This is a genomic window from Mucilaginibacter panaciglaebae, assembly GCF_039539265.1.
Taxonomy (GTDB): Bacteria; Bacteroidota; Bacteroidia; order Sphingobacteriales; family Sphingobacteriaceae; genus Mucilaginibacter; species Mucilaginibacter panaciglaebae.
Window position 1 is genome coordinate 1 of sequence record NZ_BAABCV010000005.1, and the last position, 57,671, is coordinate 57,671.

A 57,671-nucleotide genomic window follows, 5' to 3' on the forward strand; every position below is an offset into this window, starting at 1 on the left:
TAGCATTGCGAACAGGCTTTCCAGAGCCTAATGACACGTCTTAATCTTTTCTCTTTACCTTTTTCTTCTGCAATAAAATTATTCTTATTTATCATTCAAACAACTCCTATGCAAACATAGGATGACAAAAGATTATTACACCACATGGCTCGTCCCTGAATAATACTTAAGGTTAATCAGATCATTCGGTATCGGCTTACTGTTCCACTGATGATGAATAGCAAGTGCAGTACCCATGGCCGTGGCCTGTGCCATGGATGCGGCGTATACTTCAATTTGAGGGAAGGCAGCCGCCAGCAAATGCATAAACACGGAGTTCTTGCTAAAGCCGCCATCTACAAAAATGCGTTTTACCGGGGTGTTTTTTAACACGTAGCCGGTGGCGATCTTTTGTTTCGAGATGATCTGGTGTATCAGCTCGTAATAAGCCGCAATGTCCTTGCCCGGCATATCTGGATCGTACGGAATATTGCGGTATTTGATCACATCTTCGCCAAACTTTTCGGCGATAGCTTTAATACCCTGATCATATTCATGCCCGCTGAACAGCCTCGATGCTTTGACCGGCTTGCCCTTGTATTGAATGTAGTTGAGGCAATCATTTTTCAATTCTTCTGCCGTTAAAGGCGCTTGATCAAAAGGGTTTAAACTGATAGACCAGGTACCTGTGGACAGCAGCACAAACGGCTCGCTGAAACTGGCCAGATAAGGGATCAAGGCTGCTGAGCTGTCATGCAGCCCTATACCGGCTTGATACCAGCGTCCGTTAAAGTAAGACGGAATTCTTTCGTCAGCCGGGGCAATTGGGGCAAGAATGTTATCAAGGCCTTCTTGCTTCACCCAGTTATGGTAGTCATTTTTCTCAAAATCCCACAGAGCGGTATGGCAGCCAATACTGGTAAGATCAGAAAAAGCCTTGCCGGTAATCAGGTAACTCAGATATTGCGGCAGATGCAAGGCGTACCTTATGCGCTCAAACAGTTCAGGTTTTTGATGTTTAATGCGATACAATTGCAAGCCCGAATTCAGACTTTCCAACGCTGGTGATGCTGTTTTAAAGGCTATTTCCGCTTCATCGCCATAGGCATCATAAAATTTCTTCCTGATGTCCTCCGGATAGGGCTTCAGGTAATTGTATAATGGGGCTATTGCGTTACCATCCTTGTCCAGATAAACAAAGCTGGCGCCATAAGCCGAAAAGTTAACCGCCTTTACGTCAAATTGCTCGAGGCGGCTAACTTCATTTAATGAGTCAAAAACAGCTTTTTTAAGCGCTTCGAGGTTTTCGCAGGCAAAGCCGTCCTCGTCCACAATTTCATTGAACCGTGCAGAGCGCTCAAACACAATGTTATAGCTTTCATCAAAAAGAAAAAGCTTTTTATTGGTTTTGCCAACGTCAAAAACTGCTATTACGGGCGTAACCTCCATTACAAACCTGTTGCCTGAGTTTTGTCGCCGCGATCTTTAATCAAGCCTTTACGTACTTCCAGCCCACGGTAAACCGCAATTGGGTTCAGCGCGCCACCTTCACGTAAACGGGCCTCCGCAATTAGCGGACGCACATCTGTGCGATATGCGGCCTGTAATATCTCTTGTGCTTTAGCTACATCGTTATTCAGCTGTGCGTCAACCAAAGCCCGAGTATCCACCAATAACGCCTGCGCGTACGCGATCTTGATAGCCTCCACCGATTGCAAGAGGTCTTCTATCGGGTCCTTGACATTGTGAGATGCGTCGATCATCCAGCCGATACCGTTGGCATGATTCAAGCCGGCGGCGTCCATGCCTTCAACCAGTTCGTTAAATATCAGGAACAATTGATAGGGGTTGATGCTTCCTACGGTGAGGTCGTCATCGCCATACTTGGAATCATTGAAATGGAAACCGGCCAACTTGCCTTCCATCAGCAGTAAAGAAACGATTTGCTCAATGTTGGTATTTGGCAGGTGATGACCCAGATCGACCAACGTCAAAGCCTTTTTACCCAATTTAGATGCCAACAAATGCGATTGCCCCCAGTCGCCGATAGTGGTCGAGTAAAAGTTAGGTTCGAAAGGTTTGTATTCTATCCAGACTTTCCAATCATCCGGCAGGGCATCATAAATATGTTGTAAGCTATCCAATGTATTTTGAAAAGCCTTGCGGAAGTTCAGCTGCCCGGGGAAATTTGATCCGTCTGACAACCAAACCGAAAGCGCATTTGAACCTAATTCAACACCATATTTAATCACCTCGATGTTATGCTGAACAGCTTGATCGCGCACTGCTTTGTCGGTATGATGCAGTGAGCCAAATTTATAGCTCAGCCTTTGATCTTTCTGATCCTGAAAGGTATTGGAGTTTACCGCATCAAAATGCAAACCATACTGCGCCGCATGGGCCTTGATCGCCGATGCATTTTCGGGAATATCCCAGGGGATATGCAGCGAGATTGAGTTGCTCGAGCGGTTCAAGGCGTGGATAGTACCTACGTCAGTGATCTTCTCTTCCAGCGTACGCGGCTCGCCGCCGCCAGAAAAGCGCCCGAAACGTGTACCGCCTGTACCCAAAGCCCAGCTTGGTATAGCAATATTGAACGCGCGTAGTTTTTGCAATACGCTATCCAGGTTAGCGACATCTTCGGCCACAAAATCAAACTTGCGTTTGTGGTCCTTCAAATGCTGCTGATTGTATTCGTCGATTTTAGGTTGTTCCATAACGTTGCAGGTTTATCTTACAAATGCAGCGGCTACACCGCCGTCAACATTTAACACGTTACCGGTCGATTTATTCAACAAACCGCCCGCAAAAGCGAAGCAGGCATTGGCGATATCTTCAGGTAAAATCATTTCATTTAATAAAGTACGTTTAGCGTAGTAAGCAGGTAATTCCTCTACCGTTATGCCATAGGCTTTCGCGCGGCCTTCGGCCCAGCCGCCGGCCCAGATATTACTGTCGCTGATCACGGCATCAGGGTTAACTACATTAACACGGATCTTATCGCCGCCCAGTTCGGCTGCGTTTAATCTGCTTAGGTGCAGCTGTGCTGCTTTGGCGCTGCCATAACCGGCATTATTTGGACCGCTTACCAAGGCGTTTTTGCTGACGATATTAATAACATCGCCGCCTATATCCTGTTTCTTCATTACAGCAGTAGCGGCCTGTGTTACCATGAACTGGCCTTTCACCAATACATCATACAAAAGGTCCCAATCTTTTTCGGTATGTCCGGCGATGTCTTTAGAGATAGACAGGCCGGCATTGTTTACGATCAGATCCACACCTCCGAAGGCCAGGACAGCCTTGCCTATTGCATCAGCAATCTGCTCGCCTTTGGTCACGTCTAATATCGCAGTAGTATAAGCGTCTTTACCAAATAGTTTTTTAAACTCTTCGGCGGCGCCTTCCAGACGTTCGGCATTCATGTCGTTCAATACCACAACAGCACCTTCCTGCGCAAATTTTTTGGCAATAGCCTTGCCAATGCCCCCTGCGCTGCCGGTAATCAAAGCAATACGGCCCGACAAAGCTTTGGGCTTAGGCATGCGCTGCAGTTTGGCTTCTTCTAGCAGCCAGTATTCAATGTCAAATGCTTCCTGGCGAGGGAGCGAGGTGTACTCAGAGATCGCCTCGGCGCCTTTCATTACGTTAATGGCGTTGATGTAAAACTCGGCAGCTACGCGGGCGGTTTGTTTATCTTTGGCAAAGGTGAACATACCCACGCCCGGATATAAAATTACCACTGGGTTAGCATCACGCACAGCAGGGCTGTTAGCATGCTTGCATGTATTGTAATATTCGGTATACATGGCGCGGTAAGCCTCAAAAGCAGGTTTTAAACGGGTCTTCAATGCTTCGGCGTCGCCCAAATCTTCATCCTTACCCAAATCCAAAACCAGCGGGCTGATCTTGGTCCGCAAAAAGTGGTCAGGACAGCTTGTGCCCAGGGGCGCCAAACGGTACAGATCATTAGAGTTGGTAAACTCCAAAACACGGACATCATCGGTAAAATGACCGATCATGTTTTGTTTTGATGAGCAGAAACCGCGAAGTACAGGTGCTAACGCAATGGCTTGTTTTTTACGACCGGCCTCATCGAGGCTTTGAATTTTAGCCCCGCCAAATATTGGTCCTTTTTTGCCGTAGTTTTGCTCCAGGTATTCGGCGCATTGCTCAATAACTTCTAAAGTATTTACATAGCTTTCGTAAGCAGTGTCGCCCCAGGTAAACAAACCGTGCGAGCCGAGCATAATGCCCCGGATACCCGGATTGGCATCCAGGCAAGCTTTTAATTGCAGGCCCAGGTCGAAACCCGGTCGCTGCCACTCAACCCAGCCTATTTTGCCTTTAAATAAATCCTGAGTAATTTGTTTGCCATCTTTTGCTGCGGCGATAGCGATGGCTGCGTCAGGGTGCAGATGGTCTATGTGTTTGAAAGGTAAAAATCCGTGCAGCGGGGTATCTATAGAGGGGGCTTTGGATGCCAGGTCATAAATAGTATGGTTAAAAAGTTCAACCATTTCGTCCTCATATTCCAGGCCGCGGTAAACGTTTTTCAGGTTTCTCAGCCTGTCAACATAAAGTGCCGCCAGTCCGCTTTTGGTCAGCGTACCAATATCGCCACCAGATCCTTTGATCCACATTACTTCAACTTCCTCTCCGGTTAGCGGGTCTTTAGCTAAGGCCTTGCATGAGGTGTTGCCGCCACCGTAATTGGTCAGGCGCAGGTCGGCGCCCAGCAGGTTTGAGCGGTATATTAACAGCGCGACTTCATCACCGGCAAGCTTTGCAGCTGCCCCATCGTCCCATAAATAGCTGACGTGCTTAAAATTTGTTTCTTTGATAGACATTATTGTACTGTTTGTATATTGTTGGTTATTTTTTACCAGTGCTTAGAAGATTGGACGACAGCCACCGCCATGAAAAATATTTATCAAAAATCAATCTTCTAAACGCTTAAAGTTATTTTTTCAATTCTAATTGCTGTGTTTTAGCAGCAGTTGTTTCTTTATCCTTCAAATTGTTGCCGTATCCCACCAAAATAACTGAAAGAATGATGGTGAGAATCCCGGCTATCAAAACGCCTTTGGCTTTTCTGCTTACGCCTTTCCACTCTTTTAAAACCAATCCCCATGCGTTGGCAACGAGGATGATAAACGCCATGTGCAGGATCCATGAACTTGCGCCGTTGCCCAGCTTGCTTTCGCCCATGCCATAAAAAAAGAATTGCAGGAACCAGGTTGTTCCTGCTAGTGCCGAAAAGACATAGTTTTTTAACAGGGGAGTTTTTGGATTAACATAATCGCCGAATGTTTTGTTACGCGCATTCAGGATCATACACCAAATAAAATTAGTAGTTAAACCACCCCAAAGAATAACGATATAAGTAACGTTGTTTTTGTACAGGAAGTTTTGGGCCGGGTCGGTAATGTGATGGGCCAGGCGCCAGGCGTTATTGGCCGCATTGGCCATGTCGGCGCCGGCGTCAATACCAAAAGCAAAGCAGGCGCTTAATACCCCTGATACGATAGCTACCGCGATACCTAATCCAAAGCGATATTCTTTATTTTCGTTGGCAGCAGCGCCGTCTTTAGCCAGGTCGCGCTCTTTCAAAGTGCCTGCCCGGCCGCAGATAATGATACCGATCACGCAGATCAATATCCCCAGTAAAACTAACTGGCCCCATTGGTGCGAAGCCAAAATACCGATGCTGTCTTTCCCCTCTTTTGGCGCAAACTGATAATAAGCCGCAGGCACCAAGGCACCAAACACAGAGCATAAACCCAATATAATGGTACTACCCAAAGACACGCCGAGGTATCGCACACCCAAACCGTAAGTCAAACCGCCAATGCCCCAAAGCAGGCCGAATAAATAGGTCAAAGCCAGTATGCCGCCGTTGGTAGCTGCTATGATATCGCCAAAATGCGGAATGGTTAGCCAAGCCGCAATAGGTGGAACGATAAGCCAGGAAAACAGGCCCCCTACTATCCAGAAACTCTCCCAGGCCCAGCCCTTTACTTTTTTGTAAGGGATATAAAAGCTCCCCGACGCAAACCCGCCGATGAAGTGAAATATTACACCAAAAATTACTTCCATGTCTATAAGTTTAGTTGGTTGTGCTAAAATGATAAGTGCCCGAGCCTATATTAACTGCGGTAAAACCGTCAATTTGGTCAGCTGCTTTTGTAACGGGTTTGCCGCTCTCGGTAACTGCGCTGTCGCCTTTGGTTGGTACATAAACAGTGGCGGTAGTATTTGCCGGAATAACAACGTCCAGCACAAAGTTGCCGTTCTCAATCTTCCAGTGTGAGCTTGCTTTGCCGTAAGGCGTTTCGTAATTGGCAGCTACATCAGTTAGTTTACCGCCAACAGTTGGTTTTATAGTGATGCCTTTATAGCCCGGCTGTTCAATTTTGGTGTCGATGCCGGCGACGGTGCGATACATCCAGTCGCCAATTGCGCCGTAAGCATAGTGATTATAAGAGTTCATCGACGGAACTTCTAAGGTGCCATCGGGTTTAATACCATCCCATCTTTCCCAAATGGTGGTAGCACCCATTTTTATCGGGTATAACCATGATGGATAATTCTCCTGCAACAATAATCTGAAAGCGGCATCAGCATGGCCGTAACGGCTCAGTGCATCGCACAGATAAGGTGTGCCCAAAAAGCCGGTAGTCAGGTGGTTGCCGTAGCGGCGGATATTAGCCTCCAGACGGTCAGCCGCCTGTGCTCTTAAATTTTCAGGCAGCATATCAAACTCCAGCGCCTCGGCATAAGCGGTTTGGGTGTCTGATGATATCAGGCCATTTGGCGTTACATACTCACGCATATAGGCATCTTTTATATCGGCCAATAACTTGGTGTAGGTTTCAACATCTTCTGTTTTACCTAATACTTTGGCAGCGTTGATAAGCAGTTGCGTTGAGTGCGCATAAAAACACTGGGCTATCAGGTATTTGCTGGTGATAGCCGCTGTGCCGTCGTTATCATCATTGCGGGTGTAAAACAGCCAGTCGCCAAAGTGGCTGCCGGTGTTCCACAGGTTATTATGGCTGCGGCTTTTCATAAAACCAACCCAGGCTTTCATGCTGTTGTATTGGTTTTCCAGAATTTGTTTATCGCCATAAGCCAGGTACATATTCCAGGGGATGATGGTTGTTGCGTCGCTCCAGCCTGCGCTGCCGCCACCGCCGGTTGGTTTTCCGTTATCAAAAGCGTCCGGAATAACATGCGGCAGACTGCCATCGCTAAACTGATCAAGACTAACATCCTTTAACCATTTGGTGAAGAAATTATGCACGTTCATGTTGAAGGTGGCAGTGCGCGAGAATACCTGCGCATCGCCGGTCCAGCCCAGGCGCTCATCGCGCTGCGGGCAATCAGTAGGAATATCCAGGAAGTTGCCTTTTTGTCCCCACTGGATATTGTGTTGTAATTGATTGATCAATGGATTTGAGCAAGCGAAAGTTCCTGTCGGCGGCATGTCTGAATAAACAGCTGTTGCAGTAAAATCCTCGGGTTTGATGTCGCCCGGATAACCCTCGATACGGATATAACGGAAACCCTGCCACGTAAACTGCGGTTCACAGGTTTCCATGCCCTCTCCCTTTAAAATAAAAGTATTTTGACACTTGGCATCGCGCAGGTTATCGGTATAAAAATTACCTTCTTTATCCAGTACTTCAGCATGCGAGATCACAATCTTATCGCCGGCTTTACCGCGCACGTTAAATTTCACCCAGCCTACCAGGTTCTGTCCAAAATCAATAACCTTTTCGCCTTTTGGCGTGGTGAATAGTTTGATGGCTTTAAAGGTTTCGTGCTTTTTAACAGGCTCATTAACGGTAGCAATCAAAATATCCTTAGGATAATTACCAATAACGGCGTTTTTCCAATTGCTGTCGTTAAACCCGGCGGTGCTCCAGCCTTTTTGCTCCATACGGGCATCAATGGTCGAACCCATATAAATTTCGGCATAGCGCACTTCGCCTGTTGATGTTTTCCAGGTGTCGTCGGTAGCGATGGTTGCGGTGCTGCCGTCGGTATAAGTAATGTTGATCTGCATCAGCAGTGCTATATCTTTACCATAAATTTCGTGGCGGGTGCCGATACCATAAATGCCGCGGTACCAGCCGCTGCCCAAGCTTGCGCCTGCGGCATTAGCGCCGGGCTGCACCAGGTTAGTTACATCATAAGCCTGGTATTGGATGCGTTTATTGTAGCTGGTATAACCCGGTGTAAGATAAGCATCACCAACGCGTTTGCCGTTAATATGCGCCTCATATAAACTATGTGCAGTGATATAAGCTATAGCTGTTTTCACTTTCTTGTTTACGATAAATCCCTTTCTGAATAACGGGCTTGGTCTTGACGCTTCCTCCTGACCCGGACCGATCCATTGGGCCTTCCAGTCGTCTGCCTTTAACAAGCCCATGCGGAAAGTGGCAGTGCCCTGTGATGACTTGCCATGATTATCCCAAACCTTTACCTGCCAGGTATATTTCTCGCCCGACTTTAAAGGACTGCCCTGATAATAAATGTACATTGATTGATCGCTGTTTACTTTAGCTGGTGCCCAAACGGTGTGTTTGGCATCGTCAGTAACTTTGATCTGATAAGCGGTTTGCATGACGTTGCGTGCCTGGCCGCCATCTAACTGCCAGCTAAAGCGCGGCGCTACAGCATCAATGCTGATAGGATTTGGCAGGTTCTCGGTCATTAAATGCTGAACCTTTACTTGCGCTATGGTTACATGACTCGCAAGCAGGCCAATAAATAAAAAGAAGACTTTTCTCATTGTTTATTAAAAAAGGATGTATAATTGGTATGGGCAAGTTAACAAAATTCATTTTGGTTAACTGTCCCCTACTGTCCTAAACAATTATAGTGTGCTTGACAGAAATTAAGCAGAGTGACAGTGGTTTTATTTTAAATGACATCCTGACCGAAGGAGACCTATACGCAGACCATAATGCGAGTGTACAGATCTCTCGTTATCGCCCGGGATGGCAGCTTTTTGTCTGGCAGCAGCATGAAAAATTATTTGAAAATTATCCAGATCGACGAGCACTCCATCACGCCAAAATACCTGCAGATATGTAACTCTATTTTGCGTGGTATTGAGGGGGGTATGGTAGAGAAGGATGACATCCTGCCGTCTATCAATGATCTGAGTATCGCTTTAGAAGTAGCCCGAAATACCATCGAGCGGGCGTATAAGGAATTAAAGAAGTACAGCGTTATTAACTCGGTAGCAGGTAAGGGATATTTTATTAGCAATGTGACGTTTGATCAGCCAATAAAAGTGTTGCTGCTGTTTAATAAGCTGAGCAGTCACAAAAAGATCATTTACGATGCCTTTGCCGAAGTGTTAGGCAGCAACGCAGCTATTGACTTTTATATTTACAATAACAACTTTAACTTCTTTAAGAAACTGCTTACCGGCGATATCGATCATTACTCTAAACTCATTATCATTCCACATTTTATCGAGAATTCAAGCAGCGCAAAAGCTATCATAGATCAACTTCCAAAAGACAAATTAATATTGATGGATAAGTTGCTGGAAAACATCAGCGGCGAGTTTGGTGCGGTGTACGAAAATTTTGAGCGGGATATTTACGACGCACTGTCTCAACTGTTGGATAAGCTGAGCAAGTACCATACACTGAAAATCATCTTTCCGGAAAACAGCTATTACTCAAAAGAAATATTGACCGGCTTTATCAATTTTTGCCGCCAGTATGCTTTTGAGTATGAAACTATCCACAAGCTTAGAGATGAAACCCTGCAGCCAGGTACCGTTTATATTAATTTAATGGAAGATGATCTGGTGGAGTTGGTAGAAAAGATTGTAAGCGATAAACTCAAGATAGGCCAGGACATCGGTGTGATATCCTACAACGAAACGCCGCTGAAAAAAATCATCCTGAACGGTATCACCACTATATCAACAGATTTTAAAATGATGGGTGCCAAAGCCGCGGAGATGGCACTGAATAATACCAAGGAGCATATTGCTATACCGTTTAAGGTGAGGTTGAGAGATAGTCTGTAAAACCAAAAGACTCCTTTCGGGTACAATCAGATACCTATGAAACAAATTGTACCGGCTTATAGTTTGTTTGCTTGTCACACTGCATGCAATAAGCCAATTGGGTATTTATCTGGCATGGGCGGCCAGAGGTCTGCAAATGACTGTCAATCCTGTACGCATCTAAAACCTAAATGCTCCATACCACTATCCTCTGTACTCTTCATGCGGCGGGCAACACGATAACCGGAGCAATAGCTGTCATTACACAAAAAAGATCCGCCGCGGATGACGCGTTTTTTGGCATAGGGTTCATCTGGGTCATAACTATCTGCCGGGCCCTGGGGTTCGGTTACGCCTTGCGGCTTATTGATAGTTTGGTAATAGTCGTTTTTATAATAATCAGAGCACCATTCCCACACGTTACCGGCCATATCATACAAGCCATAACCGTTAGGTTTAAATGAACCTACCGGAGCAGCAAAGAAGAATTTATCCTTTAGTGTGTTTTTATTGGGGAAATCGCCTTGCCAGGTATTGGCTTTGGGTTGCCCGGCATCCACAGGCTCATTGCCCCAGGGATAAATGTCGTTGTTAAGCCCTCCACGTGCTGCCCATTCCCATTCAGCTTCTGTTGGCAAGCGCTTACCTGCCCATTTACAATAGGCAACGGCATCATACCATGATATGTGAACAACAGGGTAGCTGTCTTTCCCCTTGATGTTGGAGTTTGGCCCGTGTGGATGTTTCCAATCGGCACCTTTTTCCCAACTCCACCACTGGCTGTAATCATTCAGATTAACCGGATGCGACGGCTGATTAAAGATCAGGGACGCGGGTACGAGCAAGCTTTCGTCGGGTTTCGGTGTTCCCGGGGGCACTTGTTTTTTTAGCTCTTCCCAATCTGGTTTGCGCTCGGCGGTAGTTATATAACCCGTGGCTTTTACAAACTTAGCAAACTCTGCATTGGTTACCTCGGTTGCATCCATCCAAAAGCCTTTAACGGTTACCTTATGTTTAGGATATTCGTCCGGGCCGGCTTGCTTATTGTCGCCGCCCATGCCGAAGGTTCCGGCTTTGATCCACACCATGCCTTTATGCGAATGGTCGCCAATGCTTTTAGTATTCACAGTCGAACCTGACAACCCGGGAAAGCGCGCCGGTATATTGGATTCGCAGCAAACAGCCGACTTGGCTTGTGCAACCGGCTTTTTTACTTCGGCTGTTGCATTAGTTTTTTGTTTACACGAGGTGATTACAGCCGAAAGAGCTATCCCCCCCCAAAATAATATGGAACTTCCTCTCAACATCTTCTTTTATTTATTCTTTCTCTGACCGGGCTTAGGCAATACCATGTGTGTATGTGCCCAGTTTTGCCACAGGCTATCCATTTGTTTGACTTTATCAGGATATTGTGCTTTCAAATCGTTGGTTTCACTGCGGTCTTCGGCCAGATTAAATAAGTGCCAGTTATGATCGCTGGTTGATACCAGTTTCCAGTCGCCCACGCGGGCATAACGTGCCTGAAAATGCTCATTAAATATTTCTTCATGACCGGCAACGGCCTTACCCTTAAATGCCGGCACCAGGCTTATGCCGGGTGTAGGCGGAATGTCGTGGCCTTTGTAGGTTTTAGGATAAGCAGCACCGGCCAATTCAGTAAAGGTGGTCATAAAGTCCATCACGTGGCCAACCTGTTTATTGTAGCTGCCTTTGGGTGCCGTAATCCCTTTAGGCCAAAATGCTATCATCGGTGTATGTAAACCTCCTTCGTACGACTCAGCTTTCCATAAACGGTAAGGGGTGTTGGCTACATTGGCCCAACGTTGACCAATAGAAGAATAAACCACCTCCGATCCCGGAATATTATCTTTCTTGGTCGAGTAATCAATTTTGCGACCGTCGCGGGTTTCGCTTGGGCGGTCAAAACCTGGCCCGTAGCCTGGAGCGCTCTCGGCGCTGGCGCCATTGTCTGACAAGAAAACAATGAGTGTATTATCCAGCTGCCCGGTTTGTTTAAGCGCGGAAATGATACGGCCAATGCCCTGATCCATACAGTCAACCATAGCGGCGTGTACGGCCATGGCTTGTGCGTCCCAATCTTTGTCAGGGTTGTTCTCCCATTTCAGGTCGTCATGCCAACGAGGTGAAAGTTTAGTGGTTTTTGGGTCGATCAATCCCAATTTGATCATTTTTTGATAGCGTGCTTCGCGGATAGCGTCCCAGCCTGCTTTGTAAGTGTCTTTATATTTGGCGATATCCTGTGGTTTAGCCATCAGTGGCCAGTGCGGTGCGTTTTCGGCTACGTACAAAAAGAATGGCTGTTTTTGCCTGGCATAACCTTTAATATAAGCCACCGCAGTATCATTAATAGCATCAGTGTGGTAGTAATTTTTAGGTACCGATTTTATAGGTTGGGTGCCGCTTACCAGGCTGAACGGATCAAAATAATCAACCACCCCCCAAATGGTACCAAAATATTTTTCAAAACCACGACTGGTTGGATATTGCTCTATCGGCGAAAACTCAGGGTATTCTTTATGATGATCCAACCAGGCCAATTGCTCTTTAGGGTCCGGCTGCCCGTTAGTATTCGAGACATGCCATTTGCCCGACATAGCGGTATGATAACCTGCTGTTTTCAATACCTCGGCTAAAGTAACTGCATTTTGGGTAATATGGCCCAGATAGCCGGGTTCATCTTCGGCGTCGGTCATTTTACCTATACCGGCCTGGTGGTTATACAGACCGGTAAGTAAAGACGCCCTGGTGGGGCAGCAGCGCGAGGTATTGTAAAAATTAGTAAAACGGATACCATTTTGCGCCAGGTAGTTGATATTGGGCGTTTTGATTTCGCCGCCATAACAGCCAACATCGCTAAAGCCCATATCATCTGCCAATATAACAATGATGTTTGGTCGCGGCGGTGCAGCTTTGGTTGGTTTGGGTTTAATTTTCCAGGCCAGCAATGCCGCCGTTACACCTGCTAAGGGTAACATTACATACAGCTTGTTATATTTCATGGTGATTGTTCTTGTCGGTCTAAATTATTATTTATTTACGAATTACTCAGCTTAATCGTTCTCGCCGCCGTTTTTTGGTTGGCGGCTGAATGCCTGCATCTCGGTTTCTATACCCTTGTCATTTTGCTGTTTCATGAAAGCTTCGAGCTTGCTTTTCAGGTTGATTTTAATGGATGCATACTTTGGATCTGCCGCCAGATTGATAAGATCATAAGGATCATTCACCACATCATATAACTCCTCTTCGGGCCGCGTTTGGTAAAATGCAGAACGCGCCGGATTGATTTCATGCCATTCTTTAAAAAAAGGCATACGGACAACTGTATTTTTAAACGTCCCGGTATAGTTCAGGTTATGAATGTACAAGTACTTATTATCGCGGGCTGACCGTATAGCATAAGCATCACTACCCTGAATAATGCCGCGGGTAGTTTCCTGGGCAAATACATAATCGCGCATGTGGTTCTCCTGTCCCAGCAACACTTTCTTAAAGCTTATGCCATCAAAGCCCATCTTACCGTTGCCATCTTTTGAGCCAGTATTTATTTTGGTGGGATCGCCGCCGGCAACGTCGATCAATGTTGGGGTGATATCTATATATTCCAGCATAGCCGGATTGCGCGTACCCGGTTTGATCTTACCGGGCCATTTAGCAATAAAGCCCGAATGCAGGCCCTGGTCATACAAAGTCCATTTAGAAAAAGGGAACGAGTTACCTTGCTCAGTAGCAAACATAATAATGGTATTATCTTTTTGTCCGGTACGATCAATAATATTGAGGCACACGCCAATCAAACTATCCAGGTAGGTTATTTCGGCAAAGTATTTGGCCATGCGCCTGCGGGTTAGCTTGGTATCCACCATATTAGGCCCCAACTTTACTTTGGCGGGATCGTAAGCTGATTGATCGCCCCGGGTATATGGTTCGTGCGGTTGGTTACTGGTGAACATCAAAAAGAAAGGCTTGCCTGTCGATTGCTTTGCCTTAAGATAATCTTCGGCTTTGCTTAAGTCGACATCGATGCCTCTTCCATCGTCATGGTCTCGACCACCCAGAAAATCAAACGGATAAGATTCGTCAGGGGCATAATGCCTTTTGCCGATAATGGCCGCGTTATAGCCCAATTGTTTCATATAAAATGGCAGGGTTTTGATCCCTTTATAAATCATAGTGTGATTAGGGTAAGCCCCGCTGCGCACTGGCCCAAGACCAGTTAATAACGACTGCCGTGTAGGAGAACACACCGGCACCATATTGAACATATTATCCAGGCAAACACCTTCGCGGGCCAATTTATCCATATTGGGCGTACGCACTTGCTGACTGCCATAAGGCCCGATGTCGGTCATGGTCAGGTCGTCAGCCATGATGAATACGATATTGGGTTTGCGCGGTTCTGCCCTTGGAGCTTGGCGTGTCCAGCTTGCTAAAACAACTGTTGCTGCGCCGGTAGCAAGTATAGTAGTATATATCTTGAATTTGTTCATGACGTAAGATTGCGCTGTTTAAATAGAAGCGAAGCTAAGTTTTACAAATAATGTTACTTTAAATGGGGGATGGTTTTCCACCAGGCCATCAGCTTGGCTTTCAACTCGTCTACTTTTTTAGGCTCTTGTGCAGCGACATTGTTTGATTCTTTTTTATCTTTCAAGATGTCATATAACTGTATATCGCTACCATCGCTGTTCATCAATAACTTCCACTCGCCCGAGCGCACGGCCAGGTTGGGGCTTTTATCAATAGGCCGCGGATAACTAAAAGCGATGTTATTACGGCCATATTCCCAAAACAGGTCTTTCCCCCTTAAAGAGGGCTTCCCCAGTAGCACACTACCGCGGTCTATGCCATCGCCTTTATAATCAACCGGTAATTTGATGCCGGCAAATTGGGTTAGTGTAGGCACCAAATCAATCGAGCACAGTTCTGAACTTTCATCAATAGTACCGGCCGGCACATGGCCCGGCCAGCTAATGATAAAAGGCATGCGCGTCCCCCCTTCATACAATGACAATTTTGAACCCCGCAGCCCCATCGCCCGGCTACCCCTGAAACTTGGTAGCGGGCCATTGTCGCTGGTAAATATCACTATGGTATTTTTATCCAGTCCCATCGCCTTCAAGCCGTCCAACAGGCGGCCTATCTGTACATCGTATTCTTTCAATACCAGTTTAAAAGCGGCTTCTTCTTCAGGGTTCATCGGATACTGGCCTGTGTATTCATGTTCTACACGCGGCACCCATGGTGTATGTACATCGTCGGGCCAAAGGTTTACAAAGCAAGGTTGCCCCTTGTGTCGCTTCATAAAATCCAGGGTTTTATCGACAAAATATTTCGTACGGTCCCATCTTTTGATACTGTCTTTTTTAGACCAGATCCAATTGGTGGCCGTTAGCAGCGGATCGGGGTCTGGGCTTTCGTAGGTACTGTTATGTTCGTCAAATCCATAGTTTTCAAAGCCGGGGGCATTTTTTACATCACGGCCGCCGCCCATGTGCCATTTGCCGAAATGCCCGGTGGCGTAACCTGCGTTTTTAAATATACGGGCTATGGATGGCGCTTTCGGATCGAGCCAGTCGGCCTGCTCGGCGTTCTTGTTATGTTTACGGTTGTCTAAATAAGTAGAAAAATTCCACCGGGCAGGGTTCATCCCGGTAAGCATCCCCACCCGCGATGGCGAGCAGATAGGTGCAGCGCTATAGTATTGTGTAAACTTTCGTCCGCTTGTGGCTATGCGGTCAATGTTAGGTGTGGGCACAAAGTTGCCGCCAAAGCAGCCGACGTCGCTAAAGCCCATATCGTCTGTTAAAATGATAATAACATTTGGGCGTTGAGCCACCGCATGCGGTTTAGGCTTAAATCCTACAGATATAACCGAAACAATACAGGCCAGCATGAGCCCGGCATACAGACTTAGTTTTTTCATACATTAAATAAATTTATTGGTTAAGCCCCAGGCCTTTAGCTAAGTTAGCTATTGTTCTTCAAAAGTTGCAGTAATTTAACCGCTTGTATCGCAGCTGTTACATCGTGCACCCTTAAAATACCGGCACCTTTAATTAAGGCAATAGTATTTAGCACGGTGGTGCCGTTTAGGGCATCTTCGGCTGTGGTGTTTAGTTGCGCGTAGATCATCCGCTTACGGGATACACCAACCAATAACGGCAATTGTAGCACCCGAAACTCTTCTAACCTATTTAATAACGCATAGCCATGTTCGGGTTTTTTGGCAAACCCAAAGCCGGGATCCAGGATCACATCGGTGACGCCAAGCGCTTTTAGCTGCCGATACTTTTCGGTAAAATAATCGAACACCTCGGTAAAAACGTCATCATAAACAGCTAGTTGATTCATGGTTTTAGGGTTGCCCTTCATGTGCATCAAAATGTAGGGCGCTTTTAGTCGTGCCACGGTGGCAAACATATTTTTGTCCAAATCGCCGCCAGAAATGTCATTGATGATATGAGCGCCTGCTTGAATTGCAGCCTCGGCAACCTGGCTTCTAAAAGTGTCTATCGATAAAATTGCGTCAGGGAATTTACTTACCAAAGCTTCGACAACAGGCAACAAACGATCAGTTTCTTGCTGCAACGAAATGTCGTCAGCATTAGGACGCGATGAGTAAGCCCCCAGATCAAGAAAAGTGGCCCCCTCGCTCAGCATTTTTTCGGCTTGTTGCAGGGCAGCGGCTACGGTGGGCTGCCGGCTGCCTGCATAGAATGAATCGGGTGTAAGGTTAATTATACCCATCACTTTAGGTATACTCAAATCAATGAGTCTACCCCTTGCATTTAGCGTTGCCTTTTTATGAAAAAATGTATCTTTAGCCATTATTATGATTGCGAAGTTATAGCTACTTAAATTAAAATCATAATAAACAAATAATTCCAATGTGTGCCACCTTTTTAAGGAGCAAGAAAGGGAATAGATGGCCCTGCTACCACACATATTAACATAATACCATCTTCGCTAATTAACACGTTGAACAACACAGCATCCGAATACGCCGCAGTAATTAATGTTTGCAAAGACCTTTTCATGAAAAAAACCCATGATTATGGTACCGCCTGGCGCATATTGCGCCTGGCATCCATCACCGACCAAATCTTTATTAAAGCGCAACGCATCCGCACACTTGAAGAAAAAAAGGTGTCAAAAGTTGGCGAGGACATTACCGGCGAGTATATAGGCATTGTTAACTATTGCGTTATTGCCATGATGCAGCTGGAGTGCGATGTCAATTCACCTGTCGAGCTGGCCCCGGCTCATGTTGATGAACTATTTGATGAAAAGGTAAATGAGACCAAAGACCTGATGTTTGCCAAAAATCACGACTATGGCGAGGCCTGGCGCGATATGCGTATCAGCTCATTAACCGATTTGATTTTAATGAAGCTGCTGAGGGTAAAACAAATTGAGGATAACGAGGGCGTTACCCTGGCATCAGAGGGCATAAAAGCTAATTATCAGGATATTTTAAATTACTCGGTATTTGCGTTGATTAAACTGGGCGTAAAATGAAAAATGGAGCTTTATGGTTTTGCCGCATTGCTGTAGGCATACTGTTTATCTTTTCGGGTCTTATTAAAGCCAATGACCCGTTAGGGTTTTCGTATAAGCTCGAAGAATATTTCGAGGTCTTCCATATTATGTTTCTGAGTAACCTGGCCTTGCTTTTTGCCATATTACTTTGCGCAATGGAAATGGTATTGGGGTTTGCTTTACTCATAGGGGTACGCTCAAAAAAAGTGGCCTTGGGTCTGTTGCTTCTTATTATCTTCTTTGCTTTTCTAACCTTTTACTCGGCGGCTTTTAAAGTGGTGCAGACCTGCGGCTGTTTTGGCGATGCTATTCCGCTTACTCCCTGGCAATCTTTTAGTAAAGATCTTGTGCTGCTGTTGCTCATCATCGTTATCTTTAAAAATAAAGAACATATCAAGCCAATTTTTGCACCTAAAACCGGCGAGCGCTTACTCTTGTTGTCAGTAGTTTTATCCGTAGGTTTTGGCTTTTTTACTTATAGTTTTCTGCCGGTAATTGACTTTTTGCCTTATAAAGTGGGTGCAAACATACCTGACGAAATGAAAACGCCGCCAGGTGCCATGCCCGACCAATTTGAACTGACTTACTATCTGAAAAATAAAAAGACAGGCGAAACTAAAAGCATGACTGACAAAGAGTACCTACAGACCGGTATATGGAAAGATAATAACTGGGAAATAGTTGGCGACCCCAAAAGTAAACTGATTAAAAAAGGCTTTACACCAAAGATTATAGACCTGGCTATTAATGATGCGCAACGTAATGACTATACCAAAGAGTTGCTGAATAACCCGTTTTACAGCCTTTGGATAGTGGCGTATGATTTGAAAAAAACCGACGGAGCGGCCATCAACCGCTTAAATGCATTAGCGGCAAATCTGACAGCCAATTTTAACATGCGCACCATTTTGCTCACGTCGGCCTCGCCGGCCGAAGCAGCTGCTTTTGCAGCCAAATATCATTTGATCAGCGAAATATTTTATGCTGACGGCGTTCCGCTGAAAGAGATGATCCGATCAAATCCCGGTATAATGCTGATCAAAAACGGCACTATTGTCAACAAATGGCACTACCACACCGTACCCGACTATGACCATTTGGTGAAAGAATATCTGCAGAAACAATGATCCGCTACTTAATTCGCAAGTTCTTCTATGGCTCGGCAGTAATGCTGGGCATTGTGGTAGTTGTGTTTTTTCTGTTCAATATCTTACCGGTGGACCCCGCCCGTATGACCCAGGGCCAACGTGCTGATGTTCAATCCTTACAAACTATACGAAAGGAATTTGGATTGGACAAACCGGTGCCGGTTCAATTTCTGTATTACATTAATGACCTGTCGGTCATAGGCATTCACTTAAATACCATTGCCGAGCGGACGCGCTATCATTACGTCGCCTTATTTGCTATATCACAGCAAAAGGTGGTCGCTTTAAAATGGCCTTACCTGCGCCGCTCCTACCAGACCAGTAAAGACGTTGCGTCGCTGCTTATAGAAGTAGTGCCTAACACACTGATATTAGCCACCACCGCTATGTTGTTTGCCATTGTAATCGGCGTTTTCCTGGGGATTATAAGCGCCGTTAATAAAGACACGTGGATTGACCGTACTGCTTTAGCCTTTTCGACTTTAGGGATATCGGCCCCTTCATTTTTCGCGGGGATCATCATTGCCTGGGTATTTGGTTTTGTGCTAAGTAGATATACCGGTTTAAATATGTCGGGGAGTTTGTATAGCTATGATCCGTTTAAGGGCCAGGTAGTCATTTGGAAGAATTTATTGTTACCGATGATCACGTTAGGATTTCGCCCACTGGCTATTATTGTACAACTAACCCGTAACGCCATGCTGGATGTGTTGGGCCAGGATTATATCCGTACGGCAAAGGCGAAAGGACTAAGTGAACATACTATTATTTATCGCCATGCTTTAAAAAACGCGCTTAACCCGGTTATTACTGCTGTTGCTACCTGGTTTGCCTCACTGCTGGCGGGTTCTTTTTTTGTGGAGTATGTATTTGGTTATAACGGATTGGGTAAGACGACGGTTAATGCACTGGAGATGTCCGATTTTCCGGTGGTGATGGGGGCCATATTGTTTATTGCGTTTATTTTTGTGGTGATCAATATTTTGGTTGACATTATTTATGTTTGGATTGACCCGAGAGTAAAATTACAATGAGAGTTTTCTTTATAGGATTTATGGGCTGCGGCAAAACTACATGGAGCCGCAAATTGGCTAATCATCTAGGCTATGCGTTTATGGATCTAGACCATATCCTCGAAGCCAAAGTGGGAATGACCATAGCCGAATATTTTGAGCAATATGGGCAGGACGCCTTCAGACAATTGGAGTCGCAAGTATTGAAGGAGACTGAATACCCTGAAAATGTAATCGTTTCGACCGGCGGAGGGCTACCCTGCTTTTTTGACAATCTGGAATGGATGAACGCCAACGGCCAAACACTATATATCAAACTAACCCCGCAAACCTTAGCCGAAAGGTTGGATAAAGGCAAAACAACCCGGCCTCTTATAGCGGGTAAACATGGAGAAGAATTGGTAACTTTTATCGCCGGGAAACTGGCAGAGCGTGAAGGTTTTTATAATCAGGCAACGCATATCGTAAATGGCATTGACATGTCAGTTGAAACGCTGGCCGACACTATATCGGCCAGAGCATTTCAATAAATATATAGAGGCTAATTAGGCGGCTGTTAAGCTTAATAAAGCATTTGTCAATTGCACCCGGTCCACGGGTTTAACCAGGTAAGCAAGTGGTTGGGTCGACATCGCTTGATTCATCAGCGAGGAATCAGTAATTGAGGACTGATAGATTACAGGAATATTCAAATTTTGTTTAATATAAACGCCCAGATCAATACCATTCTTTTCACCACTTAACATAATATCTGTAATTACTATATCAACGCACATCTGCATGAGTTCTGACACTGCCCCCTCATAGGAAGATGAGATCCCGGCCACCGAATGCCCCATTCGCGTAACTAGCTGTTTAAGCGAAGCTGCGATGATAGGTGAATCTTCAACGATGTAAATTTTTAATTTCATAATAAAGCCGGTTGGTTTACCACGCCATGGCCTGTCGCTGTTACGACAAGCGTCACCGAGGTTAACTATTAGTAAAATTAAGCGATTTATACATTACCCGGTTTTGGTTAAGGTGGACAAATAATGGACAAATAGTTAGGACAATTTTTTTCTGCCGGATGAGCGTCTTTCCATCTTAGGGATAATATATCTCATTAATATTTAACACAGCAATTCGCCGCAACTGGATAAATCCGTATAAAATGACTATAATTGAAGTTGCAAATTATAAGGTATTATAAACAGGATCCCCGTATGATAAAGCATGTGTTACTGAGGTTAAAAGGATCGTTAGAGATCTGGTTTAACTTTCATATGTTGAAGAAAAGAAAGCTGGCTATCGGCTCCTCCAAGGTGAAGTTAGGTGAGGGGTGGATATTGTCTGAATATGATGCGCTGGACGCCAGTAAGGCATCCGACTGGCAGCGCCTTTTCGGCGACGGCCGTTTAACCAACATCCTGGCAGAACACGTTTGGGAACATATACCCGATGAGGAAACCCGTTTGTCAAACCAAAACTGCTACGATTGGCTGGCTAAAGGCGGCCGGATACGCATAGCCGTGCCCGATGGCAATAACCCCGATAAAGAATATATTGAATGGGTGCGTGTAGGTGGCAGTGGTATCGGCGCCGATGATCATAAGATATTATATACCTATGATGTGATGAAAAGCCGCCTGGAAAAGGCCGGATTCAGAGTTGAACTACTTGAATACTGGGATGAAAACGGCAAATTCCACTATACTGACTGGGCGCTCGACGGCGGTAAGATTAACCGATCGCGTAGGTACGACCCTCGCAATCAGGCTGATAAGTTGGGTTATACTTCTTTAATTGTCGAAGGCATCAAAGACTAATTACTGCTGCCTCCGTATATTTTTTCTTTCAACAGGGCTATATCCTGGGCCATTTGCTTGTTTTGTTTGTGCAGTTTTGAGGCTACTACACTCAGGTGGAGCAAGTATACCAAAATGGCAAAAATACAAGCCGTAAAAACCAGGTTGGGCGCTTCATAGACCCCGAAAAGCCGCGACATTACCTCTAAACCTCCGCGCCAGAACGAGAAAACTACCAGGATCAGTGTGCAAACGCACCACACTATACTGTACTCTTCGCGAAGTTTGCCTTTAACGATAAGCCGGGCTATATAAAGCACGAACAATAAACTGATGATGATGGTAATGATCTGTATGCGGGCCATAATTACTGGATTTTGCGTATCGCCGAAAAAAACATGGCAATGGTAACTTTTATACAATAATACAAAGAAGTAAAGTTCCGGATAGAGGATTTTCCGCCTGCACGCACTGTCATTACTACCGGCGTTTCGTGAACGCCTAAACCTGCTTTAGCGAAATATACCAGCGACTCGGGCTCAGGATAATCATCCGGATAGTAGGTGGCAGCTAATGCAATGGCCTTTCGGTCAAACAAACGGTAGCCCGAGGTGCTATCAAAAATTCGCTTGCCGGTAAAAAATTGGTTAAGCCGGTAAAAATAACCTATACCCAGCCTCCGCGTAAAAGACGATTGGAAACCTTGCCGCTCAATAAACCTTGAACCTATTACCAAATTAGCCTGAGTAACTTCGCGGCAGCTTAACAGTTTGGCCAATTCTGCTGGCGGATGCTGGCCATCGCCGTCCATTTGTACAGCTAAATCAAAATTGTTGGCAAAGGCATACAGTAAACCGCTTTGTACCGCACCGCCAATGCCCAGGTTTACGGGCAAGTCGAGCAATTTGACGTTGTATTTATGGGCTATGCTAACCGTATTATCCGTCGAGCAATCATTTACCACCAGTTGCGTAATATCATATCCCGGCAGGTCCAGCTCATTTAACGCCGCCAGTACATTTGGCAATGATGCCTGTTCATTATAGCACGGTATGATGATCAGAAGTTTTAGAGGCATAGCAGCTGTCGGTTAGTAAAAATAGCAATTATGGTTCAATCCCAATGCAGGTAAAAATAAATGCCTCATAAGGTATTAACCAGATGAGGCATTTATTTAAACAATTTGGTTTTACTTCCGCTTTCCGTTCATTTCAATTTCTCTATCCATTTCAAGGATATCTACCGGCTGCGAGTAATCGCCTAGTAAGTGCTGAACAAAATAGTCAGCTTTGCGCCAGAAGAAGTATTCGGTCATGTCGCCATAGGCGTGGCGTTGACCCGGTAGCAGCACATAGTCAAAACGCTTGTTTGCCTTAATCAAAGCATTAATCACACGGATGCTGTTTGCCGGATTCACGTTATTGTCAATATCGCCGGTTGACAGCATCAGGTTGCCTTTCAGGTTTTTGGCGATATCCGGGTTTTTGTCGATGGTATATTGGAAAGTCGTATCGCCTTTTGCAGTTACTACCTCTTTAACACCATTATGCTTTTCACTCCACCAGCGGTTATAGACGCTGTTGTCATGGTTGCCCGATTCAGACACCGCCACCTTAAAGAAATCCGGATAAACAAACATAGCAGCGCAGCTCATAAAACCACCACCTGAGTGGCCGGTAATACCTACTTTATTAATGTCGATGAACGGATAACGGTTTGCCAGTTGCTCAACGGCGGCTTTTTTGTCGGCCAGGCCGTAGTCGCGCAGGTTGCCATAACCGTAGTTATGATACCATTTAGAACGCTCGGGGCTACCGCCGCGGTTACCAACGCTTACCACAATAAAACCAAGCTGAGCCAAACGGTCGACATAGTTCATGCTTGAGGTAAATGATGCATTCACCGCCTCGGTCTGCGGGCCGGGATAGACATACTCTATGATCGGGTATTTTTTATTCGGATCAAAATCATAAGGCTTATACATTACGCCGTACAAGTCGGTCCTGCCATCATCGGCTTTTACTTTAAACGGTTCGGGAAACTTGTAGCCGGCAGCCATTAAATTCGACAAATCGGCGCTCTCCAGGTCCATGATCTTGCGGCCGGAATTGTCATACAAAACAGATTTAGGCGCTGTGTTTACTCTTGAAAAGTTGTCTACAAAATAGTTAGGCGCATCGTTCATGCTGCTGCCATGGTTAAAGTTTCCGGGGTCTAACAACTTTAATCCACTGCCATCAAAGTTGATGCGATACAAATGTACATAGTACGGGTTCTCGCCCGGTTCACGGCCCGAGGCGGTAAAATAAAGCACGCGACTTTTCTCATCGATCCTGACAATATCGTCGCAGTGGAAAGGCCCCGAAGTAATCTGATTTTTCATATTGCCGGCATCATCATATAAGTAAAAATGCGCCCAGCCATCGCGCTCACTCCATTCAATCAGTTCTTTGCCACCATTAACTATACCGGGCGTGGCAATCTCCACATAGGTATTCAAACGTTCCTGGGCCTGTATATTTACTTTATCGGTGTTAATATCTACGCTGCAAACATCAATGCGCTTCAAATCGCGCGAGGTACGGTAAAAATAGAATTTGGTATTGGTACCCAACCATACCGTCGGATTAAACTCATCATCGCGGTTTTTGGCTAGCTGCGGTGCACGCCAAATACCCAGATCTTCATCTTTAAACAAGGCGGTGTTTAATTTCTTATGAGTTTTGGCGCCAAAGTCAAATAACAACATCTCATTCAGCGGCGCTTCTTTTTCGCCCGGCAAATGATATTTATAGGTTTCTAAAGTAGGGCGGGGGTCGGCAACGCTATTGATCACCCACAAATCTTTTACCTTACGCTCGTCTACGCGTTCCATGGCAAAATATTTTGAGTCGGGCGACCAAACTATGCCCGCCGGCCTTCTCTTTTTCATGGATTTTGCCTTGTCCATAGTATTTTCATCATCACCACGGCCACTGCCATAAGCATAAAACTCGACACCGTCTTTGGTTAATTGATGATCGACAACAGTGCTGTCATTTTCGTCCTTTACGGCTTTTTTATAATTCTCTTTATCCATCCAATACAGGTTAAAGTTTTTAGAGAATATAACAGCCGAGCTATCGGGCGCTATGGATGCCCAGACTGGTTTTGGTTTAACCTTGTTAAAGTCTTTCAATTCGGCCAGATTGCCGGTTTGCAGGTTATAAGTGAAGTAAAATGTCTTTTTCTCTAATGAGTCGGCAGCTTTCTTATCCTTGCGGTCTTTCTTTACCTGGTCGATAGTGCTTTTCAGGTCAAATTGGATAGATTTTTCGTCTTTAGTAAATTTAAGGTTCTCAATAGGCAGGTGTTGCGCATCAAAAGGATCTTTAACGATGACAGTAATGGCAGCAGCCAGCTTATCGTTATCAAACATTTTTTTCTTTAAATGGAGGGCCGGATCGACGATGTACCAGTTTTTGATCTCACTGGTTTCATAAACGTACCAGAAACGGTTTGAAAGTTTTAGCCAATGCGGATCGACCGATTGTGAGAAAACCATTTTCTTGATCTTATCGGCAGAAAATTTAGAGGCCAATTGATAATTTCCTCTAACTGGTGCAGACGCAGCAGGAGCCTGCGACCTGGCCTGCATCCCTACAAATACAGACAGAACGAATACATAAAAAATCTTCATAAAATATTTAAGCAGTGTTGAGCGCAATAAAAAGATTTGCTGCCTAAATGTAGAAAAAAGATCAACCAAAAAAAGCGATGCTTTGTATGCTTATTGTTACAATTGGCTGAGCATGTGCCTGATATCAATCATGCCATATTTCCTGAACACCGTCGTCTTTACCCTGAATAGGATCGCTATCAGGAATAGGCACTCTTAAAAGATTGTGATCCACTTCCGGGCGTTCGTCGGGGTTACCATAGCGCATATCGTAAAGCTGATCGTACGGGTAAGCGCCTACGCAGCTGATGTCATTCTCTTTCCCCATATTTTTATGAGCAACACCCGCCGGGATGATCAGGACGTCGCCCTTTTCGAGTGTGAACTCAACGCCTCCGTCGCCTCCTAATAAAATAGTGGTCGACCCTGCATAAACACCCAATACTTCGTGTACCCTGCTATGGTAATGGTGATATTCAAAAATGCCTGCATCCCAGCTGTTGCCCCAGTTGTTTTTCTGGAAGAGGTTAGCCACATGCCTGGCCGGAAACAAAAGCGGAATGTCTAACACCTGCTTATAAAGCAGCGCCGGAAATTTACTGTTCGGAAATATTCCATTATCATGGGTTTGAATTTGTAATGGAGTTGGTACCATAGTTGGAGTTTAATTTTTAATTAATTTATTGTCTGTCGATTATAATTTTAACACAATCGACCTTGGTGAGTTTCACAAATTTTATAAAAAGAGCCTTCAGGAATAATTTATAAGTGATAATACTTGAGGGTGTTTACACCTATCTTTCAAAGGGGAGGGTATGCCATAAGTATCAATTTTATTAGTTTTGTACCCATTATGATGAGTGCGGCAACCCAATTTACTTTATTAAATCAAAATCTGCTGTTGTTGCCGCAAAAGGCTATTTTCTGGGAGGAGGAGAAGACGCTGATAGCTGCCGATGTACATTTAGGTAAAGTTGGGCATTTCCGCAAGGCTGGCATTGCTGTTCCGCGCGATTTGGAACAGAATGACCTGGCTGTACTGTCAGACCTGATCTATGAATATCATCCCGAAAAAATTATTTTTCTGGGCGATCTTTTTCATAGCGACATGAATGCTGATTGGGATTGGTTAAGGCTCTGGCGTCAGCAGTTTAAAAACCTGCGGATCATCCTGATCCGCGGCAACCATGATATTGTACATGACGAACATTATTTGCAACTAAACGTCGAGCTGCATGATGAGCTGGCCGTTGGCCCGTTCCTGATGCTGCACCACCCGCAGGCGGATGAGCAATTACAGCAATTAGAGAGTTATGTATTTTGCGGGCATATTCATCCGGGTGTTGCCTTGCACGGTAAGGGCCGTCAAAGTTTGACGCTGCCTTGCTTCGCTTTCGGCAAACAACAGGCTATATTGCCGTCGTTCGGCAGGTTTACGGGCCGTGTGGCTATCCGCAGTTTGAAGACCGACAGGATATTTGCCGTGCTTAAAGATAAAGTGCTGGCTATAACTTAGCGGTTCTCAAATATTTTAAGAATAATGGAATTTCGCTAAACTGCCAGTCGTTTTCAAGGATGCTTATTATCTCTAGAGCCCTACGGCATCTATTTTTAAAAGCAACACAAAGCTTAGTGTTTTTTCAGGTAGTCTTCAATTGCAGCATGCACGTCTGCAAACTCTGCTATACGCGCTACGATCTTTCCCTGGCCGTCGATCAGATAATATGCCGGGATGCTTTTGATACCCCAGATAGGTCCGTTAGGAGAGTCGTCTCCCTTAAGGTCTGATATTTGAGTCCAGTTCATTCTGTCAGCTTTAACAGCCGAAAGCCATTTGTCCCTATCGGTATCAAAAGAAATACTTACAATGCCTAATCCTTGGTTTTCCAACTGTAACAACTGCGAAATCATTTCCGCGTGATTATCCCGGCTTGAGCCATTACTTGAACGCCAAAAATCAAGCAGGATGATCTTTTTCTTCATGGCCTTGACGTTTAAGGGCTTGCCATCAGGGGTGTTGCCGGCAATATCCGGTGCCGGACTGCCGGGAGCCAATATGCTCAACTTACTTAACTTGCTTTCCAGTTCCTTGCCATCTTCGGTGTTTTTTGCAGCCGAACTAAACTCCTGGAAGATTTTGTAATAGGTTGCCGGATCATTTTGATAATTCAATGATTTCATGATATGCGCCGCAACGCCGTTATCAGGATATTTATCCATAAATATTTTGAACGCGGCAAAACCATCATTCTGGTTATATTTTAACTCTTCTCTTTGCAGTTGGCTCGATGCGCTCAACTGATCCATCGTTTTAATATCTGTATCATTAATCTCTTTGATCTGCTTGTTAAGGGCAAGCACCTTTTGGCGGGCCTGATGTCTCAGCGTGTCATTAATGGCATTGTATTCTGACAATTGCGTTTGCAATTGGGATGTTGAGGTTATGGTGGGATAGTCATTAATTTTTTGCGGATCGATATCGATTTTATAATCGCCTTGTTCAAGATACAACTCAACCTCGCGCATCGTGCCTTTAGTCTCCTTGAACGAATATTGCATTTTATAATATCCCGGCACCTGGATATAATCTTTGATACTGAACTTGCCGTTTGTAATATCTGCCGCTATCATGGTATTGCCGGCCAGATCTTTTATCAGCAGGTTACCATATAATACCCCTGGAGCTGTACCGGTTATACTGAGGTCGCCCTGATTGTTTTTGCATGACACAAAAAGCACAATAAATAAGATAAAGCTTAAGTATTTCATATTAAGGTTGGTGTTCAATAGAATGGTTCGGGTATATTGAGCGCTAAAATAGCACATTTACCAGCAGTAGCCAAAATAGCCGGGAATTTGACAGAAATAGGACATTGCTTTAGATTGTTTCTAAATAACCAATTGAACGTCATTTAGTGGAACGCATTTATATCTTTTGGCTTTTAATAGATACTTTTGCCTAAAATTTCATTTACTTTAAAATAATGAGCGAATTTAAACAAACCTTTAACTCATCGCTGGGCAAAAAGCTGATTATGGCTTTAACAGGCTTGTTTTTGTGTACTTTCATCATCGTACACGTGGCCGGCAACCTGTTTCTTTTTAAGGATGACCAGGGTTATGGTTTTAATGTGTATGCCAACTTTTTGACACACTTTCCGCCTATTGAAGTTGTAGCCTACCTGCTGTATTTTTCTATCCTTTTACATGCACTTTACGGTTTAATATTAACTGTTAACAACCGCAAGGCCAGACCGGTTAGATACGCCTCCGAGCCAAAATCGCCGGCCTCATGGTCGTCAAAAAACATGGGGCTGCTGGGTGCTATCCTGTTTTTCTTTATTGTAGTGCACATGGGCGATTTTTGGTATAAATACAAGTTTACTCATAGCGTAGGTTATAAAGAGTATCGTACAAATGTTTTGACTAACGAAATGCTTGTTACAGACTTTACGCCAGTTGACCCGACTTTTGAGCATTCGTCTACTACCGTGGACAATTGGGAAATTACCCGTGTAAAGGATCTGCACGCCGTTGTGTCTAACAGTTTTCATAATATCTGGTATGTAATACTTTATGTAATAGCGATGATTGCTTTATCGTACCACTTGTTGCATGGCTTTCAAAGCGCGTTTCAGACTTTAGGGTGGACGCACAGAAAATATAGCCCTATAGTTAAATTTATTGGTACCTGGTTCTTTGCCGTGATCATCCCGGTAGCGTTTGCTCTGATGCCGATAGTATATTATTTCTGTAAATAATTGAATATGATTTACGAATTACGATTTCAGATTTACGAGTTGCCGGTCAATTCAAAAGTCTTTAAATCGTAGCTCGAATTTCTAAAATCGTAAATAAGAATGAGTTTAGATGCTAAAATTCCGCAGGGCCCATTAGCCGAAAAATGGAGCAAGCATAAATTTAACTTAAAGCTGGTAAACCCGGCCAACAAGCGTAAATATGACATTATTGTGGTGGGTACCGGTTTAGCAGGTGCGTCGGCAGCTGCATCATTGGCCGAGCTGGGGTACAACGTAAAAGCATTTTGCTTTCAGGATAGTCCGCGCCGTGCACACTCTATTGCTGCGCAGGGAGGTATCAACGCTGCTAAAAATTACCAAAACGACGGCGATAGTGTTTACCGATTATTTTATGATACTATAAAGGGCGGCGACTACCGTTCCCGCGAAGCCAACGTTTACCGTTTGGCGGAAGTTTCGGTAAATATTATCGACCAGTGCGTAGCACAAGGGGTACCGTTTGCCCGCGAGTATGGCGGTTTATTAGATAACCGTTCATTTGGCGGGGCACAAGTGTCGCGTACTTTTTATGCCAGGGGACAAACCGGACAACAATTGTTATTGGGGGCTTACTCGGCCCTGAACCGTCAGATCCATAAAGGCAAGGTAAAAATGTATACCCGTACCGAAATGCTGGACGTGGTAATGATTGATGGCCATGCCAAAGGCATTGTTACACGTAATCTGGTTAACGGACAAATAGAAACCCATAGCGGCCACGCCGTATTGTTGTGTACCGGCGGTTATGGCAACGTTTTCTACCTGTCGACAAACGCTATCGGATCGAACGTTACAGCGGCGTGGCGCGCGCACAAACGCGGTGCATTTTTTGCCAACCCTTGCTATACACAAATTCACCCAACCTGTATTCCGGTAACCGGCGATCATCAGTCAAAACTGACATTGATGTCTGAGTCGTTACGCAACGATGGACGTGTTTGGGCTCCTAAAACCCACGAAATAGCCGAAAAGCTACGGACCAAACAACTTACTGCGGCACAGGTAGCTGAGCAGGATCGCGATTATTTTCTGGAACGTAAATATCCTGCATTCGGTAACCTGGTACCGCGCGATGTGGCCTCACGTAACGCTAAAGAGATGGTTGACGACGGCAGAGGGGTGGGCGGATCAGGCATTGCTGTATTCCTTGATTTTGCTGACGCGATTAAACGTTTGGGTAAAGAAACCGTATCCGCCAAGTATGGTAACTTGTTTGATATGTATTATCAGATCACTAATGAGGACCCATATACCCAGCCTATGCGTATTTACCCGGCGGTACACTATACCATGGGTGGCCTTTGGGTTGATTATAATTTAAGCACAAACGTACCGGGCTTATATGCTTTGGGCGAGTGTAATTTCTCTGACCATGGCGCTAACCGACTGGGTGCTTCTGCCCTGATGCAGGGTTTGGCCGATGGTTACTTTGTAATCCCTTACACTGTTGGCGATTACCTGGCCAGTATCGGCCCAAAACCGGTGGATACAAACCATCCGGCATTTGAACAAACCAAAAAAGAAGTTACCGACCGCATTGCAAAACTGTTAGCGCTTAAAGGCACTAAGACAGTTAATGAATATCACCGCGAGTTGGGACATATTATGTGGGAATACTGTGGTATGGCACGTACAGAGGAAGGCCTGACCAAAGCCAAAGGCCTGATTAGAGAATTACGTGAAGATTTTTGGAAAAACGCATTAGTAGTTGGACAAAACGAAGAAGTAAACAACTCGCTCGAAAGAGCCGGACGCGTGGCCGACTTTCTGGAACTGAGCGAACTAACGGTTGACGATGCGCTGATGCGTAAAGAATCATGCGGTGGTCATTTCCGTCTAGAGTCGCAGACCGAGGAAGGCGAGGCGCTGCGTAATGATGACGTATTTTCGTTTGTAGCAGCCTGGCAATATAAAGGCGATAATCAACCCGAAGAGTTACACAAAGAAGCGCTGAACTTCGAGTTTGTTCATCCTTCGCAGCGTAGTTATAAATAAGATTTAGACTCAAGATTAAATATATGAGCGACGGAAATATGAATCTAACACTTAAGGTGTGGAGACAAAAAGACGCTAACAGCGGCGGTAAAATGGTGACCTATAAGGCAGAGAATATCTCGCCGGATATGTCGTTCCTGGAAATGCTGGATGTGGTAAACGAAAGCTTAACCAAAAACGGCGAAGACCCGATTCATTTTGATCACGACTGCCGCGAAGGTATATGCGGTATGTGCTCATTGTATATTAATGGCCGCCCGCACGGGCCGAAACGCGCCATCACTACCTGCCAATTACACATGCGCAGCTTTAACGATGGCGAGACTATTACCATTGAGCCATGGCGCGCATCTGCGTTTCCGGTAATTAAGGATTTGGCGGTCGACCGTTCGGCTTTTGATCGTATACAACAGGCAGGGGGCTATGTATCGGTAAATACCGGCGGTGTGCCCGATGCTAATGTGATCCCGATACCTAAAGTAGTTGCCGACGAAGCTTTTAACTCGGCTACCTGTATTGGTTGCGGCGCCTGCGTTGCTGCCTGTAAGAATGCTTCGGCTATGCTGTTTGTGTCGGCCAAAGTATCACAGTTGGGTATGTTGCCTCAGGGTCAGCCTGAGCGATGGAGCCGCGTACAAGCGATGGTAGCTCAAATGGACGACGAAGGTTTTGGTAACTGTACCAATACCGGTGCCTGCGAGGCTGAATGCCCTAAAGAAATTACGCTGACCAACATCAGCCGCATGAATAATGACTTTTTAAGCGCCAAGCTGTTCCGCGAGCAAGCGATTGAGCATGACGGTGGTGCGTAAGAACATCTGCAGAGACGCGATGCATCGCGTCTTTGAATAATTTGCACGGTAGAAGCGCATAGCGTCTCTACGAACAAAGGCCCGTAAACCGGGCCTTTGTTTATCAGGCTGTTCCGGGTGTATCAAGATACCCCTGATATACTGAGCGGCTGTCAATCCTTTACCTGGCTGCGCTCACCTCGCTTGCCTTTGCCATATTCATAGCGCTTTCAGCCAGGCGGATAAACTCGGCACGGTAACCGTCATCATCCTTGCCTTTACTGTTTTTTGCTAACGCGATAACCTGCTCGTATTTCGCATTTTGTTTAAACTGCGAATCGCGCAGCAACATACCGAACTCGGCTACCGCGGCAGCAAATTTGAAATCGTCTGAAGTATGGCCGGTATTAATCGGTTTGTCATTTACTACAACAGATTCCACTTTACTTACATCGCCATCGGGCTCTTTGTATCTGAATTTTACGGTCATCAGCTCGGGCGATTTATTGGTGATCTTGTTCTCTGCCGGTTTCTGGTATTTAAGCGGATCGACGCTTCCCGCAAAATCATCTTTAACCCCGACAGGGATAATTTCATAAAGTGCCGTTACCGTGTGGCCTACGCCCATGTCGCCGCCTAATTTGTTGTCATTGTTAAAATCTTCTTTAGCCATCAGCCTGTCCTCATAACCCAATAAACGGTAAGCCTGCACCTTAGCGGGATTAAACTCAACTTGCAGCTTCACATCTTTGGCAACCGTAAATAAGGTGCCTCCAAACTCGTTAACCATTGACTTGGTTGCTTCAGTAATGTTATCGATATAAGCATAGTTGCCGTGGCCCTTATCAGCGAGCAGCTCCATTTTGCTGTCTTTAAAATTACCCATGCCAAAACCTAATATGGACAGGCTGACCTTGCTTTTGCTTTCGCCCTCAATGATCTGTTCCATATCCTTGTCACTAGACGGGCCGACGTTGAAATCACCATCTGTTGCTAACACAATACGATTATTGCCGCCTTTAATAAATTTGTCTTTCGCCATTTTATAGGCGGTCAATATACCGGCAGCCCCGGCTGTGCTGCCACCCGCACCCAAGCCGTCAATAGCGTCTTTGATCTTTTGTTTATCATCGGCTTTGGTTGATTCCAAGGCTACACTTACATATCCTGCATAAGTTATTATAGCTACATGGTCAATTGGTCTTAATTGGTCCGCCAGCATTTTAAATGAGGTTTTTACCAGCGGCAATTTGTTAGGCTCATTCATCGACCCTGAAACATCGATCAGAAACACCAGGTTTGAGGGCGGTAGTTTGCTTGTCTCCACCTCTTTGGCCTTTAGCCCAATGCGTACCAGATGGTGTTGTGGATTCCAGGGCGCGGCGGCCAACTCAGTTTGAATGGCCACCGGATCGCCATGACTGGGTTTAGGTAAGTTATATTTAAAATAATTGATCATCTCCTCAATACGCACCGCATCTTTAGGCGGCAGTTGTCCGCCATTAATAAACCGGCGCACATTAGTATACGACGCGGCATCAACATCAGTAGCGAAGGTGGAAAGTGGTGTTGTTTGCGGATTGAGGAATGGGTTTTCGTTAATGAGGTTATAAGATTCACTGCCAGGTGCAACAATTCGCGATGCCTGTTCGCCGTAGTCATCTATTATCTGCACTTTTTCCAGGATGCCTGCCGGCAGGTTTTTTTTGGCTTGCCGTACCGAACCTCCTGTAAAATCTTTATGGTTGACGCTATAATTTGATAATCCCCTCATATTAACCGAGCCCCGAACCCCGGGTGCCCCCACATTATTCTGAATATTTAAGTTACCAACCCTGCCTTGCAAAAGCTCTCTTACATTCCCTACCGGATTATCCTGCACTTCTTTACCAGTGATGATGTATGATGACCCTGTAGTTTGATCACGGTTACGTTTCACATAACCGCGGATAACAACTTCGTTTAAGGGGCGGATGTCAGTGTTCATTTTGACATTCAATACCGTTTGCCCTGGTTTTAGTTTTATGGTTTGGGTTACATAACCCACAGCTGTAAAATTAAGTGTTGAGCCAACCTTAACGGCAAGTGTATAATAGCCACTAAGGCCTGTCTGAACTGAAGTTTTGCCGCCTGCGCTAACGGTTGCGCCGGTTATGGGGTTGTTGTTAGCCGAATCGGTCACACTCCCTTTTATGGTTATATATTTAATTTGACGAACACTGATTACATTTGTTTTAATGGCTGATGATGCCATACCGGAAACACTCATCAGCGCTGCCAGCAAAATCAAATACCTTTTCATAATTTATTTTTTTTAAGATTTATGGATTTTACCGGTATGATGCATCTTTAAGTAGGACTCCATAAATGACTGAGAAATATATTTTTGCTAACGCTTCATGAACTTTCTAAAAAGCCAGGCCACCATAATTGATCTGACCGACGACCGGCTGTTGCAGGAGTATAAGCAAACGGGCAATTTAACTACACTGGCTAAGCTGTATGAGAAATACATGCACCTGGTTTATGGCGTTTGTCTGAAATATCTGCGCGACGAGGAGCAGAGCAAAGATGCCGTGATGCAATTATTTGAAGAGTTGATAGACAAAGCGCGCCGGCACGAGGTGAAGAATTTTAAAAGCTGGCTGCATGTAGTATGTCGTAACTTTTGCCTGATGAAATTACGGGCAGCTAAAAAATTACCGACAGAATCAATCCCCGACTTTATGGAATTTGCTGATGACGTGCATCATTATGAAGAACAAGAGGGAGATATGAAACAGTTGGAGCGCTGCAGAGAAAAACTACCCGCCGCTCAAAAAATAAGTATACAACTGTTTTACATTAACGAGAAATGCTATAAGGAGATAGTTGACGATACCGGATATACCCTGAATGAAGTGAAAAGTTATATCCAGAACGGTAAACGCAACTTAAAAATATGTTTGGAGAAGAACCGTGAGCGCTAAAAGAAACGACATATCGCAAATTACTAATTATCTAAAAGGTAAGCTTGATGCCCGTGCCATGCATGAGATTGAACGCGCCGCACAGGATGATCCATTCTTAATGGATGCGTTTGAAGGTTACGAAGCCGCCGGCAATGACATCCCGCGGGATATTGATGATCTAAAACAGCGTTTAGATAAACGCGTTACTCCCAGAAAACGTCGAAAACTTTTGTTGTGGCGCGTGATACCTATCGCGGCATCTTTATTATTGACTATTGGTGCAGGCTTGTGGGTTATTATTAGCAAACCTGAAAAGCCTCAATTGGCTCATGTAGCTTCAAATACTCCTCCACAAACGAACCGCCCGGTAGCTATTTTAAGGCACACGCCGGTTAGACTGTCAAAATCAGCCTCATTAAAAAAACAGAAATCACCAAAACCGCTTAGCCAGGCTGATAGTGCCCGCTATATGATCGACACTGTAGTAAACTACAATGCTACAGCTTTCAATGTCAAGAAAAACACCACAGTTACAGATATGCTAAAAAAGATGTCGACAATGACGATTGACAGCAACGGGCGCATCGCTAAAAATAACAACCAATTTTACGGAGCCAGGGTGAACGGCAAAGAATTTGGCGGAGGCTCTGTACAACAAGCCATCAAAAACTTGCCTGCAGATATCATAGGAAAAATACAAATAGTAGACGATTATAGCGACCAGGCACCTAAAAAGCCTCAAGACGTAAAGTTAAATCCGGGCATGCCAGCGTTTTCAGAAACGATGGCACGTGGCTACATCAAACAAAAGTCAGACCCAATTAAAACTACACCATTTAGAATTTATGGTGCAGAGGTCCGGGACAATCCGGTTGGCAACGTAGAGGAGCTTTTGCAAGGCAAAGTAGCTAACTTAAATATTCAAAATAATACAGGCGCGCCGGGGCTTCGTGGGTCAGTTAATATAAGGGGTTTATCACCGGCACCCGGTACCGATACTATACTAAAGCCTGTTCCGGATCGGGTGATTCGGGGCTATGTGTACAGAGATCGCAAAATAGCTAATGGGCAGTCTTACATCATCACTGGCAAAGAAGTACCGGATAACCCGGTAGGCAATGTGGACCAATTGCGTCAAGGCAAAGTGGCTAGATTAAACATTAAAAATAATGCCCAATCAGGTAATAATACTGTGATGATAACCGGTAAAATAACCGACACCAGCGGCACTCCGGTATCAGGTGTTTTTGTCGTAAACCAACATAAAATCGTGGCCCAATCAGATGCGAAAGGTGCATACCGGGCGGTGGTTAACGCTGATTCTGCACTACAAGTTGTTAGCCAGGGCTTTAATGCACAAAATTTGAGGGTTAAACCCGGGCAAACAACGCTTGACATTAGCCTAATCGATGCACCCAGACTATTGGCGGAGGTAAATATCCGTGGTTATGTTAAACGCACGCGCGACCAAACTACAGGGTCATCATACATCATAACAGGCAAAGCCGGGGTGTGTAAAGAAAATCTGAAGTTTAAAAACAAGTTTTTGGCTAAAATGGCTATTGTAGAGCGCTACACCTTTGAGCATGCAGGCGGCTATGTGCCAACCGTAAGAGACGGCCGATTTTTACGCGCATTAAAGTTTATAGCCAAACGGACAAAATCAACTATCAAGCCCGAGAAAGGTTTCGCAGACCTTAAACTCTTTGCTCAAAACAAAGCTAACTGGTTATACTGGTATAATGCCAACAAATGCAACAACCTAAAATAGCAGAAGAAAAAGCGCTAGGCTTTTTCTTCCCAAATTGCTGACAGGTGCAAAATAGTTTCCACTGCTTTTTGCATGTCTTGTACCGATACCCATTCCTGTTTGCTGTGGAAAGCGTGTTCGCCGGCGAAAATATTTGGACACGGCAATCCCATAAATGACAGACGCGAGCCGATTTATTGGTGATCTTGTTCTCTGCCGGTTTCTGGTATTTAAGTATCAGCAAGTCCCGGCGCATCGGCATTCATTTTAGTGTGATGTATCCATTGGGCGGTATTAGGCACATCATCGAGATCATTTATAAAGATCATTAAACATGGTCACGGCCAAGGCATCATTAGACCGCACCCGGCCTATTCACTATTCATTACAATATTTAATATGCCGTCTAATAAAGTTTGAGACTGCCCTGTTAAATTTTGTTAGAACGCCTTTACATATAACTCAATGGAACATTTATTGGATTGTAACTCATTATTTACTTGATATTTTTTTAAAAACTGTAGCACCAATAAAAATTATTGTAGCTTTACCCTAACCATTTTTAAAATTAAATATGAAAAAAATACTAGTACTAGGTTTAGTAGCAACCATTGCTGCATCATGTGGCGCCAAACATGCAGCTATGAAAACTGATGCCCCTGTTGCAGACAATACTTTATCCCCTAAAGAAGTAAAAGAAGGTTGGAAACTATTATTCGACGGCACTGATCTTAAAGGCTGGCACTCATTCAGAAAAGACTATGCAGCTGCTAACTGGACGGTAAAAGACGGCCAGATTCAATATGACCGTACACATGATCGTGATGGTGATGACCTGGTTACAGACGGCGAATACGAAAACTATGAACTACAACTACAATGGAGAATTACTCCTGGCGGTAACAGCGGTATTATTTTTGACGTTCAGGACAGAGCGCCATATGGAGCTACTTATGCAACCGGTGCCGAAATGCAGGTATTGGATAACGTAGGTGCTGAGGATAACAAAAAACAAAACCACTTGGCAGGTTGCTTGTACGATATGATGGGCGACGCCACTGTTTCTCATCCGGTTGAACCAGGTGGCTGGAACCAGGTGAGATTGATCCAAAACAAAGGTCACCTGCAATTCTATTTAAACGGTACCAAAACTGTTGACGTAGTAGTTGGCAGCCCAGAGTGGCAAAAAGCCTTTAACGAAAGTAAATTTAGCAAAGGCCGTGGCTTTGCTGATTTCATGAAGGTATTGAAAGGCCACATTGCTGTACAAAAGCACCCAGGTGCCAGCGGTTGGAAAAATATCAAGATCCGCGAGATCAAAGGCTAATTATAAATCAGCTTTAAATAAATATAAAAACCGCTAATGTTTGCATTAGCGGTTTTTTTGTTCCTTTTGATTGCTCATTATTTGAAATAATTAACAGCATAGCCAATTACCTCTTTGATATAAAACTCCCATTTAGCCAGAACATTCACGTCTGGAAAAAAGCTGCCTATTACCAGGTGGGTACTAAAAGTTAAAAAATGGCAAGGATACGGGTCCACTTGCAAACCGGCGTGCCTGAACAACATTAACGAGCGGCGCATGTGGAAGCCTGAAGTTACCAATAGGTAAGGTGGCGGCAAATGTGTTCTGTCTAGAATAGCTTTGGTAAATTTCGCATTTTCAACAGTGTTTTTTGAATTACTCTCAATTAATATCAAACTATCCGGAATATTAAACTTTTTAAGCTGCGTTTTAACATAGGCGGCTTCTCTGAAACTGCCCGGTGTGAGCATCCCGTTGCCGCCAGAAATTAATATATGCGACACTTGCCTGGTATCCATCAGTTTAACGCCCTGGATGAAGCGGTCGGATGCCTCGGTAAAATGCCCGCCATCCTCGCCACCGTCGCCTGAAAATCCGCCCAGGACAATGGCGCAGCTATATTTTTTATGGTTAACCTGTTGCCTGATATCCCATACATGTTGAAAGGCATTCATCAGGAAAGGTATCGAAAATAAATAAAAGACTACCGCCGCAGCAATAAAGCAGCGCTTTTTTGCGCGTTTATTTTTAACGAATATACCTATCAACACCAGTATAATTATCCAATACAAAGGCAATATCAAAAACAGCAATATTTTAGATAGTAAGAAATACATGCGCGCGTAATTAACAGCTAAGATATTAATTATGATCTGTTTCAAGACATGGCATTGGTCAAGTTGGGCTTTTGTTAACTATATTCGTAATAATATAAGCCACTTATGATAAAACACTACCTATTCGCCAGTATAGCTGCTGCATTTTTAAACGTACATAGTTTTGCTCAAGGCAATCAGAAAGAATTAGCTCAAAATATTTTAAACAACCCGGCTTTTGACACCGTTCAAACCAGGGCAATCAAACTACTCTCAGGCTTTTCGGCGGGCACCTCGTACAACGAAGTCTGGATACGCGACTTTAACACTTTTATAGACGGCTCGCTCAAAGCACATTCAAAAGAAGAGGTTAAGCAAATGCTGCTCATGTTTTTTAAGATACAGGGCGATGACGGCAATATTGTGGACGGCGTTGTAGAAACAAAAAAGGCAAATGTCGGCTATAACTACCGGCATTCTGACCTGTTGCCTGGCTGGGAAGCCCACAAAAATACAGTTGAAACCGACCAGGAATCCTCGCTGGTACAGGCGGTCAGGAAGTATATTGATGTTACAGGCGATGTTTCTATCCTCAATGAGCAAATTGGCGGCAAGCCGGTGATTAGCCGATTAGAAGCGGCCTTAAATTACATCATGAAAGACCGCTGGTCAGCCAAATACGGCCTGGTTACCGGCGCTACCACTATTGACTGGGGCGACGTGCAACCCGAGACGGGTTGGGGTGTAGCAATCAATCAAAAAACTAAATGGGCCATTGATATTTACGACAATGCCATGTTTGCCACAGCATTGCACGATTTTATGCATTTCAAGCCTAAAGGTTATAAAAGCAGTCGCGATTGGGCAACTGTTGCCACAAAGCTGAAAAGTAATGTGCGCAAATATTTGTGGGACGCGAAAGCGCAGAAGTATATCCCGCATTTGTATTTAAATGGTAGTCCGTTTAGTAAGGGTTTTAAGGAGAACGAGATTCTGTATACCGGCGGTTCGGTATGTGCAATATTGGCCGGGTTTAATACCATTGCAGAGATTTTAGAAATCAACCGGCAAATGCTGGCTGCAGCCGCTAAAGAGCCGCATGCTACTATCGGCATGACGGTATACCCGCCCTACCCCAAAGAGGAGTTTCCTAATATGGCGCCTTTTAACTATCAAAATGGCGGAGACTGGACCTGGTTTGGCGGCCGCATGACAGAGGCTTTATTAAAATACGGGCTGGCTCAACAGGCTTATGATGATTTGATACCAATGATTGACCGAACCCTTAAGAATAAAGGTTTCTTTGAATTTTATAATGTCAAAACCGGTGCGCCAAGCGGCTCGGGCAGTTTCAGGGGTGAGGCCGGAGTGTTGTATGATGCTGTTAACCAGCTGAAACAATGGGCGGCAAAGCATCAATAAGATCGCAAGTGTTTCACAAAAAAGTGAAACACTTTGAAACAGTTGAAACACTTTTTCGCGTTAACTCATTGATGATAAGCAATTTGTGAAAAACGAGTGAAACACTTTGAAACAGTACAGATACTTCAGGTAAACGTACTTAAGTTACTGAAAACGAATAGATTATGTCAATTTTTGACTTTTTGACCAAATGAAGTGAAACATCTAAAGTGAAACACCTCGGTTTTTTACCCGTCCTAAAAAAAAGTTGATGATTAATACAGGATAGAATTTACACTTTATCATGCGAATGCAGATAAAATCAAGCCGCGCTTTGCGCCATAAAGCGCAACACATCATCTTCATTGCCTACAAAAGGTCCCGGCGACATCGTTTTTAGTCCGGCCATAGCCGCAGCAAACTCGCCGGCCTGCTGTATATCTGCAGCTTTTTTTATTCTTTTGTATAAATAGCCTGCCATATAGGTATCGCCGCAACCTGTCGCATCAACAACTAATTCAGGGTGATAGGCGGGGATGCGATAGTAATTGTTGTTGTTATAAATAACTGAACCAAGACTGCCATTGGTAATAACTGCTTCTTTTACGCCTAGATCTAGCAGAAACTTTGCACCGTCTTCAACTGTTTCACATCCCGAAAGTGCAGCCAGTTCGGCAACGTCAGCCTTTAAAATATCAATGTATTGCAAGGCCTCTTTTTTCTCGGGCCAGTCTGTCAGGTAAACTTTTTGATCAACCACTTTGCGCAGGTATCCCTGTACATCCAGGGCGATGCGCCCTTTTGCAGATAAAGTTTGAATGAAATCTGTACTGAAATCGCCGGCAAGCAACGGCCCCAGGTGATATATGCCGGCATCAACATTAAGGAGCTGATCCATTGTAAAAGCATCGGCTATCTGCAAAACGTTTTGCGTGCGCTCGTCCTGGTTTTCGCCGTAAATATTTTCAAAAACTACCGTATGCGTGCTGGGTTGAAGGCGCACTTCGATATCTTTATCGCGCAGGTATTGCACATACTCCATCTCGGCCCCGGCAAGCGCCGTTACCAACACATAGTTTACATCCAGTTTATTCACCGCACACGAAAAATACAAGGCGGTGCCGCCCGGCATATGCATTGTACCGCGGGTGTTAACAATTTTATCAGAAGTAATATGGCCTACGCAACAGATATCATACATAGGCGCAAGTTAACTGATTTTGTATTATCGTAAAAATTCAATTTGTAACATAAATGCTGTATAGTAGAGCATTACTGTCTTTTTACTTTAAATTTAGCATACCAATTATCTGTCAGTAACTTAATTATATGAAAAGACTTTTATCAATCGCTATCTGCACACTTGTACCTTCGTTACTGTTTGCCCAGCAGTGGCAACCTAAAAAGGCTGCTTTAATGAGCAAGTTTGCAAATGATGTGGATCCGAACAGTGTTTTGCCCGAATATCCGCGCCCACAAATGGTGCGGAGCAAGTGGATAAACCTGAACGGTCTTTGGCAGTATCAACCGGGAAGCGCCGGCGAGAATTTGCCAACAGGCAATCTGTCATCAACTATACTGGTGCCTTTCCCGGTCGAATCTGCGCTATCAGGCGTAATGGAACACCACGAACGCTTATGGTACAAACGTACTTTTACCGTACCCAAAACCTGGGCGGGCGAGAATATTCTGGTGCACTTTGGCGCGGTTGATTTTGAGGCGGAAGTGTTTGTAAACGGTAAAAGTGTGGGCACACATACGGGCGGTTATGATCCGTTTACATTCGATATTACCCCAGCCATAAAAAGCAGCGGACCGCAAGAAATTGCTGTGCGCGTTTTTGACCCTACCGATAACGGCGGGCAGCCGCGAGGCAAACAAACGCTGTTCCCTCAAGGTATCATGTATCAATCGGTTACCGGTATCTGGCAAACCGTTTGGTTGGAACCCGTACCTAAAATAAATATCAGCGATATCCGCATCACACCCGATGTTGACAAAAGTGCAGTTAAGCTAATTGTGAGCACTGAAAGCGCGGCAGCCGGCACTGATGTAAAGATCACGGTTAAGGATGGCGCCAGGGTGGTAAAAACATTCACCGGTAAAACCAATACTGAATTGAGTGTGCCTGTACCAAACGCAAAGTTATGGTCGCCTGATAATCCGTTCTTGTATGATCTGGATATTGCTTTAGTAAAGGGTTCAAAAAAACTGGATGCCGTGTCAAGCTATTTTGGCATGCGTAAGATTGCTGTCGAAGAAGATGGCGGCTACAAAAAATTGTACCTGAATAACAAGTTTCAGTTTATGGTTGGGCCGTTAGATCAGGGCTTCTGGCCTGATGGCGGTTATACTGCGCCGACCGATGCAGCATTAAAATACGACCTGGAAGAGACCAGGAAATTTGGTTTTAACATGGTACGCAAGCACATTAAAGTGGAGCCATATCGCTGGTACTATTGGTGCGATAAATTAGGCTTAATGGTTTGGCAGGATATGCCATCGCCGAACTCTTACCCGGCACGGGGCTTTCAGGTTCCGGCTGTCGACACCAATGAATTCCGCAAGGAGCTGACGGCAATCGTCAAAACGCACTGGAATTTTACTTGTATTGTTACCTGGGTAACTTTTAACGAGTCGCAGGCCCAGCGCCCGCAAAACACGCCGTCGTTGGTAAAAATGGTGAAGGATCTGGATCCGTCACGATTGGTTAATCAGGCCAGTGGTGGCAGCTGGTTTAATGCCGGCGATTACCTGGATGTACACAGCTACCCAGATCCTGACGCGCTGCCAACCAAAACACAAGTTGTTGCCAATGGCGAATATGGTGGCATCGGTTATATTATCCCGGGTCACACATGGTCGCAGCGCCAAACCTATATTATGATTGATAAGCTGAAAGATTATACCGATCTGTTTCATTCCTATTCGAGGGATTTGGCTTATCTGAAAACCACCAAGGGGCTGAGCGCAGCAGTTTACACAGAAACCACGGATGTCGAATCTGAACTAAACGGCTTGTTAACTTACGATCGCGAAGTAGTTAAAGCACCTGAAGCCACTATTAAAGCGTCAAACGACCTGGCGATACACGGCAGCGTTAATTTAACACCGGTATTACCAACCTCTCAACAGGAGGGCCGCAGCTGGAAATATACTTTTGAAAAACCGGACACTACCTGGCTCACGGCTAAATTCAATGATAGTGGATGGCAATCGGGCATTGCAGGGTTTGCTGCGCGTATCCCCAACGCTACCCGGCCTAATGCTACTCCGCCAACCGTTAGAACTCAATGGACAGGCAAGGACATCTGGCTGCGTCAGGAATTTACCCCGGGTAATGTTGCTGACGTCCAAAAACTGGTATTGTTGATACGCCATCAGGACGATTGCGATGTATATATCAATGGCGTTAAAGCAGCAACGGTTGCCGGGCACTCCCGCACCTACACCATCGAAGATCTGAATGAGGCAGGCAAAAGAGCGTTTATCTCTAATGGTAAGAACGTAATAGCCTTGCATTGCCATACCGGTGGCAGAGGCGGTTATATAGATGCCGGACTATCAGTAATTGATATTAAACAGTAAAGTAATAAATTTATAAAGGGGGTATCGGTTAACCGGTAGTCCCTTTTTTATTGCCAGTAATTGCCGGAGATGATGATCATATTCAGCAGCTTGATACTGTTATCGTAGTAGTCATAGTCTCTGATCTTAAAGCCGGTAAGGTATATCCAAACCTTATTAAGCCAGATTTGATTTTTGGCATCGACCATTGCCGAAACACCAAAGGGTGCTATGAAACTTAACGCCTCAAAGTAACGATTATTAATGTCGTTACCCTCCAGCGTATAACCAGCAGATAAGTTATAAGTATCATTATTAGTGGTCTCACGTATCCAACGGTTTATTTTGGTGACGATATTTTTCGAGCGCGGCTCACCATTCATGATATGGTCGATACCAATGCGCCAGGGATCGCGGCAGGCATTGTAGTTATACTGGCCGTCGTATTTACTTTCCAAAAAGTTTGGCCCCGCAGGCTTGGGGTTTTTGTTGACATGAATGATGAAATCAGGGAGCAAACCGGCATCTGGACTATATGTATTTTGCATAAAGCCGAACAGACGGTACCCGGCATCAATAACCTTCTTCCATCGGGAGTCACCAGTCGCTCGTTGAAAAGCTTTAAAATGTCCGGGCATAAAGTCAGATGTGCGGGTAGCAAACCAGTCGCCGCTTTCGTCATCGAGCCCTTCGCCCAGCAATACCGTCCAGGTTTTCGGGTTGATCTCGCACCGCATAATTTCATTGATCGTGCTGCGGGCTTCCTGCTGATAGTTAATGGCGCCTTTATTGCCCCATTGTTTAGAGGCCAGTAATAAAGAGTAGGCAATATCCAGATCGCCGTCGCTGGCGGTAGTTTTATCCAGATCCTGCCCATTGGTTTTTTGTGCCCAGGCCATCAGATATTTACTACGATGGCTTGGATGCGCGCGGACATATCTCCATAAATTATCGTAAGTGGTTTTAGCTGCGCGATCATGCCCTGCCATCAGCGCCACAATGACCATCCCATATCCTTGCCCTTCTGACACACATTGTTTGCCGCCCTTACCTTCAAACCATACGAAACTTTGAGGCTTATCCGCGACATTTTTGATGTAACGCGATTTCCATTGGTCATAAAAGTCGGCAGTTGCCTTATCTAAAGCTTGCCGGCTGATATGATTGGGGCAGATAACGCCATTAAAATATTGTGCATGCCGGGGAAAGGGCTGAAAGGGTTGCCGGGCACAAGAGACGGCACACCAGCCCATCGCCATCAAAAATAAACGGATATATAACCTCACATTCCAAAACTACAAATTTTAGGACAGGTGAGGTATTATTTCCCACATATCAGGTTATAAGTCAACAGCCTGATAACAGGTCTTTACATTTTTGAACTTAAATAGCCACGGCGTTGTATTTGTTTATCTATGTTATATCAAGGGAATGATATGAAAAAGAAAATAAGATTTGACCCGGTCTGGACGATGGTGTTATCGGTTATCGGCACACTCATTGCCACGAATTTTATAGGTGATAAGCATGCGCGCAACGTGCTTGCAGGCGCCGTTCTGTTTGGCTGCCTGTTGTTATTCTGCGGATCTTTAGTGCGCCGTTTAGAGGCGGAGTAAACACATACGGGAGAAGGACGTAATATTCTGCAATACCCATTTACCATTTGTCAGAGTTTGACGTTTAAGCGTTAATGATGATGAGTTGGCTCCTTTAATATCTTAAATACCACGAGCGCATAAAGCAGCATAAAGGCGGCGGCTATAATAGCTATTTGCATAATGGCCGTCACAATATGGCCGGCGCCACCACCGGCCATGGTACCAAAAACGGCGACACCCATCGCTCCGGCTGCCTGCCTTGTCGTGTTCAGCACCGCCGATGCGATCCCAGACCGATTTGCTTTTACCGTAGCCAATGTACCGGTAGTCATAGCCGGCACCGCTACACCCATGCCCAATGGCAGGCAAAAAAACGCAAACAGCAAATGCCAATAAGGTGCATCTGCTTTAGCTGCCAACAGTAAAATACAACCGGCGGCAAATACTATTAATCCGCTCAATATGGGTATGCGTATGCCGTAGCGCTCCATTAAGATACCGCTGGCAATATTTGAAATTAGAAAGCTGGCAGTGAGCGGCAAAAAAGCCATGCCAGCTTTAAAAGCCGAATAATGCAGTACTTGCTGCAAATAAAGGCTCAATACAAAAACCAGTCCGTAGTAAACACAATTTAACGAAGTGCCTAACCCGATAAAGACATTAAAGTTGGATGATTTAAACAGATCAAGCGGCAGTATTGGCGCGGCGGCAACGCGTTCTCGCCATATAAATAAGCACAGCATCAGCAAGCTAAAAATCATGCCCCCGTAAATAAAGGGGGAGTGCGGACCCAGATTATGCCATTCAATCACAGCGGCAATAAACGCGGTAAGTGCCAACATCCAGATAAGCTGCCCGGGAATATCGAAGCCTCGTTTTTGGCTTTTGGGGCTGTCCCGCAAATAAATACTGAAGATCAATCCCAGCAAACAGATGGGGATATTTACCAAAAATATCAAACGCCAGCTACCAATGTTAAGGAGCAAACCGCCCAGCACGGGGCCGGCAGCAATGGATATGGCACCACCGGCTGTCCAGTAGGCTACAGCGCGGGCTCTCAATTTAGGCTCACTTGCAAAGGTATTGTTGAGAATAGAAAGCGAACTGGGTATCATCGTTGCCGAGCCGACACCCTGCAAAGCTCTGAACCCGATTAGCGCCAGCGGATTCCAGGCCAGGCCGCAGCCCACAGATGCCAGCCCGAATATTAATAAACCTAATTGAAACAATCGCTTTGAGCCCAAAAGATCGCTCATGCCGCCTGCCGATAACATTAATACCGCAAAAGCGATGGTATAAGCGTCGACAATCCATTGTAAGGTACTAATATCGGCTGAAAATGACTTGCCAATTTGCGGCACCGCCACGTTAACTATAGAGACGTCCAATTGCGATACCACGAAGGCCAGGCTGGTAGTAAATACCACAAACCAAAAACCGGTTTTAGATTTTTTCAATGTGAGTAGGTGTTATTTTGTCCAAAAATCTACGCCGCAAAGGTAGGCAACAACAAAAAGGCGCAACACCACTAATTAATGATATGGCGCTGAGATGATAAAAGGGTGTTTTGTTGAATTATTGATATGTCAAACAAAGCAATTTAAAATGTTTTATATAGTTGGTCGTCTATTAAATAATTAGATTTAGTCACAATTACATCGTCATGGCAATAAAAGTTATCATAACAGGCGCTACCGGAATGGTAGGCGAAGGCGTATTACTGCATTGTTTAAACAATCCGGAAGTTGAAAAAATACTCATTGTTAACCGCAGGCATTACGATCTGCAACACCCTAAATTGTCAGAATTGTTAGTGCCGGATTTTATAGAAGTTAGCAAAGTGTCTGACCGGTTAGCCGGCTATGACGGTTGCTTCTTTTGCGCTGGTGTAACCTCCCTGGGGAAGAAAGAACCCGAATATACACATCTTACTTATGATATAACCTTGACCTTTGCCGGGGCTGTGGCGAAGGCGAATCCCAACCTGGTATTCACTTATGTATCAGGCAGCCATACTGACAGTACCGAAAAAGGCTCAACGATGTGGGCAAGGGTAAAAGGCCGGACCGAGAATGCGCTGTTCCGTCTGCCATATAAAAAGGCATACGCTTTCAGGCCCGGTGTCATGAAACCGGTTGAAGGACAAAAAAGCCTGAATAAATATTTTAAATACTTTGCCTGGTTGTATCCTGTTATTGACCTGTTTGCGCCAAAAGCTGTACTTACTTTGCATCAGGTTGGCCAGGCTATGATCAATTGTGTTACCAAAGGTTACAATAAACCCATCCTGGAGATAGCCGACATCAGAGCAGCCGCCGGGAAATAATTATTTCTTAGCAAACGCAGCCGCCTCGTTATTCAAGGCATTGGCAGATAACGTTTGGGCGCCGTTGTTAATGACAATGCGGTACTTAAATGTAACCGACTCGCCTGTTTTTAGGGTTAGATTTTTCTCTGATTTGCCGTTGGTAAAGATCTTTTCGCCTAAGGGATTTGCAGCAAACAAACCATAGCCGCGCGCATGCCAGAAGGTTGGATAATTAGGGTTCTGCGGATGATCTATTATGGCAATACTTACGGAATCGGCACCTACTTTACCATAAACTTTACACCATACGCCGCGGCTGCTCCAGGCATCGTCGCCGGTTTTGCCGGCGCTGGTCAGGTAATTGCCGTTGGCCAGGTTATCGGCGCCGCCTTTAACTACAGTTATATTGCCTTTGTCGTCCGCAAACTTTTGGTCGTCTTTGGTGGGCATTTGCAGCTCATGAACCAGGCGCAGGCCCAGCATGCCGTCTTTGGCATCGGTAAACTTAGCATCTTGCTTAGCGGTTAATGTAGTGATCCGGTCAATAACGCGCTGACCGGCAGTGCCGCTAAACTCAAAGCGGGTATTTTCTTCCAGGATGACCTGTTTGGCCTGGTTTGTCCAGTTGGCTTTATAAGCTAATATGCCGGTTGTTCCGCTTTTAGTCCCGGTAACTTTCTCGGTTCTGATCCAACCGTATTTATTTTTCTTTGCAGCAGGTATAGCATAGCTGTTATTCCAGAAATCAAGCCCGTTCAGATTTTCATAGTCAAACCACAAGCCGATATGATGTGGATGGTCGGTCGGGTCGCCTTCCCGTTTATCCAGCGGGAAACTACGGGTAACTACCGTGCCGTCGGCATCACGTATAGGGTACAAAACCGGCTTTTCCAAATCATCGGGATATAAAAAGCTGGTGAAAGGCTTGCCGCCTATCAAGACATTCACTTTCTTTTCATTTGCTGCCTGAATTACGCTTACCGTTTGCGCTTTTTGTGCAAAGGTTAACGTTGACGCCGATATGATCATCCCGAGGGTTAGTAGTTTGCTATTCATAGAAATGTATTCTGACTATTAACTCATGTCATCCTTACAAACATAGGATGACATGTTCTGAATGAAATTATCCTTTGATCTCTCCCCACTTAAACACTTTACCATTCGCCATAACCTCCTGCGTAGCCTCGTCGAAAGTGGCTTTATAGCCGGTATGAACAGCAGCATTGGTCATGATATTAGCTATCGAGTGGCTGTAGCCTGCCTCGACAGGTGCATTAGGTTGCTTGCGGCTACGCACACACTCCATCCAGTTACGTACGTGGTTTGAAGTCAGAATATCGCCGCCGGTGTTAGCTGATGAAACCACGCGCTCGGTATTAGCAAGGCTAAGCTGCGGCAGTAAATTAGCTTTCATTCCCATAGCTGCGGCCTCTTTTTCCTTCAGTCCGCCTTTTGGTGATATTTTGTTGGTGATCAGATTTAGTTCGCCGCCGTTTGAGTAATAGATCTCGGCCGGATCATCGTCGCCATTATGCATGCGGGCGCCAAATGTCACCTGGAAACCGGCAGATGGGTCATTCTCCGGGCCATAGTCGAAAGCGGCCATCAGCGTGTCCCAGTTACGGCGGCCGTCTTTCCACTTATAGATACCACCATTGGCTACCACACTGCGCGGATGTTTCAAGCCGCTAAACCAGTGCACGGTATCAATCTGATGGCTCATCCACTGACCGACCAGGCCAGATGAGTATGGCCAGAACAGGCGAAACTCCAGGTATTTACGTGGGTCAAAATTCTCATAAGGGCGATTCATAATGAATCGCTTCCAGTCGGTATCTTGCTCTTTTAGTACTTTTAAGAGGTCGGGTCTGCGCCAGCGGCCGGGCTGGTTTACGTTCCAGGTTAGCTCGACCATAGTTATAGGGCCAAACTTACCCGATTTGATAAACTCGTCAGCGGCATGGTAATTGGCACCACTACGGCGCTGTGAACCAATCTGCACAATTTTTCCGGTTTCTTTAACTGCCTTTAGTGCTGCGCGGGCATCTTCCATCGTTTCAGCAAATGGTTTTTCTACATAAGCATCGCAACCGGCGTGTACAGCTTCAATACAGTGTCGTGCGTGCTGGAAATCGGCTGTGCTAACAAATACTGCATCAACGGTTTTACTGCCATAAAGCTCCTCATTATTACGATAGGCTTTGACGTCGTTCTGCATCTTTTCTTTCCAGATAGCTGCGCCTTCTTCGCGGCGGCGGTTCCAGATGTCAGAAACAGCGACTACTTCAAAATTCAGCTCCTTATAATGGTTCATGAAACAGGGCATATGCGAGCTGCGGTGCCTGTCAGAAAAACCGACAACGCCCACGCGTACGCGGTCATTTGCACCGATGACGCGTTTATAGCTTTTGGCACTTAAACCGGTTTTAGTGAACATTAACCCGGCACTTGCAATTGATGCCTGCCTGATGAAGGTACGGCGAGATTTTTCCATACGGATAGCTTTAATTTGGTAAAAAATTGGTTTTGGAGCCAATAAGTGTCCGGCTCAATTCAAATATCTGTTAAAATAAACTAAACAACTATAGGTAAATCATAAAACTTACGCACACGATTGCGGAGAGGTGAAACTTCAATGAACTTGTTCATTGCGAGCGTAGCGTGGCAATCGCGGACTTTTCTCTGTGCGATTGCCACGCTACGCTCGCAATGACATTTTTTTGTGAGTTAGTTAAACTACTGCTGAAACACTTCTGCAATCCACTTTTGATGCACCTCTTCCAGATGCTTAACTACATCCGGGTGCTGTTCTGCTATATTATGTTGTTCTGACGGATCGTCTTTCAGATTTACCAGGAAATACCCCTGGGCGTTCAACTCGTCTTTTTTTGCCTCAAAGGGGCTGTGCATCAGTTTCCAATCGCCGTCAAGTACAGACCACTGGGGGTTATTTCGGCCGCCGCCGCTTTGCCAGTTGAATACCTGGTGCTCGGTTTTGGCCTGCGTTGATTTAATGATGGGCACCAGACTAACGCCGTCCAGTTTTCTGGCAGGTAGTTTGATGCCGCAGTATTCGGCCAGTGTAGGGTACCAGTCGATGTTAGTAGCTACCTGATTGCGTACGCCATTGGCCTCGATATGTTTTGGCCAGCTGATGAACGCGGGCACACGTACGCCACCCTCAAACAAACTAAACTTTGAACCACGATATTGTCCCGCAGAACCACCCCCTCCAAAAGTGCGCTCCTCGCGCGAAAAACCCTGGTCTGACTGAAAAACAATAATGGTATTATCGCGCAAACCTAACTCATCGACCTTCTTTAACAAGGCGCCAATATTTTCGTCCATAGTTGAAATGCTGGCAGCATATTTATCGCGCGGAGAGGGCAGGTGTTTATAGTAATCGAGCCATTTCTTTTTACCCTGCAACGGGTAGTGCGGGTTGTTGATGGCCCAATACATAAAAAAGGGGCCGTTTTTATTTTCGTCCATAAACTTGCCGGCTTCATCAACCATTAAATCGGCAAAAAACTGGCCGGGCTCGTAAATCTCGGTGCCATTTCTCCATAGGTCATGACGGTTAGGGCCATCCCAATAAAAGAAATGCGAATAGTTGTCAATGCACCCGCCCATAAAACCAAACGAGTAGTCAAAGCCTTGTGCATTTGGTTCGGTATCTTTGGTATAGCCCACATGCCATTTGCCTATATGAGCAGTTTTATAACCAGCGTCTTTAAATAATTCGCCCATAGTATATTGCGATCCGGGCATCCCCGCTCCACCTTCTTTTGATGGTGCCATTGCCGGCAAACCCGCGCGCTGGGGGTATCTGCCGGTTAACAGGGATGCTCTTGATGGCGAACAGATAGGTGCCGCCGCATAAAAATTCATAAACCTGACACCGCTTTTTGCAAGGGCATCCATATTGGGGGTGTACAGATCTTTTGATCCATAAAGGTTTAAATCGGCATAACCCTGGTCATCGGTATAGATAACAATAACGTTTGGGCGTTTAGGCGCCTGCTTTTTGGTATAAGCGGTCAAACCAAAGCCAGCCGCAGCCAACAATACGGCGGATACAAATATTTTTTTCATGGTGGTTTATAATAGCGAAGCTAAACATAATGATTTATTTGCTATTATATACTGGTTGTTGCCGGTTTCTGCCTGAATATTGCGGCCAGCTGCTGGTAAAGCTCCGGATGTTTTTGTTTAAACTGATCGGGTTTCTCAAAAAAATATTCGGCTGCTACAGCCAGAAACTCGGCCTCGTTGGTTAGCGCATAAGGATTGATGTCGGAGTGCCCTTCTTTAATACGGTGCATTTCCTGATGCATCAATTTTAGCCAGGGGACAGCATATTCATGTGCAAGCAGGTGTTCGGGGACGCCGTCTGTGGCACCGTCAGCTTTGTCAACTAAATGCACAAACTCATGTATGGCTGTGTTTTCTTTGCCGGACATGGGTGAAAATCCCTTTTCAAGCGATGGTCGCGATAAGATCATCTGTCCGTTCATATAACCAGAACCAACCATCCCCTGTATGCTACGATCGTTACCTTCAAACTGATATTCATGATCGAAAGTGTCGGGGTAAAGAATCACGTTGGTGAGATTACCATATTCCCATTCACCCAAACCAAATATGGGGATGACAGCGGCTGAGGCGACCATGACTTTATCCAGATCAGAAATTTCTGTGCCGACGCCTTCTATGCGCACATACTCTAAAAACCCCGCTATTTGCGATTCGAAACGTTTCTTTTCGGCTGGTGATAGTTTATGATAGTAATCAATATGGGTGTCCAGCAAGCTTATGAATGGCGGATGGAGGGGTTGAAGATTGTTTGCGGCCAAATTTGGCTTAATTTTCCTTTTGCGGAAGATGATCCAGGCCAGCAGCACAAGGATAGGGATGACGATTATAAAATACATGCTTAAATAAACAGAATTTTAGGCAGTAAGTTTATAATCGCGCTAAATTTGGGAATGGACTCGTCAGCAATATTTAAATATCATCGCGAAATGCTCGCGCGGTTTGGGGCCGGTCATAATCTGTCCTTAGGCTGGCGCGATAGGCGGAGCCAATTGCTGAGGTTCGATGTCTTGATGGAAATTGGTGAAATGAATGGCTGCTCTGTTTTAGAAGCGGGGTGTGGGACCGGCGATATGTTCAATTTTTTAATGAACAGGTATCCCGATATTAGGGCTTATGCCGGCGTTGATTTTATTCCGGAGATGATAGCAGAGGCTCGCGAAAGAATTATATCGCCCAAAGCCATCTTTTGGCCGGTAAGTTTCATGTCTTCGGTTATACCTGAGGCCGACTATGTGTTAGCCAGCGGCTCGCTCAATTATGCCAATAATGAGCCGGGATACATTTATAAAGCTATCAGCCATTTATTCGGGCTATCGCGGAGGGCGCTGGGGTTTAATTTGCTAAGGTCTGTCGCCTTTGAAGGGTTACTGGCTACTTACGATCCTGCCGAGATAGTGGCCTTTTGCCATACGCTAAGCGATCAGGTGGTTTTAAGGGACGAATATGACCCTGAAGATTTTACTGTGTTTATTTATCGGGATAAATAGTGCCGGCCAAATTGATAAAGCCAACTATTTATAAGAAATTGCGGCTACTATGACGCTAGAAGAAGCACAACTACTGGTTGACAACTGGATAAACACTACCGGCATCCGCTATTTTAATGAGCTGACCAATACCGCCATTTTAATGGAAGAAGTTGGTGAAGTAGCCCGCATTATGGCGCGCCAATACGGCGAGCAATCCTTCAAAAAATCTGACCTTGAGGTTAACCTGGCTGATGAAATGGCCGATGTGCTTTTTGTGTTGATTTGTTTAGCTAATCAAACCGGCATTGATCTTACTGATGCGCTGCAGAAGAACCTGGAAAAGAAAAGTATCCGCGATGCGGACAGGCATAGGAATAATGAAAAGTTGAGATAGTCCTTTTTGGCCTATCAAATCAGTCATGCTGAGGCTCTCGAAGCATGAGCGCGAAGGCCATAACCGCTTTACTAACCTAACGCTTGCCCTTCAAGAGCTTCAGGGGGACAGCTTGGTCCGAATATATTTTTTAGCGTTGTCCCGGTAGCGTAGGCTGGTTACGATGCTATCGTGAGCGCAAGTTTTGCCTTGCTTTATGGCTATTGCTTCGTCGTCCCTCCTCACAATAACAGCTGGTTTGCAAGATTTAGCTTAACTTCACCAATCGCTCACCTTCCAGCACCGGAATCGCAGTGGTCAAATCCACCTTCAGGCAAAACTCAATATCGGCTTCAATACCCAGCTTTTTAAGGCGCTCGCTGTGCGAGGTTTTTTTGAGATATTGGTTCAGATCGTCTTTGGCTATTTGGTAAAGATCATTGGCAGCAATTGCGGGGTCGTCCACTATAAAACCGGCGTCTTTTAACTGCTCAACTACGGCGCCGGCAAACAGGGTATCTTCCAGGTTGAAATTGTTTTTCCAGCCCGAACATACCAGCAAGATATTTTCATTTTGCTGTTTGAGCCAATTACATATCGATGTTAAATTAATAAAAGCACCGATCACGATCTTTTTCGCTGCGCGGGATAAGTGCAGGGCGTGAGTACCATTGGTGGTAGTTAGCACCACCGTTTTGCCTGACACTTTTTCTGTGGTATAAGAGAAAGGCGAATTGCCAAAATCAAATCCCGGAACAACCTCGCCATTGCGTTCGGCGGCCAGCAGATAGTCAAACCCTTTTTCCACATAAGCACTGCATTCCTCTACCTGCGATACCGGAATGATAGCTTCGGCTCCGTTCTCGATACCGTAGCAAATAGAAGTTGTAGCACGAAAAATATCGATCACTACAACAATATAATCCTTTACATCATAAAGCGGTATCAGGGCCGGTGTAAGACAGGCTTCGAGGCGAGGGCGGGTTGATGTGTTTTGTTCCATATTGAATTTATGTTTCCTCAAAACTTTTTGTCATTTGGACCAGGAACGAGGTGGAATCTATACATACACAAGCAAAGCAAGTGTATAGATCTCTCGCCGTGCCCGCGATGACAACTTGTATAAGTAGTGCTTAATTTTTATAAAAAGGCGGTTTAACCACCTTAGCTTTAACAGCGTTATCGCGAATCTTTACAAATATTTCGGTACCTTCTTTGGTAAACCCGGTTTTAACATAACCCAGGCCTATTGCTTTTTGTAGCGATGGCGACTGGGTACCTGAAGTTACCTTGCCGATATTGTTACCCTCTGCATCAACTATCTCATAGTCATGACGGGGAATGCCACGATCTATCATTTCAAAACCAACCAGTTTTTGTTTAACTCCGGCAGCTTTTTGACCGGCTAATGCGGCAGAATTGGTAAACTCTTTATTGAATTTAGTTACCCAGCCTAAACCAGCCTCTAAAGGTGAGGTAGTATCGTCAATATCGTTTCCGTACAAGCAGAAACCCATTTCCAGGCGCAGGGTGTCACGGGCACCTAAGCCAATTGGTTTAATACCGAAGGGTTCACCGGCTTTAAATACGGCATCCCAAAGAGCTTGAGCATGCTCGTTGTCAACATATAATTCAAAACCACCGGCTCCGGTATAACCCGTTGCCGAAACCAATACGTTGTCAATGCCGGCAAAAACTCCTTTTTTAAAGCTGTAATATTCCATCGACCCGAGGTCAATGTCTGTCAGGCTTTGCAGTGCCTCGGCCGCTTTGGGGCCTTGAACGGCTAATAATGAAGTACGATCTGATATATCCTTCATTACCACATCCCCGGTATTGAATTGGCTTATCCAGTTCCAGTCTTTTTCAATGTTTGATGCGTTAACAACCAGCATGTAAGTTTGTTCATCAATACGGTAAACTAAAAGATCGTCAATAATGCCGCCGTCTTTGTTGGGCAGGCACGAGTATTGCACTTTGCCGTCATATAGTTTCGAGGCATCGTTACTGGTAACGCGCTGTATCAGGTCGAGCGCCTTGTCGCCTTTCAAAATAAATTCGCCCATGTGGCTTACATCAAATACGCCAACGCCTTTGCGCACAGTTTCATGTTCTGCATTTATCCCGGCGTATTGTACCGGCATATTGTAGCCAGCAAAGGGGACCATTTTGGCGCCTAGACCGATATGTACTTGGGTGAGGGCTGTGTTTTTCATGCGCAAAATTTAATTTGGCGTAAAGTTAGCAAAAATGCGATAGGAGAAATGTGCGTCGGTTAAGTATTTGGGCCTAAGTATAATTTATTTACAACAGGCTTGGTAAAAAGCCACCAAATTTTTGATCACTACATTGATGTCGTGTTCTTTTTCGGCCAGCAGGCGGGCATTTTTGCCAAGCCGGATGCAAAACTCCTCATCGCGAATACATCGTTGTATGGCATCGTAAAACTCATCGCGCGTGTTAGCTATCAGGATATCGTGCCCGTTGGTAAAGTTAATGCCCTCGGCTCCTAAGGATGTAGATATAATGCATTTTTGCATGGCCATACCCTCAACGATCTTTACCCGCATGCCTCCACTCGATAGCAGCGGAACGATCATGATAGACTTACTGTTTACAAATTCCAGGGCATTGTCCACTTCGCCCTGAATAAAAATTTTGCCTAACGCTTCATAATCATCAAAACGCTCCGGGATATCGTTACCGGCTACATACAGTTTTACGGGCAGGTCGCCGCTGGTGATATCATTTAAAAATGATTCTAAAAACCACTCCACGCCTTCGCGGTTGGGCAGCCAGTCTAACGATCCGAGGAAAAATAAACTTGGGAACTCCGTTTTCCTGCTATCGGGTTTATACTTCTCCAGCCGCAGGCCCACCGGCATAATCTCAATAGGCACTTCAATACCATAGTCTGTCAAGGTGTTTTTATCCTGACGGGTAAATACGGTGATGGCATCAAACTTATTGAGTTGCTGCTGCTCGTAATTTTTAATACGGCGGGCATGCATCCTCAGGTATGATTTTTTAAAAGGGTCAATTTTTTGCTGCGATAGTCGCCACCATATCTGGTTCTCGATATTGTGTGCGCGATAAACCAGCTTGGCGTTTGAATGCTTCCGTACTGCGGGCATATACAATGACATAAATAGCCCCTCAAATTGTATAATATCGTACTCGTTATTACGCAACTCACGAGTCAGCAAGGTTTCAAACCCGGGGTCAAAATACCGGTCGACATTGAAAGATGTTTTACTAAACAAGTTAACGGCCACCCCGACCATGGTAACTGTGGTATCGATATCATAAGCGCGGTAATTGATCTTACCCATTAAATCCTCATCGGGCAGGCTGCTGTCATGGCTGTTGCGTTTGGCGTTTAAAGCCACCAGCGATACTTCATGCCCCTCATTAACCAACCCTTTTATGGTGTTGGCTACTACAATAGCGTAACCGCCATTTTGCGGGAATGGAACACGATGGCTTAGTATCAGAATTTTCAATGGATGACGGGTTTTACCAAAAATAGTATTCTGAGGTTATAGTATCAAGGCACAAAATGCCTGTAATGATAATATTAGCGTAATATTACAGCACTTGTATCAGCACGCCATCGGTTTCAAGGCTAACACTGAATGAGCGGCGGTGATAGGTGGTATAGCCATTCTTTAAAATGCATTGACGATGTTTTAAAGTGCCATAGCCTTTATTGTTATGCCAATCATATTCAGGATGCTCTGCGGCTATCTGTTTCATATAATCATCGCGATAGGTTTTAGCAAGGATAGATGCCGCAGCTATGCTGAAATATTTGCCATCGCCCTGTACCACACAGGCATGCGGAATAGTAGGGTGTTTGTTAAAGCGATTGCCATCAATAATTAAAAACTGCGGCTGCAGATGCAGTTTCTCAATGGCCCGGTGCATAGCTAAAAATGAGGCATTGAGGATATTGATCTCGTCTATTTCAACATTATCAACCGAAGCTACTGCATAGGCTATTGCCTTTTGCTCAATTTCGGCACGTAAGGTGTATCGTAATTCTTCTGCAATAAGTTTGGAGTCGTTTAGTAGCTCATGCTCAAAGTCATGCGGCAAAATAACAGCAGCGGCAAATACCGGCCCCGCCAGGCAACCGCGACCGGCTTCGTCGCACCCTGCCTCTAATAATTCATGCTGGTATCTGGCTAATAACATTGACTCTTTAAACGGTAATCACAAAATTATTATTTTAATGAGCGAGGTTTTTAGTGATTTAT

The 57,671-nt window shown here is 45.0% G+C and carries 48 protein-coding genes and 1 pseudogene; 19 read left to right on the forward strand and 30 right to left on the reverse strand.

Annotation, left to right across the window (positions count from 1 at the left end):
- Positions 1-135 precede the first annotated feature (135 nt).
- The 5 genes from ABD772_RS07780 to ABD772_RS07800 all read right to left on the reverse strand — a co-directional run bounded on the left by ABD772_RS07780 (position 136) and on the right by ABD772_RS07800 (position 8,782).
- Positions 136-1,428 (reverse strand): FGGY-family carbohydrate kinase, encoded by a 1,293-nt coding sequence (locus ABD772_RS07780; RefSeq protein ID WP_345102516.1) that lies wholly within the window; start codon positions 1,426-1,428, stop codon positions 136-138.
- Positions 1,428-2,696, reverse strand: coding sequence for a sugar isomerase (locus ABD772_RS07785; protein ID WP_345102519.1), 1,269 nt, complete (start codon positions 2,694-2,696; stop codon positions 1,428-1,430). The genes ABD772_RS07780 and ABD772_RS07785 overlap by 1 nt, the downstream gene beginning before the upstream one ends.
- A 12-nt stretch (positions 2,697-2,708) precedes the next feature.
- Positions 2,709-4,829 (reverse strand): bifunctional aldolase/short-chain dehydrogenase, encoded by a 2,121-nt coding sequence (locus ABD772_RS07790; RefSeq protein WP_345102522.1) that lies wholly within the window; start codon positions 4,827-4,829, stop codon positions 2,709-2,711.
- Between the two features lie 112 nt (positions 4,830-4,941).
- A complete protein-coding gene (gene rhaT / locus ABD772_RS07795; RefSeq protein ID WP_345102525.1) occupies positions 4,942-6,078 on the reverse strand; it encodes an L-rhamnose/proton symporter RhaT in 1,137 nt (378 codons plus the stop codon).
- Between the two features lie 10 nt (positions 6,079-6,088).
- A complete protein-coding gene (locus tag ABD772_RS07800; protein WP_345102527.1) occupies positions 6,089-8,782 on the reverse strand; it encodes a glycoside hydrolase family 78 protein in 2,694 nt (897 codons plus the stop codon).
- A gap of 180 nt (positions 8,783-8,962) precedes the next feature.
- On the opposite strand from ABD772_RS07800, the gene ABD772_RS07805 reads away from it, so the two are divergent.
- On the forward strand, positions 8,963-10,042 hold the full coding sequence (locus ABD772_RS07805) for a GntR family transcriptional regulator (RefSeq protein WP_345102530.1): 1,080 nt from the start codon (positions 8,963-8,965) through the stop codon (positions 10,040-10,042).
- A gap of 143 nt (positions 10,043-10,185) precedes the next feature.
- Here the strand turns inward: ABD772_RS07805 and ABD772_RS07810 are convergent, their stop codons facing one another.
- From ABD772_RS07810 to folP, 5 genes are read right to left on the reverse strand one after another with little or no spacing between them, the layout of a single operon-like run.
- A complete protein-coding gene (locus ABD772_RS07810; protein ID WP_345102534.1) occupies positions 10,186-11,328 on the reverse strand; it encodes a formylglycine-generating enzyme family protein in 1,143 nt (380 codons plus the stop codon).
- Positions 11,329-11,334: 6 nt separating this feature from the next.
- Entirely contained in the window at positions 11,335-13,041 is a 1,707-nt protein-coding gene (locus ABD772_RS07815) for an arylsulfatase (protein ID WP_345102537.1), read from the reverse strand.
- Between the two features lie 51 nt (positions 13,042-13,092).
- Positions 13,093-14,529, reverse strand: a complete 1,437-nt coding sequence (locus ABD772_RS07820) for a sulfatase family protein (RefSeq protein ID WP_345102540.1) — start codon at positions 14,527-14,529, stop codon at positions 13,093-13,095.
- Between the two features lie 53 nt (positions 14,530-14,582).
- Complete coding sequence (locus tag ABD772_RS07825; protein ID WP_345102543.1) at positions 14,583-15,965, reverse strand: sulfatase family protein; 1,383 nt, start codon at positions 15,963-15,965, stop codon at positions 14,583-14,585.
- 44 nt (positions 15,966-16,009) lie between these two features.
- The gene (gene folP, locus ABD772_RS07830) at positions 16,010-16,870 is read right to left on the reverse strand and encodes a dihydropteroate synthase (protein ID WP_345102547.1); all 861 of its coding nucleotides are present in this window, start codon (positions 16,868-16,870) and stop codon (positions 16,010-16,012) included.
- Between the two features lie 207 nt (positions 16,871-17,077).
- On the opposite strand from folP, the gene ABD772_RS07835 reads away from it, so the two are divergent.
- Genes ABD772_RS07835 through ABD772_RS07850 form a run of 4 tightly spaced genes read left to right on the forward strand, consistent with a single transcriptional unit; the run spans position 17,078 to position 20,272 of the window.
- A complete protein-coding gene (locus ABD772_RS07835) occupies positions 17,078-17,560 on the forward strand; it encodes a DUF1599 domain-containing protein (RefSeq protein WP_345102550.1) in 483 nt (160 codons plus the stop codon).
- Positions 17,557-18,708, forward strand: a complete 1,152-nt coding sequence (locus tag ABD772_RS07840; RefSeq protein WP_345102553.1) for a BT_3928 family protein — start codon at positions 17,557-17,559, stop codon at positions 18,706-18,708. The genes ABD772_RS07835 and ABD772_RS07840 overlap by 4 nt, the downstream gene beginning before the upstream one ends.
- Positions 18,705-19,763, forward strand: a complete 1,059-nt coding sequence (locus ABD772_RS07845) for an ABC transporter permease (protein WP_345102556.1) — start codon at positions 18,705-18,707, stop codon at positions 19,761-19,763. The genes ABD772_RS07840 and ABD772_RS07845 overlap by 4 nt, the downstream gene beginning before the upstream one ends.
- Complete coding sequence (locus tag ABD772_RS07850) at positions 19,760-20,272, forward strand: shikimate kinase (RefSeq protein ID WP_345102559.1); 513 nt, start codon at positions 19,760-19,762, stop codon at positions 20,270-20,272. Before ABD772_RS07845 ends, ABD772_RS07850 begins: the two co-directional genes overlap by 4 nt.
- A 15-nt stretch (positions 20,273-20,287) precedes the next feature.
- On the opposite strand, the gene ABD772_RS07855 is transcribed toward ABD772_RS07850, so the two are convergent.
- The gene (locus tag ABD772_RS07855) at positions 20,288-20,653 is read right to left on the reverse strand and encodes a response regulator (protein WP_345102562.1); all 366 of its coding nucleotides are present in this window, start codon (positions 20,651-20,653) and stop codon (positions 20,288-20,290) included.
- 354 nt (positions 20,654-21,007) lie between these two features.
- Between ABD772_RS07855 and ABD772_RS07860 the strand changes: the two genes are divergently transcribed.
- Positions 21,008-21,550: a class I SAM-dependent methyltransferase gene (locus tag ABD772_RS07860; protein ID WP_345102565.1), complete on the forward strand. Its 543-nt coding sequence runs from the start codon at positions 21,008-21,010 to the stop codon at positions 21,548-21,550.
- On the opposite strand, the gene ABD772_RS07865 is transcribed toward ABD772_RS07860, so the two are convergent.
- From ABD772_RS07865 to ABD772_RS07880, 4 genes are all read right to left on the reverse strand, one after another.
- Positions 21,547-21,894 carry a DUF2304 domain-containing protein gene (locus ABD772_RS07865; RefSeq protein ID WP_345102568.1) on the reverse strand — a complete coding sequence of 116 codons (348 nt, stop codon included), beginning with the start codon at positions 21,892-21,894 and terminating at the stop codon, positions 21,547-21,549. The two genes, ABD772_RS07860 and ABD772_RS07865, sit on opposite strands and share 4 nt — an antisense overlap.
- 2 nt (positions 21,895-21,896) lie before the next feature.
- On the reverse strand, positions 21,897-22,607 hold the full coding sequence (locus ABD772_RS07870; RefSeq protein ID WP_345102571.1) for a glycosyltransferase family 2 protein: 711 nt from the start codon (positions 22,605-22,607) through the stop codon (positions 21,897-21,899).
- A gap of 111 nt (positions 22,608-22,718) precedes the next feature.
- Positions 22,719-25,208, reverse strand: coding sequence for a S9 family peptidase (locus ABD772_RS07875; RefSeq protein ID WP_345102574.1), 2,490 nt, complete (start codon positions 25,206-25,208; stop codon positions 22,719-22,721).
- 124 nt (positions 25,209-25,332) lie between these two features.
- Positions 25,333-25,842, reverse strand: coding sequence for a cupin domain-containing protein (locus tag ABD772_RS07880; protein ID WP_345102577.1), 510 nt, complete (start codon positions 25,840-25,842; stop codon positions 25,333-25,335).
- A 198-nt stretch (positions 25,843-26,040) separates the two neighbouring features.
- On the opposite strand from ABD772_RS07880, the gene pdeM reads away from it, so the two are divergent.
- Positions 26,041-26,703 (forward strand): ligase-associated DNA damage response endonuclease PdeM, encoded by a 663-nt coding sequence (gene pdeM / locus ABD772_RS07885; RefSeq protein ID WP_345102579.1) that lies wholly within the window; start codon positions 26,041-26,043, stop codon positions 26,701-26,703.
- Positions 26,704-26,816: 113 nt separating this feature from the next.
- Here the strand turns inward: pdeM and ABD772_RS07890 are convergent, their stop codons facing one another.
- Complete coding sequence (locus ABD772_RS07890) at positions 26,817-27,956, reverse strand: TlpA family protein disulfide reductase (RefSeq protein WP_345102582.1); 1,140 nt, start codon at positions 27,954-27,956, stop codon at positions 26,817-26,819.
- A 215-nt stretch (positions 27,957-28,171) separates the two neighbouring features.
- On the opposite strand from ABD772_RS07890, the gene ABD772_RS07895 reads away from it, so the two are divergent.
- The 3 genes from ABD772_RS07895 to ABD772_RS07905 all read left to right on the forward strand — a co-directional run bounded on the left by ABD772_RS07895 (position 28,172) and on the right by ABD772_RS07905 (position 31,794).
- On the forward strand, positions 28,172-28,948 hold the full coding sequence (locus ABD772_RS07895; RefSeq protein WP_345102585.1) for a succinate dehydrogenase cytochrome b subunit: 777 nt from the start codon (positions 28,172-28,174) through the stop codon (positions 28,946-28,948).
- Between the two features lie 99 nt (positions 28,949-29,047).
- Complete coding sequence (locus ABD772_RS07900; RefSeq protein ID WP_345102588.1) at positions 29,048-30,982, forward strand: fumarate reductase/succinate dehydrogenase flavoprotein subunit; 1,935 nt, start codon at positions 29,048-29,050, stop codon at positions 30,980-30,982.
- A 23-nt stretch (positions 30,983-31,005) separates the two neighbouring features.
- Positions 31,006-31,794, forward strand: coding sequence for a succinate dehydrogenase/fumarate reductase iron-sulfur subunit (locus tag ABD772_RS07905; protein ID WP_345102591.1), 789 nt, complete (start codon positions 31,006-31,008; stop codon positions 31,792-31,794).
- A gap of 160 nt (positions 31,795-31,954) precedes the next feature.
- On the opposite strand, the gene ABD772_RS07910 is transcribed toward ABD772_RS07905, so the two are convergent.
- On the reverse strand, positions 31,955-34,075 hold the full coding sequence (locus ABD772_RS07910; protein WP_345102594.1) for a vWA domain-containing protein: 2,121 nt from the start codon (positions 34,073-34,075) through the stop codon (positions 31,955-31,957).
- A gap of 97 nt (positions 34,076-34,172) precedes the next feature.
- On the opposite strand from ABD772_RS07910, the gene ABD772_RS07915 reads away from it, so the two are divergent.
- Positions 34,173-34,742: an RNA polymerase sigma factor gene (locus tag ABD772_RS07915; RefSeq protein WP_345102597.1), complete on the forward strand. Its 570-nt coding sequence runs from the start codon at positions 34,173-34,175 to the stop codon at positions 34,740-34,742.
- On the forward strand, positions 34,732-36,495 hold the full coding sequence (locus tag ABD772_RS07920) for a carboxypeptidase-like regulatory domain-containing protein (protein ID WP_345102600.1): 1,764 nt from the start codon (positions 34,732-34,734) through the stop codon (positions 36,493-36,495). The genes ABD772_RS07915 and ABD772_RS07920 overlap by 11 nt, the downstream gene beginning before the upstream one ends.
- 14 nt (positions 36,496-36,509) lie before the next feature.
- Here ABD772_RS07920 and ABD772_RS07925 read toward each other — a convergent pair.
- A pseudogene (locus ABD772_RS07925) lies at positions 36,510-36,665 on the reverse strand (peptidase T); the annotation flags it as partial.
- A gap of 383 nt (positions 36,666-37,048) precedes the next feature.
- On the opposite strand from ABD772_RS07925, the gene ABD772_RS07930 reads away from it, so the two are divergent.
- Positions 37,049-37,801: a 3-keto-disaccharide hydrolase gene (locus tag ABD772_RS07930; protein WP_345102602.1), complete on the forward strand. Its 753-nt coding sequence runs from the start codon at positions 37,049-37,051 to the stop codon at positions 37,799-37,801.
- A gap of 77 nt (positions 37,802-37,878) precedes the next feature.
- Here ABD772_RS07930 and ABD772_RS07935 read toward each other — a convergent pair whose 3' ends face one another.
- Positions 37,879-38,619 carry a YdcF family protein gene (locus ABD772_RS07935; RefSeq protein WP_345102605.1) on the reverse strand — a complete coding sequence of 247 codons (741 nt, stop codon included), beginning with the start codon at positions 38,617-38,619 and terminating at the stop codon, positions 37,879-37,881.
- 105 nt (positions 38,620-38,724) lie between these two features.
- Here ABD772_RS07935 and ABD772_RS07940 point away from each other — a divergent pair, with 105 nt between their 5' ends.
- Positions 38,725-40,020, forward strand: a complete 1,296-nt coding sequence (locus ABD772_RS07940) for a glucosidase family protein (RefSeq protein WP_345102608.1) — start codon at positions 38,725-38,727, stop codon at positions 40,018-40,020.
- Positions 40,021-40,321: 301 nt separating this feature from the next.
- On the opposite strand, the gene ABD772_RS07945 is transcribed toward ABD772_RS07940, so the two are convergent.
- Positions 40,322-41,200 carry a PfkB family carbohydrate kinase gene (locus ABD772_RS07945; RefSeq protein ID WP_345102611.1) on the reverse strand — a complete coding sequence of 293 codons (879 nt, stop codon included), beginning with the start codon at positions 41,198-41,200 and terminating at the stop codon, positions 40,322-40,324.
- Between the two features lie 128 nt (positions 41,201-41,328).
- Here ABD772_RS07945 and ABD772_RS07950 point away from each other — a divergent pair, with 128 nt between their 5' ends.
- Complete coding sequence (locus ABD772_RS07950) at positions 41,329-43,587, forward strand: glycoside hydrolase family 2 protein (protein ID WP_345102614.1); 2,259 nt, start codon at positions 41,329-41,331, stop codon at positions 43,585-43,587.
- A gap of 47 nt (positions 43,588-43,634) precedes the next feature.
- Here the strand turns inward: ABD772_RS07950 and ABD772_RS07955 are convergent, their stop codons facing one another.
- Positions 43,635-44,852, reverse strand: coding sequence for a family 8 glycosyl hydrolase (locus ABD772_RS07955; RefSeq protein ID WP_345102617.1), 1,218 nt, complete (start codon positions 44,850-44,852; stop codon positions 43,635-43,637).
- Positions 44,853-45,002: 150 nt separating this feature from the next.
- On the opposite strand from ABD772_RS07955, the gene ABD772_RS07960 reads away from it, so the two are divergent.
- Positions 45,003-45,182 (forward strand): hypothetical protein, encoded by a 180-nt coding sequence (locus ABD772_RS07960; protein ID WP_345102620.1) that lies wholly within the window; start codon positions 45,003-45,005, stop codon positions 45,180-45,182.
- A 71-nt stretch (positions 45,183-45,253) separates the two neighbouring features.
- On the opposite strand, the gene ABD772_RS07965 is transcribed toward ABD772_RS07960, so the two are convergent.
- A complete protein-coding gene (locus tag ABD772_RS07965; protein WP_345102623.1) occupies positions 45,254-46,621 on the reverse strand; it encodes an MFS transporter in 1,368 nt (455 codons plus the stop codon).
- A gap of 206 nt (positions 46,622-46,827) precedes the next feature.
- On the opposite strand from ABD772_RS07965, the gene ABD772_RS07970 reads away from it, so the two are divergent.
- Positions 46,828-47,490 carry an NAD-dependent epimerase/dehydratase family protein gene (locus ABD772_RS07970; protein ID WP_345102626.1) on the forward strand — a complete coding sequence of 221 codons (663 nt, stop codon included), beginning with the start codon at positions 46,828-46,830 and terminating at the stop codon, positions 47,488-47,490.
- Here the strand turns inward: ABD772_RS07970 and ABD772_RS07975 are convergent, their stop codons facing one another.
- The 4 genes from ABD772_RS07975 to ABD772_RS07990 form a co-directional block, all read right to left on the reverse strand.
- Positions 47,491-48,528 (reverse strand): DUF6807 domain-containing protein, encoded by a 1,038-nt coding sequence (locus tag ABD772_RS07975; protein WP_345102629.1) that lies wholly within the window; start codon positions 48,526-48,528, stop codon positions 47,491-47,493. It lies immediately after the preceding gene.
- A gap of 67 nt (positions 48,529-48,595) precedes the next feature.
- Entirely contained in the window at positions 48,596-49,966 is a 1,371-nt protein-coding gene (locus ABD772_RS07980; protein ID WP_345102632.1) for a Gfo/Idh/MocA family protein, read from the reverse strand.
- A gap of 242 nt (positions 49,967-50,208) precedes the next feature.
- Positions 50,209-51,567: a sulfatase family protein gene (locus ABD772_RS07985; protein ID WP_345102635.1), complete on the reverse strand. Its 1,359-nt coding sequence runs from the start codon at positions 51,565-51,567 to the stop codon at positions 50,209-50,211.
- Positions 51,568-51,611: 44 nt separating this feature from the next.
- Positions 51,612-52,406 carry a M90 family metallopeptidase gene (locus ABD772_RS07990; RefSeq protein WP_345102638.1) on the reverse strand — a complete coding sequence of 265 codons (795 nt, stop codon included), beginning with the start codon at positions 52,404-52,406 and terminating at the stop codon, positions 51,612-51,614.
- A 54-nt stretch (positions 52,407-52,460) separates the two neighbouring features.
- Between ABD772_RS07990 and ABD772_RS07995 the strand changes: the two genes are divergently transcribed.
- On the forward strand, positions 52,461-53,057 hold the full coding sequence (locus ABD772_RS07995; RefSeq protein WP_345102641.1) for a class I SAM-dependent methyltransferase: 597 nt from the start codon (positions 52,461-52,463) through the stop codon (positions 53,055-53,057).
- Between the two features lie 49 nt (positions 53,058-53,106).
- The gene (locus ABD772_RS08000; RefSeq protein ID WP_345102645.1) at positions 53,107-53,433 is read left to right on the forward strand and encodes a nucleotide pyrophosphohydrolase; all 327 of its coding nucleotides are present in this window, start codon (positions 53,107-53,109) and stop codon (positions 53,431-53,433) included.
- A 247-nt stretch (positions 53,434-53,680) separates the two neighbouring features.
- Here ABD772_RS08000 and ABD772_RS08005 read toward each other — a convergent pair whose 3' ends face one another.
- The 4 genes from ABD772_RS08005 to ABD772_RS08020 all read right to left on the reverse strand — a co-directional run bounded on the left by ABD772_RS08005 (position 53,681) and on the right by ABD772_RS08020 (position 57,609).
- Positions 53,681-54,415: a 2-phosphosulfolactate phosphatase gene (locus ABD772_RS08005; protein WP_345102648.1), complete on the reverse strand. Its 735-nt coding sequence runs from the start codon at positions 54,413-54,415 to the stop codon at positions 53,681-53,683.
- Positions 54,416-54,545: 130 nt separating this feature from the next.
- Entirely contained in the window at positions 54,546-55,628 is a 1,083-nt protein-coding gene (gcvT, locus tag ABD772_RS08010) for a glycine cleavage system aminomethyltransferase GcvT (protein ID WP_345102651.1), read from the reverse strand.
- An 84-nt stretch (positions 55,629-55,712) separates the two neighbouring features.
- Entirely contained in the window at positions 55,713-56,915 is a 1,203-nt protein-coding gene (locus tag ABD772_RS08015; RefSeq protein WP_345102654.1) for a glycosyltransferase family 4 protein, read from the reverse strand.
- 85 nt (positions 56,916-57,000) lie between these two features.
- Positions 57,001-57,609 carry a ribonuclease HII gene (locus ABD772_RS08020; protein WP_345102657.1) on the reverse strand — a complete coding sequence of 203 codons (609 nt, stop codon included), beginning with the start codon at positions 57,607-57,609 and terminating at the stop codon, positions 57,001-57,003.
- Positions 57,610-57,671: the final 62 nt, after the last annotated feature.

What these genes read in the sequence shown, in the direction of transcription:
- ABD772_RS07780 (WP_345102516.1), bottom strand. Translation starts at nt 1,428, where the DNA reads ATGGAGGTTACGCCCGTAATAGCAGTTTTTGACGTTGGCAAAACCAAT.
- ABD772_RS07785 (WP_345102519.1), bottom strand. Translation starts at nt 2,696, where the DNA reads ATGGAACAACCTAAAATCGACGAATACAATCAGCAGCATTTGAAGGAC.
- ABD772_RS07790 (WP_345102522.1), bottom strand. Translation starts at nt 4,829, where the DNA reads ATGTCTATCAAAGAAACAAATTTTAAGCACGTCAGCTATTTATGGGAC.
- rhaT (WP_345102525.1), bottom strand. Translation starts at nt 6,078, where the DNA reads ATGGAAGTAATTTTTGGTGTAATATTTCACTTCATCGGCGGGTTTGCG.
- ABD772_RS07800 (WP_345102527.1), bottom strand. Translation starts at nt 8,782, where the DNA reads ATGAGAAAAGTCTTCTTTTTATTTATTGGCCTGCTTGCGAGTCATGTA.
- ABD772_RS07810 (WP_345102534.1), bottom strand. Translation starts at nt 11,328, where the DNA reads ATGTTGAGAGGAAGTTCCATATTATTTTGGGGGGGGATAGCTCTTTCG.
- ABD772_RS07815 (WP_345102537.1), bottom strand. Translation starts at nt 13,041, where the DNA reads ATGAAATATAACAAGCTGTATGTAATGTTACCCTTAGCAGGTGTAACG.
- ABD772_RS07820 (WP_345102540.1), bottom strand. Translation starts at nt 14,529, where the DNA reads ATGAACAAATTCAAGATATATACTACTATACTTGCTACCGGCGCAGCA.
- ABD772_RS07825 (WP_345102543.1), bottom strand. Translation starts at nt 15,965, where the DNA reads ATGAAAAAACTAAGTCTGTATGCCGGGCTCATGCTGGCCTGTATTGTT.
- folP (WP_345102547.1), bottom strand. Translation starts at nt 16,870, where the DNA reads ATGGCTAAAGATACATTTTTTCATAAAAAGGCAACGCTAAATGCAAGG.
- ABD772_RS07835 (WP_345102550.1), top strand. Translation starts at nt 17,078, where the DNA reads ATGAAAAAAACCCATGATTATGGTACCGCCTGGCGCATATTGCGCCTG.
- ABD772_RS07840 (WP_345102553.1), top strand. Translation starts at nt 17,557, where the DNA reads ATGAAAAATGGAGCTTTATGGTTTTGCCGCATTGCTGTAGGCATACTG.
- ABD772_RS07845 (WP_345102556.1), top strand. Translation starts at nt 18,705, where the DNA reads ATGATCCGCTACTTAATTCGCAAGTTCTTCTATGGCTCGGCAGTAATG.
- ABD772_RS07850 (WP_345102559.1), top strand. Translation starts at nt 19,760, where the DNA reads ATGAGAGTTTTCTTTATAGGATTTATGGGCTGCGGCAAAACTACATGG.
- ABD772_RS07855 (WP_345102562.1), bottom strand. Translation starts at nt 20,653, where the DNA reads ATGAAATTAAAAATTTACATCGTTGAAGATTCACCTATCATCGCAGCT.
- ABD772_RS07860 (WP_345102565.1), top strand. Translation starts at nt 21,008, where the DNA reads ATGTTGAAGAAAAGAAAGCTGGCTATCGGCTCCTCCAAGGTGAAGTTA.
- ABD772_RS07865 (WP_345102568.1), bottom strand. Translation starts at nt 21,894, where the DNA reads ATGGCCCGCATACAGATCATTACCATCATCATCAGTTTATTGTTCGTG.
- ABD772_RS07870 (WP_345102571.1), bottom strand. Translation starts at nt 22,607, where the DNA reads ATGCCTCTAAAACTTCTGATCATCATACCGTGCTATAATGAACAGGCA.
- ABD772_RS07875 (WP_345102574.1), bottom strand. Translation starts at nt 25,208, where the DNA reads ATGAAGATTTTTTATGTATTCGTTCTGTCTGTATTTGTAGGGATGCAG.
- ABD772_RS07880 (WP_345102577.1), bottom strand. Translation starts at nt 25,842, where the DNA reads ATGGTACCAACTCCATTACAAATTCAAACCCATGATAATGGAATATTT.
- pdeM (WP_345102579.1), top strand. Translation starts at nt 26,041, where the DNA reads ATGATGAGTGCGGCAACCCAATTTACTTTATTAAATCAAAATCTGCTG.
- ABD772_RS07890 (WP_345102582.1), bottom strand. Translation starts at nt 27,956, where the DNA reads ATGAAATACTTAAGCTTTATCTTATTTATTGTGCTTTTTGTGTCATGC.
- ABD772_RS07895 (WP_345102585.1), top strand. Translation starts at nt 28,172, where the DNA reads ATGAGCGAATTTAAACAAACCTTTAACTCATCGCTGGGCAAAAAGCTG.
- ABD772_RS07900 (WP_345102588.1), top strand. Translation starts at nt 29,048, where the DNA reads ATGAGTTTAGATGCTAAAATTCCGCAGGGCCCATTAGCCGAAAAATGG.
- ABD772_RS07905 (WP_345102591.1), top strand. Translation starts at nt 31,006, where the DNA reads ATGAGCGACGGAAATATGAATCTAACACTTAAGGTGTGGAGACAAAAA.
- ABD772_RS07910 (WP_345102594.1), bottom strand. Translation starts at nt 34,075, where the DNA reads ATGAAAAGGTATTTGATTTTGCTGGCAGCGCTGATGAGTGTTTCCGGT.
- ABD772_RS07915 (WP_345102597.1), top strand. Translation starts at nt 34,173, where the DNA reads ATGAACTTTCTAAAAAGCCAGGCCACCATAATTGATCTGACCGACGAC.
- ABD772_RS07930 (WP_345102602.1), top strand. Translation starts at nt 37,049, where the DNA reads ATGAAAAAAATACTAGTACTAGGTTTAGTAGCAACCATTGCTGCATCA.
- ABD772_RS07935 (WP_345102605.1), bottom strand. Translation starts at nt 38,619, where the DNA reads ATGTATTTCTTACTATCTAAAATATTGCTGTTTTTGATATTGCCTTTG.
- ABD772_RS07940 (WP_345102608.1), top strand. Translation starts at nt 38,725, where the DNA reads ATGATAAAACACTACCTATTCGCCAGTATAGCTGCTGCATTTTTAAAC.
- ABD772_RS07945 (WP_345102611.1), bottom strand. Translation starts at nt 41,200, where the DNA reads ATGTATGATATCTGTTGCGTAGGCCATATTACTTCTGATAAAATTGTT.
- ABD772_RS07950 (WP_345102614.1), top strand. Translation starts at nt 41,329, where the DNA reads ATGAAAAGACTTTTATCAATCGCTATCTGCACACTTGTACCTTCGTTA.
- ABD772_RS07960 (WP_345102620.1), top strand. Translation starts at nt 45,003, where the DNA reads ATGAAAAAGAAAATAAGATTTGACCCGGTCTGGACGATGGTGTTATCG.
- ABD772_RS07970 (WP_345102626.1), top strand. Translation starts at nt 46,828, where the DNA reads ATGGCAATAAAAGTTATCATAACAGGCGCTACCGGAATGGTAGGCGAA.
- ABD772_RS07975 (WP_345102629.1), bottom strand. Translation starts at nt 48,528, where the DNA reads ATGAATAGCAAACTACTAACCCTCGGGATGATCATATCGGCGTCAACG.
- ABD772_RS07980 (WP_345102632.1), bottom strand. Translation starts at nt 49,966, where the DNA reads ATGGAAAAATCTCGCCGTACCTTCATCAGGCAGGCATCAATTGCAAGT.
- ABD772_RS07985 (WP_345102635.1), bottom strand. Translation starts at nt 51,567, where the DNA reads ATGAAAAAAATATTTGTATCCGCCGTATTGTTGGCTGCGGCTGGCTTT.
- ABD772_RS07990 (WP_345102638.1), bottom strand. Translation starts at nt 52,406, where the DNA reads ATGTATTTTATAATCGTCATCCCTATCCTTGTGCTGCTGGCCTGGATC.
- ABD772_RS07995 (WP_345102641.1), top strand. Translation starts at nt 52,461, where the DNA reads ATGGACTCGTCAGCAATATTTAAATATCATCGCGAAATGCTCGCGCGG.
- ABD772_RS08000 (WP_345102645.1), top strand. Translation starts at nt 53,107, where the DNA reads ATGACGCTAGAAGAAGCACAACTACTGGTTGACAACTGGATAAACACT.
- ABD772_RS08005 (WP_345102648.1), bottom strand. Translation starts at nt 54,415, where the DNA reads ATGGAACAAAACACATCAACCCGCCCTCGCCTCGAAGCCTGTCTTACA.
- gcvT (WP_345102651.1), bottom strand. Translation starts at nt 55,628, where the DNA reads ATGAAAAACACAGCCCTCACCCAAGTACATATCGGTCTAGGCGCCAAA.
- ABD772_RS08020 (WP_345102657.1), bottom strand. Translation starts at nt 57,609, where the DNA reads ATGTTATTAGCCAGATACCAGCATGAATTATTAGAGGCAGGGTGCGAC.